The organism is Actinomyces succiniciruminis (assembly GCF_900002405.1).
GTDB classification, from domain to species: Bacteria; Actinomycetota; Actinomycetes; order Actinomycetales; family Actinomycetaceae; genus Actinomyces; species Actinomyces succiniciruminis.
This window is the reverse complement of record NZ_LK995474.1, coordinates 1-57323: the sequence shown is the minus strand read 5'-3', so window position 1 is coordinate 57323 and position 57323 is coordinate 1. Positions and strand designations below refer to the sequence as shown.

At 69.3% G+C, this 57323-nt stretch carries 49 protein-coding genes and 1 tRNA gene (1 of these 50 running past the window's edge); 29 read left to right on the top strand and 21 right to left on the bottom strand.

What is annotated here, in order from left to right:
* The 4 genes from BN1056_RS03355 to BN1056_RS03340 form a co-directional block, all read right to left on the bottom strand.
* Positions 1-96, bottom strand: the 5' portion of a protein-coding gene (locus BN1056_RS03355; RefSeq protein WP_073333928.1) for an Rv0909 family putative TA system antitoxin. It extends 87 nt beyond the left edge of the window; only the first 96 of its 183 coding nucleotides appear in the window; the start codon lies at positions 94-96; its stop codon lies off the left edge, out of view.
* Positions 97-165: 69 nt separating this feature from the next.
* Positions 166-873: a hypothetical protein gene (locus tag BN1056_RS03350; protein WP_210579053.1), complete on the bottom strand. Its 708-nt coding sequence runs from the start codon at positions 871-873 to the stop codon at positions 166-168.
* A gap of 90 nt (positions 874-963) precedes the next feature.
* Complete coding sequence (locus tag BN1056_RS03345; RefSeq protein WP_210579051.1) at positions 964-1671, bottom strand: hypothetical protein; 708 nt, start codon at positions 1669-1671, stop codon at positions 964-966.
* Between the two features lie 124 nt (positions 1672-1795).
* The gene (locus tag BN1056_RS03340) at positions 1796-2530 is read right to left on the bottom strand and encodes a hypothetical protein (protein ID WP_210579048.1); all 735 of its coding nucleotides are present in this window, start codon (positions 2528-2530) and stop codon (positions 1796-1798) included.
* A 239-nt stretch (positions 2531-2769) separates the two neighbouring features.
* On the opposite strand from BN1056_RS03340, the gene clpB reads away from it, so the two are divergent.
* A complete protein-coding gene (gene clpB / locus BN1056_RS03335) occupies positions 2770-5472 on the top strand; it encodes an ATP-dependent chaperone ClpB (RefSeq protein ID WP_210579045.1) in 2703 nt (900 codons plus the stop codon).
* Between the two features lie 82 nt (positions 5473-5554).
* On the top strand, positions 5555-6262 hold the full coding sequence (locus BN1056_RS03330; RefSeq protein WP_210579043.1) for a TetR/AcrR family transcriptional regulator: 708 nt from the start codon (positions 5555-5557) through the stop codon (positions 6260-6262).
* A 722-nt stretch (positions 6263-6984) separates the two neighbouring features.
* Here the strand turns inward: BN1056_RS03330 and BN1056_RS03325 are convergent.
* On the bottom strand, positions 6985-9789 hold the full coding sequence (locus BN1056_RS03325) for a GH32 C-terminal domain-containing protein (RefSeq protein WP_210579042.1): 2805 nt from the start codon (positions 9787-9789) through the stop codon (positions 6985-6987).
* 140 nt (positions 9790-9929) lie between these two features.
* On the opposite strand from BN1056_RS03325, the gene BN1056_RS03320 reads away from it, so the two are divergent.
* The 8 genes from BN1056_RS03320 (at position 9930) to BN1056_RS03285 (ending at position 17124) form a co-directional block, all read left to right on the top strand.
* A complete protein-coding gene (locus BN1056_RS03320; protein WP_210579040.1) occupies positions 9930-12053 on the top strand; it encodes an NAD(+) synthase in 2124 nt (707 codons plus the stop codon).
* Positions 12054-12208: 155 nt separating this feature from the next.
* Positions 12209-12661 carry a PTS sugar transporter subunit IIA gene (locus tag BN1056_RS03315; RefSeq protein WP_210579038.1) on the top strand — a complete coding sequence of 151 codons (453 nt, stop codon included), beginning with the start codon at positions 12209-12211 and terminating at the stop codon, positions 12659-12661.
* Positions 12661-13155: a PTS sugar transporter subunit IIB gene (locus tag BN1056_RS03310; RefSeq protein WP_210579036.1), complete on the top strand. Its 495-nt coding sequence runs from the start codon at positions 12661-12663 to the stop codon at positions 13153-13155. The genes BN1056_RS03315 and BN1056_RS03310 overlap by 1 nt, the downstream gene beginning before the upstream one ends.
* Positions 13156-13192: 37 nt before the next feature.
* The gene (locus BN1056_RS03305) at positions 13193-14044 is read left to right on the top strand and encodes a PTS mannose/fructose/sorbose transporter subunit IIC (RefSeq protein ID WP_210579034.1); all 852 of its coding nucleotides are present in this window, start codon (positions 13193-13195) and stop codon (positions 14042-14044) included.
* A 32-nt stretch (positions 14045-14076) separates the two neighbouring features.
* A complete protein-coding gene (locus BN1056_RS03300) occupies positions 14077-14934 on the top strand; it encodes a PTS system mannose/fructose/sorbose family transporter subunit IID (RefSeq protein ID WP_210579033.1) in 858 nt (285 codons plus the stop codon).
* A gap of 194 nt (positions 14935-15128) precedes the next feature.
* Positions 15129-15926: an HAD hydrolase family protein gene (locus BN1056_RS03295; RefSeq protein ID WP_210579031.1), complete on the top strand. Its 798-nt coding sequence runs from the start codon at positions 15129-15131 to the stop codon at positions 15924-15926.
* Entirely contained in the window at positions 15923-16456 is a 534-nt protein-coding gene (locus tag BN1056_RS03290) for a hypothetical protein (protein WP_210579030.1), read from the top strand. Before BN1056_RS03295 ends, BN1056_RS03290 begins: the two co-directional genes overlap by 4 nt.
* Complete coding sequence (locus BN1056_RS03285; RefSeq protein ID WP_210579029.1) at positions 16453-17124, top strand: HAD family hydrolase; 672 nt, start codon at positions 16453-16455, stop codon at positions 17122-17124. Before BN1056_RS03290 ends, BN1056_RS03285 begins: the two co-directional genes overlap by 4 nt.
* A 34-nt stretch (positions 17125-17158) precedes the next feature.
* Here BN1056_RS03285 and BN1056_RS03280 read toward each other — a convergent pair whose 3' ends face one another.
* The 3 genes from BN1056_RS03280 to BN1056_RS03270 all read right to left on the bottom strand — a co-directional run bounded on the left by BN1056_RS03280 (position 17159) and on the right by BN1056_RS03270 (position 20396).
* A complete protein-coding gene (locus BN1056_RS03280; protein ID WP_395994451.1) occupies positions 17159-17560 on the bottom strand; it encodes a GNAT family N-acetyltransferase in 402 nt (133 codons plus the stop codon).
* Between the two features lie 140 nt (positions 17561-17700).
* A complete protein-coding gene (locus BN1056_RS03275) occupies positions 17701-19134 on the bottom strand; it encodes a serpin family protein (RefSeq protein WP_210579028.1) in 1434 nt (477 codons plus the stop codon).
* A gap of 86 nt (positions 19135-19220) precedes the next feature.
* Positions 19221-20396 carry a methyltransferase domain-containing protein gene (locus tag BN1056_RS03270; RefSeq protein ID WP_244671482.1) on the bottom strand — a complete coding sequence of 392 codons (1176 nt, stop codon included), beginning with the start codon at positions 20394-20396 and terminating at the stop codon, positions 19221-19223.
* 222 nt (positions 20397-20618) lie between these two features.
* Between BN1056_RS03270 and ispF the strand changes: the two genes are divergently transcribed.
* From ispF to BN1056_RS03250, 4 genes are all read left to right on the top strand, one after another.
* On the top strand, positions 20619-21221 hold the full coding sequence (gene ispF, locus BN1056_RS03265) for a 2-C-methyl-D-erythritol 2,4-cyclodiphosphate synthase (RefSeq protein ID WP_210579025.1): 603 nt from the start codon (positions 20619-20621) through the stop codon (positions 21219-21221).
* 31 nt (positions 21222-21252) lie between these two features.
* A complete protein-coding gene (cysS, locus tag BN1056_RS03260; protein WP_210579023.1) occupies positions 21253-22776 on the top strand; it encodes a cysteine--tRNA ligase in 1524 nt (507 codons plus the stop codon).
* Positions 22777-22853: 77 nt separating this feature from the next.
* Positions 22854-23849, top strand: a complete 996-nt coding sequence (gene rlmB, locus BN1056_RS03255) for a 23S rRNA (guanosine(2251)-2'-O)-methyltransferase RlmB (protein WP_210579020.1) — start codon at positions 22854-22856, stop codon at positions 23847-23849.
* A gap of 190 nt (positions 23850-24039) precedes the next feature.
* Complete coding sequence (locus tag BN1056_RS03250) at positions 24040-25281, top strand: hypothetical protein (protein WP_210579018.1); 1242 nt, start codon at positions 24040-24042, stop codon at positions 25279-25281.
* 24 nt (positions 25282-25305) lie between these two features.
* On the opposite strand, the gene BN1056_RS14580 is transcribed toward BN1056_RS03250, so the two are convergent.
* Together BN1056_RS14580 and BN1056_RS14575 are read right to left on the bottom strand one after the other, a co-directional pair.
* Positions 25306-25968 (bottom strand): HNH endonuclease signature motif containing protein, encoded by a 663-nt coding sequence (locus tag BN1056_RS14580; RefSeq protein ID WP_244671481.1) that lies wholly within the window; start codon positions 25966-25968, stop codon positions 25306-25308.
* A gap of 425 nt (positions 25969-26393) precedes the next feature.
* Positions 26394-27857 (bottom strand): DUF222 domain-containing protein, encoded by a 1464-nt coding sequence (locus tag BN1056_RS14575; protein WP_244671480.1) that lies wholly within the window; start codon positions 27855-27857, stop codon positions 26394-26396.
* A 161-nt stretch (positions 27858-28018) separates the two neighbouring features.
* On the opposite strand from BN1056_RS14575, the gene BN1056_RS03240 reads away from it, so the two are divergent.
* Positions 28019-28759, top strand: a complete 741-nt coding sequence (locus BN1056_RS03240) for a hypothetical protein (RefSeq protein ID WP_210579015.1) — start codon at positions 28019-28021, stop codon at positions 28757-28759.
* 198 nt (positions 28760-28957) lie between these two features.
* On the opposite strand, the gene BN1056_RS03235 is transcribed toward BN1056_RS03240, so the two are convergent.
* Both BN1056_RS03235 and BN1056_RS03230 read right to left on the bottom strand, forming a co-directional pair.
* Positions 28958-30193 carry an AGE family epimerase/isomerase gene (locus BN1056_RS03235; RefSeq protein ID WP_210579013.1) on the bottom strand — a complete coding sequence of 412 codons (1236 nt, stop codon included), beginning with the start codon at positions 30191-30193 and terminating at the stop codon, positions 28958-28960.
* A 46-nt stretch (positions 30194-30239) separates the two neighbouring features.
* Positions 30240-31046, bottom strand: a complete 807-nt coding sequence (locus tag BN1056_RS03230; RefSeq protein ID WP_210579011.1) for a DeoR/GlpR family DNA-binding transcription regulator — start codon at positions 31044-31046, stop codon at positions 30240-30242.
* 168 nt (positions 31047-31214) lie between these two features.
* Here BN1056_RS03230 and BN1056_RS03225 point away from each other — a divergent pair, with 168 nt between their 5' ends.
* From BN1056_RS03225 to BN1056_RS03205, 5 genes are read left to right on the top strand one after another with little or no spacing between them, the layout of a single operon-like run.
* A complete protein-coding gene (locus BN1056_RS03225; protein ID WP_210579010.1) occupies positions 31215-32507 on the top strand; it encodes an ABC transporter substrate-binding protein in 1293 nt (430 codons plus the stop codon).
* 9 nt (positions 32508-32516) lie between these two features.
* Complete coding sequence (locus BN1056_RS03220; protein WP_210579008.1) at positions 32517-33455, top strand: carbohydrate ABC transporter permease; 939 nt, start codon at positions 32517-32519, stop codon at positions 33453-33455.
* A gap of 4 nt (positions 33456-33459) precedes the next feature.
* Complete coding sequence (locus BN1056_RS03215; protein ID WP_244671479.1) at positions 33460-34311, top strand: carbohydrate ABC transporter permease; 852 nt, start codon at positions 33460-33462, stop codon at positions 34309-34311.
* A 32-nt stretch (positions 34312-34343) separates the two neighbouring features.
* On the top strand, positions 34344-35204 hold the full coding sequence (locus BN1056_RS03210) for a ketose-bisphosphate aldolase (protein WP_210579006.1): 861 nt from the start codon (positions 34344-34346) through the stop codon (positions 35202-35204).
* A 49-nt stretch (positions 35205-35253) separates the two neighbouring features.
* Entirely contained in the window at positions 35254-36462 is a 1209-nt protein-coding gene (locus BN1056_RS03205) for an ADP-dependent glucokinase/phosphofructokinase (RefSeq protein WP_210579004.1), read from the top strand.
* A gap of 18 nt (positions 36463-36480) precedes the next feature.
* Here BN1056_RS03205 and BN1056_RS03200 read toward each other — a convergent pair whose 3' ends face one another.
* The 3 genes from BN1056_RS03200 to BN1056_RS03190 all read right to left on the bottom strand — a co-directional run bounded on the left by BN1056_RS03200 (position 36481) and on the right by BN1056_RS03190 (position 39878).
* Positions 36481-37062 carry a hypothetical protein gene (locus tag BN1056_RS03200; protein WP_210579002.1) on the bottom strand — a complete coding sequence of 194 codons (582 nt, stop codon included), beginning with the start codon at positions 37060-37062 and terminating at the stop codon, positions 36481-36483.
* Between the two features lie 64 nt (positions 37063-37126).
* Complete coding sequence (locus BN1056_RS03195; protein ID WP_210579000.1) at positions 37127-38503, bottom strand: DUF4032 domain-containing protein; 1377 nt, start codon at positions 38501-38503, stop codon at positions 37127-37129.
* A gap of 247 nt (positions 38504-38750) precedes the next feature.
* A complete protein-coding gene (locus tag BN1056_RS03190; RefSeq protein WP_210578997.1) occupies positions 38751-39878 on the bottom strand; it encodes an ABC transporter ATP-binding protein in 1128 nt (375 codons plus the stop codon).
* A gap of 223 nt (positions 39879-40101) precedes the next feature.
* Between BN1056_RS03190 and BN1056_RS03185 the strand changes: the two genes are divergently transcribed.
* The 3 genes from BN1056_RS03185 (at position 40102) to BN1056_RS03175 (ending at position 43167) form a co-directional block, all read left to right on the top strand.
* Positions 40102-42054 (top strand): serine/threonine-protein kinase, encoded by a 1953-nt coding sequence (locus BN1056_RS03185; protein ID WP_210578994.1) that lies wholly within the window; start codon positions 40102-40104, stop codon positions 42052-42054.
* A 155-nt stretch (positions 42055-42209) separates the two neighbouring features.
* Entirely contained in the window at positions 42210-43058 is an 849-nt protein-coding gene (locus BN1056_RS03180) for a DsbA family protein (protein WP_244671478.1), read from the top strand.
* Positions 43059-43091: 33 nt separating this feature from the next.
* A tRNA-Thr gene (locus BN1056_RS03175) sits at positions 43092-43167 on the top strand.
* Between the two features lie 209 nt (positions 43168-43376).
* Here BN1056_RS03175 and BN1056_RS03170 read toward each other — a convergent pair.
* Positions 43377-44054 (bottom strand): uracil-DNA glycosylase, encoded by a 678-nt coding sequence (locus BN1056_RS03170; protein WP_210578989.1) that lies wholly within the window; start codon positions 44052-44054, stop codon positions 43377-43379.
* Positions 44055-44137: 83 nt separating this feature from the next.
* On the opposite strand from BN1056_RS03170, the gene BN1056_RS03165 reads away from it, so the two are divergent.
* The 4 genes from BN1056_RS03165 (at position 44138) to BN1056_RS03150 (ending at position 49212) form a co-directional block, all read left to right on the top strand.
* On the top strand, positions 44138-44743 hold the full coding sequence (locus tag BN1056_RS03165) for a LytR C-terminal domain-containing protein (protein ID WP_210578988.1): 606 nt from the start codon (positions 44138-44140) through the stop codon (positions 44741-44743).
* Complete coding sequence (locus BN1056_RS03160; RefSeq protein WP_210578986.1) at positions 44740-46047, top strand: glycoside hydrolase family 15 protein; 1308 nt, start codon at positions 44740-44742, stop codon at positions 46045-46047. The genes BN1056_RS03165 and BN1056_RS03160 overlap by 4 nt, the downstream gene beginning before the upstream one ends.
* Positions 46048-46389: 342 nt before the next feature.
* Positions 46390-48015, top strand: coding sequence for a chaperonin GroEL (gene groL / locus BN1056_RS03155; protein ID WP_210578984.1), 1626 nt, complete (start codon positions 46390-46392; stop codon positions 48013-48015).
* Between the two features lie 807 nt (positions 48016-48822).
* A complete protein-coding gene (locus BN1056_RS03150) occupies positions 48823-49212 on the top strand; it encodes a hypothetical protein (protein WP_210578982.1) in 390 nt (129 codons plus the stop codon).
* A 141-nt stretch (positions 49213-49353) separates the two neighbouring features.
* On the opposite strand, the gene BN1056_RS03145 is transcribed toward BN1056_RS03150, so the two are convergent.
* The 5 genes from BN1056_RS03145 to BN1056_RS03125 all read right to left on the bottom strand — a co-directional run bounded on the left by BN1056_RS03145 (position 49354) and on the right by BN1056_RS03125 (position 54613).
* Positions 49354-49659, bottom strand: coding sequence for a WXG100 family type VII secretion target (locus BN1056_RS03145; RefSeq protein WP_073328011.1), 306 nt, complete (start codon positions 49657-49659; stop codon positions 49354-49356).
* A gap of 317 nt (positions 49660-49976) precedes the next feature.
* Positions 49977-51182, bottom strand: coding sequence for an HD domain-containing protein (locus BN1056_RS03140; RefSeq protein ID WP_210579074.1), 1206 nt, complete (start codon positions 51180-51182; stop codon positions 49977-49979).
* A 194-nt stretch (positions 51183-51376) separates the two neighbouring features.
* The gene (locus BN1056_RS03135; protein ID WP_210579072.1) at positions 51377-53041 is read right to left on the bottom strand and encodes a sensor histidine kinase; all 1665 of its coding nucleotides are present in this window, start codon (positions 53039-53041) and stop codon (positions 51377-51379) included.
* 17 nt (positions 53042-53058) lie between these two features.
* Positions 53059-53805, bottom strand: a complete 747-nt coding sequence (locus tag BN1056_RS03130) for a response regulator transcription factor (RefSeq protein ID WP_073328014.1) — start codon at positions 53803-53805, stop codon at positions 53059-53061.
* A 205-nt stretch (positions 53806-54010) separates the two neighbouring features.
* Positions 54011-54613 carry an NYN domain-containing protein gene (locus BN1056_RS03125; RefSeq protein WP_073328015.1) on the bottom strand — a complete coding sequence of 201 codons (603 nt, stop codon included), beginning with the start codon at positions 54611-54613 and terminating at the stop codon, positions 54011-54013.
* A 142-nt stretch (positions 54614-54755) separates the two neighbouring features.
* Here BN1056_RS03125 and BN1056_RS03120 point away from each other — a divergent pair, with 142 nt between their 5' ends.
* The gene (locus BN1056_RS03120; RefSeq protein WP_244671477.1) at positions 54756-56642 is read left to right on the top strand and encodes an ABC transporter ATP-binding protein/permease; all 1887 of its coding nucleotides are present in this window, start codon (positions 54756-54758) and stop codon (positions 56640-56642) included.
* The coding region (locus BN1056_RS03115; protein ID WP_210578980.1) for an ABC transporter transmembrane domain-containing protein at positions 56639-57323 on the top strand (685 nt) is incomplete at its 3' end. The genes BN1056_RS03120 and BN1056_RS03115, both read left to right, overlap by 4 nt.

Genomic DNA, 57323 nt, shown 5'->3' with positions numbered 1-57323 from the left:
CTCCGCGGCCTTGTCCAGGACCTTGTCGGAGACCTCCTCGACCTTGTCAGAACTGACGACGCCCTCGGCCTTCTTCTTCAGATCATCGAGTCCCATAAGTGCTTCCTTTCGTCGACCAACGGGAAGCCGGGCGGCGTCCCATCCGTGCAGTATGACACGTGCCGGTCAGAGGGAGGCGAGCATGGCGTCGGAGATCTCCTTGAGCTGCTCCTCGGAATCGACGACGATCACCGACGCGAGGTAGGCGTCATCGCCCTCCGACACGGCGAGGGCGGACACGTAGTACTGCGTGCCGTCCTCGGAGGCGCTTAGGGTGATGGTGGCGGCGTCGGCGCCGCTGCCGGAGGTCGTCTGCTCGTAGCCGGTGACATCGGCGTCGTTGTTCTCCGCCAGTGACCGCATCTGGTCCTCGGTCGGCAGGGCGCCCTCCCCATCGATCCGGCCGAGGACGAGGTACGGCGCGACGGCGGTGTCGGAGGCGGTGTCAGAGGCGGTGTCGACGCTGGTAAGCGGCGTGTCCTCCAGATCGGCGATGACCTCCTCCTCGGAGTCATCCAGTGCCTGCGCGATGCGTCCAACCAGCTCCGTGTCGGAGGTGTTGGCGGTGGTGAGGGTGTCCCAGTCGGAGGGGACGGCCACGGAGATGTCGTAGTCCGGCACTTCAACCAGGGTGAAGCCGTCCGGGACGGCGGCGTTGTCATCGGCGCCGGTGTCCGCGGTGGCGGTGACCGCCTGGTCGGAGGCGGCGCTCGCGGAGTCGGCGGCGTCGTCGGAGCCGGAGGAGCAGGCGGACATGGACAGCGTCAGGGCGACAGCGGCCAGTCCGGTGGTGGCCAGGGTGGTAAGGCGGGGCAGGCGGGTGGAGTGGACCATTGGGCAGGTCTCCTTCTTGGTTGTGTTATCGGGCTCGGTACTGATTTGGATGGTGGTCGGCAGGCGAGTGTCTGCGGACGGTATTCGGCCTCATACCGAGCTAAGAACGCCGTCGATGATTTCCTGATTAAGCTCAGCAGAATTGGTGCCCACGTGGACGGCTACGGTTCGCGCATCTGGTGCGGTGAACTCCACGACGGTGGCATAGGCGACCTCGCCGGTGCTCTCTACGTTGACGCTATACGTCTGCATCACCGCATCGGCTCCAGCCTCGGTCGTCGTAGTGGTGTAGTCGCCGATCTCCGTAGAGATGCCGTCATTGTCGGGATACATGGAGTTGATGATCTCGGCAAAGTCGTTCTCGGTTGACAGGCCGGTGCCGACGGGACGAACCGTGACGGTCATGGTTCCGGTCAGCTCGGTGGTGTCGAGGATGTAGAGAGACGTGTTCTGTAGCGTGCTGATGATGGTGTCTGTCGATTGTCCCGTGGCGGTGGCGGCGGAATTCATCAGTTCTTCGTTGGCGGCGTCGGACTCGCTCAGTACCAGCCAATCGGCTGGAAGAGGAATGACGAGCTCGGTGTCCGGTACCTCGGTAGGCGTGTAGGACATCGCGGTCGCGTCTTCGGTGGGCGTCGCACTTGCCGACGACGCAACCGCGGCGGTGGCGGATACGGATGTCGTGGCTGTGGTGTCGTCAGAGTCGGAGCCGGATGAGCAGGCGGACATGGAGACGGTCAGAGCGACCGCGGTCAGACCTGTGGTGGCCAGGGTGGCGCTTCGGGACAGGCGAGTCATGGGAATCCTTCGCGATTGATTGCGGCGGGTGTTGCCTTGAGTGGTGGCTGTAAGCCGTTGGGGTGGGGACGCCGACTGCGTTCCCACCCCAACGGTAACGAATTGGTCGTCAATGTGTTACGTATCAGATGGAGCCGAGGACCACGTCGGCCAGTTCCTGGGTCCGCTCGGCGGAGTCGGTGCTGATGGCGATAAGCGCCAAGTCGTCGCCGCCATTGGCGTAGACCACGACGTAGGTGCCCTCGGTCGTCGGCCCGCCATCGACCGGCAGGGTGTAGGTCTCCACGACGGCGTCCTGGCCACTGGCGGTGGTTGTCTCGGTGTAGGTGCCGGGCTCGAAGACCATTCCCGCGGCCTCATTGTTCTGATTCTCCAGCAGGGCGACCATGTCGTTCTCTGAAGGCATGGCGGTGAAACCCTTGGCGATCTCGACATTCAGATTCTCGGCGTAGTCGCGGGTGCCGCTGATGTCGATGCTGTACAGGGCGAGGGAGTCAAGCATGGCCGTGGTTTCGGCCTCGGTCCGGCCGAGGGCCGTGGCCAGGGCCGAGACGAACTCGGTGTCCGAGGCGGTGGACTCGGTCAGGGTGCTCCAGTCGGAGGGGACGGCGATGGACAGCTCGGCGCCGGGCACCTCGGTGAGGGTGTAGCCGTCGGGCACGGTCGGCTCGGCGGCTGCTTCGGTTTCGTCGGCGTCGTCGGAGCCGGTGTCCGTGTCGGCCGTGGTGGTGACCTGCTGGTCGGAGCCCTGGTCGGCGGCGTCGTCGGAGTTGGAGGAGCAGGCGGCCATGGACGCGGTCAGGGCGACGGCGGTCAGGCCGGTGGCTGCGAGGGTGGTCAGGCGGGACAGGCGGGACATGGGAGATTCCAATCTTTGCGTCGGACTGTGTGTGCTGAACACGCTACGGAGAGGCCGCAGATAACGAAATGGGTAGGGCTCCCCCGGGAGAACTACCCACCTGCGCAAGTAGTGATTCGGGACGCATGCGACGAGCGCCTCTCCGCAAAGTTGAGTGGAATAGACTCAAGGCTGCATCGGTTGAGGCGTGCAGAACTCCGGACCGCCTGTGTCCGGGCACCCACGTCAAGGAGGTCCATATGGACACTAACTTCACCACCCGCTCGCAGGAGGCGATCTCCGGAGCCATGCAGGCGGCCGCCGCCGCGGGCAACCCGCAGGTCGACACCGCCCACCTGCTCTCCGAACTGCTGACCCAGACCGACGGCGTAGCCGCGGGCCTGCTCGCCGCCGTCGTCCCCGACGCCGCGGCCCGCCAGGCCGTAGGCGCGGCCACCCGCCGCGTCCTGACGTCGCTGCCGGCAAGCTCCGGTTCCTCCGTCGCCCAGCCGCAACCCTCGCGCGCCTTCCTGGCCGCGCTGGAGGCCGCCGGGAACGAGGCCAAGCAGCTCGCAGACGAGTACGTCTCCACCGAGCACCTGCTCATCGGCCTGGCCGCCGGCAACCCGTCGGCCGACCCCGTCGCCAAACTGCTGGCCGACGCCGGCGCCACCGCCTCGAAGCTGCGCGAGGCCCTGCCGCAGGTGCGCGGTTCCGCCCACGTCACCTCCCCGAACCCCGAGGGCACCTACAAGTCCCTGGAGAAGTACGGCACCGACCTGACGGAGGCGGCGCGCGAGGGCAAGCTCGACCCGGTGATCGGCCGCGACGCCGAGATCCGCAGGGTGGTGCAGGTACTGTCCCGCCGTACGAAGAACAACCCCGTGCTGATCGGCGAGCCCGGCGTCGGCAAGACCGCCGTCGTCGAGGGGCTCGCCCAGCGCATCGTTGCCGGCGACGTCCCCGACTCCCTGCGCGGCAAGCGGCTCGTGGCCCTGGACCTTTCCGGCATGGTCGCGGGTGCCAAGTACCGCGGCGAATTCGAGGAGCGGCTGAAGGCCGTGCTGAAGGAGATCAAGGACTCCGACGGCGAGATCATCACCTTCATCGACGAGCTGCACACCGTCGTCGGTGCGGGCGCCGGCTCGGAGGGAGCCATGGACGCCGGCAACATGCTCAAGCCCATGCTGGCCCGCGGCGAGCTGCGCCTGGTCGGCGCCACCACGCTGGACGAGTACCGCGAGCACGTGGAGAAGGACCCCGCCCTGGAGCGCCGCTTCCAGCAGGTGTACGTGGGGGAGCCCTCCGTGGATGACACGGTCGCGATCCTGCGCGGCATCGCCCCCAAGTACGAGGCCCACCACCAGGTCACCATTTCCGACGGCGCGCTCGTGGCCGCCGCCACCCTGTCCGACCGCTACATCTCCGGCCGGCAGCTGCCCGACAAGGCCATCGACCTGATCGACGAGGCCGCCTCCCGTCTGCGCATGGAGCTGGACTCCTCGCCGGTGGAGATCGACGAGCTGCGCCGCCGCGTGGACCGCATGCGCATGGAGGAGTCCTACCTGGCCGACTCGCTGGAGGAGGGGAGCGACCGCGCCGACCCCGCCGCCGTGGACCGGCTGGAGCGGCTGCGCGCCGAACTGGCCGACGCCTCGGAGAAACTGACTGCGCTCAATGCCCGCTGGGAGGCCGAGAAGGCAGGCCACAACAAGGTTGGTGAGCTGCGCGCGCAGCTGGACGAACTGCGCACCAAGGCGGACCTGGCCGAGCGCGAGGGCCGCTTCGAGGAGGCCGGCCGCCTGCGCTACGGCGAGATGCCCGCCCTGGAGAAGCAGATCCGTGACGCCGAGGCCACCGACACCACCGTCGTCGGCCCGGACGGGGTCGAGCGCGAGGGGGCCGCCCCGGAGCCGATGATTGCGGAGAAGGTCGGCCCCACCGAGATCGCCGAGGTCATCTCCGCCTGGACCGGCATCCCGGTCGGCAAGCTCATGCAGGGCGAGCAGGCCAAACTGCTGCACATGGAGGACGCCATCGGCAAGCGGCTGATCGGCCAGAAGGCCGCGGTGACCGCCGTGTCCGACGCCGTACGCCGTTCCCGTGCGGGCGTGTCCGACCCCGACCGGCCCACCGGCTCCTTCCTGTTCCTCGGCCCCACCGGTGTGGGTAAGACCGAGCTGGCCAAGGCCCTGGCGGACTTCCTGTTCGACGACGAGCGCGCCATCGTGCGCATCGACATGTCCGAGTACTCCGAGAAGCACTCGGTGGCCCGACTGGTCGGCGCCCCTCCGGGGTACGTCGGCTACGAGGAGGGCGGCCAGCTCACCGAGGCCGTGCGGCGCCGCCCCTACTCGGTGGTGCTGCTGGACGAGGTGGAGAAGGCCCACCCCGAGGTCTTCGACATCCTGCTGCAGGTGCTCGACGACGGCCGCCTCACCGACGGCCAGGGCCGCACCGTAGACTTCCGCAACACCATCCTCGTGCTCACCTCCAACCTGGGCAGCCAGTTCCTCATCGACCCGCTGCTGTCCCCGGATGAGAAGCGCGAGTCGGTGATGACCGCGGTGCGCGGCGCCTTCAAGCCGGAGTTCCTCAACCGGCTGGACGACACGCTGATCTTCGACGCGCTCACCAAGGAGGAGCTCGGCCGGATCGTCGACATCCAGCTGGCCCGCATGGCCGAGCGGCTGCAGGGTCGACGACTCACGCTGACGGTGACCGACGCCGCTCGCGAGTGGCTCGCCGACGAGGGTTACGACCCCTCCTTCGGCGCTCGGCCGCTGCGCCGGCTGGTGCAGCGCGAGATCGGCGACCGGCTGGCCAAGATGCTGCTGGCCGGGGAGGTGCTCGACGGCCAGGAAGTCGTCGTCGACGTCAGCCCCGAGGGCGTGCTGGCCGGCCTGGCGCTGACCGCCCGCGGGGAGGCCTGGGCGCCGTCGGCGGCGACGCCGGTGGCCTGATCCGACCGGATCCAGGAGCGTCGGCCCCGGGTGCTGCGACACGGCACCCGGGGCCGACGCGCACCAGTGCGAGAATGAGGGCATGTCTTCTACCCCGGCCCACCCGCATACCGCCTCGCTCGCGACCACTTCTACCGCTTCGGGTGGGCGTTGGCGCGGCCCTGGCCGCCCGCCGGCCGGTAGCGAGGACAAGCGCGAACGCATCCTCAATGAGGCCGTCGCCCTGTTCGGCGCCCATGGCTACGCGGGCACCTCGCTTGCGGACATCGCTGCCGCCGCCGAGATCTCCAAGGCCGGGCTACTGCACCACTTCTCCTCCAAGGAGGCGCTATTCGCTCAGGTGCTTGAGCGCCGCGATCGCGAGGACCGTGCGAGCCTGCTGGGTGACGAGCAGTTCAACGACGACCCCTGGCGCCTGCTCGATGCTTTCGCGGCCCTGGTGGAGCACAACACCCGCCACCGCGAACTGGTGGCGATCTACACGGCGACAACGCCGGCGGTTCTGGCTGCCGACCATCCGGCGCATACCTGGCTCGCCAGCCACCTGGCAGAGTCCATCGCCCAGATCGAGGACACCCTGGAGCGAGGCAAGGCCGCCGGCACGGTGCGACCCGAGGCGCCTTCGCGGCTGATTGCGCGTTCGGTGGTGGCCCTCAGTGATGGGTTGCAGATCCAGTGGCTGTGCGCGACCACGCCCGGCACGGCGGCGGAGGTGAACGTCGGCACCGGGATGGTCGACGAGATGCGCCTGTACGTGGACGACCTCAAGCGGCGCTGGCGGATCGGCTGAGTTATTCCGAGTTCTGCCGCGGCGGGGGTGGGTCTGCGCTCGAGGCGGGTCTGCTATGGCGCGGGTTGGGCCTCGGGTGCAGGTCCCGTTGGGCGGGTCTGGCCTAGGGTGCTGGGCGGCTGGGCCGTGTCTCGTACACGAGTTTCCCGCAAAGACACGTGTTTTAGAGGTTTGCGGGTGCGGGGCGCGTGCAAAGCTCTAAAACTCGTGTTCCTGACGCGAACGCGTGTATTCGGCGTCGGCGCACCTAGCGAACTGCCACCACATCTGACGAGTCGTCGACGCGCAGGCCGCCACGTGCGTGGGTCCCGCGGGATACACCTCCGCCCGGTGGGGCTCCACCCCCACGTCCTTGGAAGGCCCCCGGGCCCGCAAGGGCTGCGCCGGACGAACCAACTAAGACCCCACGACGCGCCCGAACCACACGCATTCGCGCCGATAACCCACGTTCGCGCCGATAACCCCGTCAGGGCAAAAAGAGGCCCCGCGCCATTGGCGCGGGGCCCCGGTCGGACTTTGGGGGCGCGGTCCCTGAAACGCGTCAACCCCAAACGCACCGGCACGTCATCAGAGTCCCTGAACCTCCTCGATGCCGCGAGCGTTCCGACATGCGTAATCATAGGCCGTCCCGCGTGGTTAATCCATCCAGGAAAGCCCAGAATTCTGCGGGAGTCTGGTAACGGATGGGTTGCGGTTGCGCGGGATACCCCCAGATCCGCGAATCAGCGGCGAAGCCGTGAACCCCTCAGGGTGACGCCTGCGAGGACCATTGCCGCCGCCACGACTAGGAGAAGCGGCGCGGCGGCACCGGTGTGTGCCAGCGGTCCGTTAGATCCGCTGGGCGTAGTCGCTGCGGCGGTCGGCGTCGCGCCCGGCGTCGACGGGCCGGTCGACGGGGCCGTCGAGGGCGCAGACGAGGGCGCGGTTGTGGGCTCCGCCGAGGGGCTCGCCGACGGCGAGGGCTCCGGCGTGATGGAGGTGTTGCGGTAGTCCGACAACTGGTTGATGCGCAGCTGCACCGCCGTGGCCGCACCCCCGTCGGCGAACAGGGACACTCCCGTCGCCGTCTCCTCCGGGTAGACCGCATCGGTGATGGTTGTTGCGCCGTCGGCGGCGAACACCTCAACCGACGAGGCGTCCACCAGTACCCGCAGCCGCACCAGGCCATCCGCGTCGGGAGTCACCTCCGCGCGCTCCACGCTCGGGAAGGCCGCCGAGAAATCGGTGGCACCGGAGTTGGTGCGGTCCAGGTAGACCTCGCCCGCCTCGGCGTCATAGCCGACGACGGTGCCCTGCCCGTCGGCGGCATGCACGACGATCCCGCTGTCGGCGGCCGTACCCGGGTCCAGGGCGAGGGAGACATCCAGGGCCGTGCCCGCGGCCGGATCATCAAGGGTGGTGGTGCCCTCGGGGATCTCGGTTCCGTCCAGCACCACCGCGTCACCGGTGTACAGCGACTCGATCCCGGCCACGGGTGCGGCGGTCAGCCGCGGCTCGCCGTTCAGCGTGCGCAGCTCCAGCTGACGGGGCGTGGTCATGGCGGTGCGCCAGGAGGTGGTGGGTACCGCGTTCACGTAGTCCCAGTTGGACATCCAGGCCACCGTGTAGCGCTCGCCGTCGGGTACACCGTTCCAGGTGACGGCCGCGTAGTAGTCGCGCCCGTAGTCCAGGTACGGCATCACTTCCGTCTGGCTGAATCCGGGCGTATCCGACTGGACGATGGTGTCGACCATGAAGTGGCCCCACTCGGAGGTCTGGTTGTTGTCTTCGAGCACCAGCTGGGCCTCCCGTCCCCGCCACTGGCGCAGATCGAGGCTCGCCCAGTCCAGGCCGCCCGACTGCCGGCCGGTCGCGGAGGCGACCACTTCGCCGTCGACCACCACGTTGGCAGAGGTGTTGTTGGGGATGGTGGTGGCCGCGCGGTCCGACAACCGCACCTCGTCGAGGAGGATGTGTCCCCAGCCGGAGGTGTTCTCGTCGACGACGCGCAGCGTGGCGGTGGTCCCGCGCAGGTCGCTAACGTCCCAGCTCTGCCAGTTGAGCTCCTCCAGGTTGCGGCCGGTGGCGGTGCGCACCACCTCGCCGTCGGCCAGCAGCTGGACGACGGTGGCGCCGCCGCCATCCGCCTCCGGGTGGTTGCCGCCGCCGATGAGCAGGTTCAGGTAGTCGGCGTCGATGGTGAACTCCGGCGAGGTGGCCGTGCCGGTGGACGCGTCGGTGCCCTGACCGGTGTCGGCGTCGTAGAAGGAGTTCAGCACGCCGGCACTGCTCATGTTGATCAGGTCCTGCTGCCCGGGTGCGGTACCCGTCAGCGGAGCCTCCCCGAAGGCGTTCCCGGTGACGGTCCAGCCCTCCCAGGTGCCGTCGTCGAAGCCGGCCAGCAGGGTGCCGTCGCCGTCGTCGCCGGTGGCGGCGGCGTCATAGGGGTGGTTGCCGCCGCCGATGAGCAGGTTCAGGTAGTCCTGCTCAATGGTGAAGGGCGCGGAGGTGAGCGAGCCGGTGTCGGCGTCCCCCGTGCCCCAGGAGTCCGCGTAGTAGGAGCCCGCGTGCCCGGTGACGTCCCCGGATGCCGGGGCGTCGCCGAAGGCGGTCCCGGAGGTGGTCCACTCGCCGTAAGTGCCGGACTCCCAGTCCTCCACCACGGTGCCCTCGGCGCCGGCGTAGACGGGGATGTCGTCGGCGGTGAAGGTGGTGCCGTCCCAGTCGCCGGTGAAGTAGCGGCCCCTGCCGGCGACGCTCAGCGACAGCACCCACTTGACGTTGTTCGGGTCGCCGTCCAGCGCCATGGGGAACAGGTCGGGGCACTCCCACACGGCGCTCGTGTCACCCATGGGGCCGAAGGTGGACTGCCGCGTCCAGTCGATCAGGTTGTCGGAGGAGTAGAAGGCCACCTGGTGCTCGGCGGAAAGGGCCACCACCATGGTCCAGTGGCCGGCGGCCTCATCCCGGAAGACCTTGGGGTCGCGGAATTCGGTGGAGCCGATGTCCAGCACCGGGTCGCCGCCCTTGTAGGTGGTCCAGGTGCGGCCCTTATCCGTGGAGTAGGCCAGGGACTGGGACTGGTTGCCGTTGTGGTTGTCGGCGCGCGTCCACACCGCCACCAGGGGCGGGGCGTCGGCGGTGCCCAGGCCGGAGGTGTTGTTGACGTCGTAGACGGCCGAGCCGGAGAACACTCCGTAGTCCTCGGTGTAGGGGATGGCGACGCCGAGCTCCTCCCAGTGCACCAGGTCGGTGGAGACCGCGTGCCCCCAGGACATGTTGCCCCACTCGCTGCCCTCCGGGTTGTACTGGTAGAACATGTGGTACTCGCCGTCCACATACACCAGGCCGTTGGGGTCGTTCATCCAGTTGTTCTGGGGCGAGTAGTGGGCCAGCGGCCGCCAGGGGTCGGTGGCCGTGGCCTCCGCGGGGTCGGCGGCGGCCGGGGCTGCGGATAGGGGCGCGGCCGCGCCGACGGCGGCCAGGGCGAGTGCCGCCGTGACGGCCAGGGGTCGGAGCGGGCGTGGTAATCGCGAAGCGACGTGCATGTGCATCTCCTTCGATGCGATTCAGGGGGTAGGGATCAAGGCGTCCGGGGCTGCGTGTTCCCGGAACGCATGAAGACACTACGGTGAAGAAAACGATTTGACAAGAGTCGTTGTCGGGTCTGCTGTGCCAGGATCGGCCCATGAGTAACCCGGAGCGCACCGACATCGCCTTCCACTCCGCCTACGACCAGGGCTTCGCGCGCGTCGCCGCGGTCACCCTGCCGGTGTCCATGGGCGACCCCGCCGCCAATGCCGCCGCCGTTGTGGAGCAGGCCCGCGCCCTGGCCGCCGACGGCGTGGTACTGGCCGCCTTCCCCGAGCTGACTCTGACCGGCTACTCCGTCGACGACCTGCTCCTGGACGACCTGCTGACCGCCAACGTGCTGGCCGCACTCGAAACCATCCGCGCCGCCAGTGCCGACCTGCTGCCGGCACTCGTCGTCGGCGCCCCCCTGCGCGTGGGCGACCGGCTGCTCAACTGCGCCGTCGTCATCCAGGGCGGGGCGGTGCGCGGCGTCGCCCCCAAGTCGTACCTGCCCACCTACCGCGAGTTCTACGAGTCCCGGCACTTCGCCGCCGGAGTCGGCGACCTGCCCGCCACCGTCCGCCTTCCCGGCGTCGGCCCCGACGCCGACGGCGTGAGCGTGCCGCTCGGGCCGGACCTGCTCTTCGCCGTCGAGGACGTGCCCGGGCTGGTCTTCCACGTGGAGATCTGCGAGGACATGTGGGTGCCGGTCCCGCCGTCCTCCATCGCGGCCCTGGCCGGTGCCACCGTGCTGGTCAACCTCTCCGGCTCCCCGGTCACCGTCGGCCGAGCCGAGCAGCGCCGACTGATGGCCCGCGCCTCCAGCGCCCGCGATCTGGCCGCCTACGTATATGCGGCCGCCGGGCAGGGCGAGTCCTCCACCGACCTGGCCTGGGACGGGCAGACCTTCGTCTACGAGAACGGCACCCTGCTGGGCAAGACCGAGCGCTTCCCCGACTCCCCGCGCGCCACCGTCGTCGACGTCGACCTCGAGGGCCTGCGCGCCGAGCGCCTGCGCCAGGGCACCTTCGACGACAACCGCCGCACCTTCGCCCGCGGCAGCGCCGCCCCCACCAATCCCGACGCCTTCCGCACCGTACGCATCCCGCGGGACGCCCTGTCTGCACCCCGCACCGACATCGGACTGCGCCGGGAGGTGTCCCGCTTCCCCTTCGTCCCCAATGACCCCGACCGCCTCGCCCAGGACTGCTACGAGGCCTACAACATTCAGGTGTCCGCCCTGGAGCAGCGGCTGCGCGCCATCGGCAACCCCAAGCTCATCATCGGCGTCTCCGGTGGCCTGGACTCCACCCACGCGTTGATCGTCGCCGCCCGTGCCATGGACCGCCTCGGTCGCCCGCGCACGGACATCCACGCCATCACCATGCCCGGCTTCGCCACCTCCGCCGCCACCAAGCACAACGCCCTCGCCCTGGCCACCGCGCTCGGCTGCCATGTGGAGGAGCTGGACATCCGGCCCGTCGCCGAGCAGATGCTCACCGCCATGGACCACCCCTACGGGCGCGGTGAGCGCGGCCGCGAGGTCTACGACGTCACCTTCGAAAACGTGCAGGCCGGGCTGCGCACCGACTTCCTGTTCCGCATCGCCGGCGCCCGCGGCGGCATCGTGCTGGGCACCGGCGACCTATCCGAACTGGCCCTGGGCTGGTGCACCTTCGGGGTGGGCGACCAGATGGCCCACTACGGCGTCAACGCGGGCGTACCCAAGACCCTGATTCAGCACCTGATCCGCTGGGTGGTGGCCGAGAAGCTCTTCTCCGAGCAGGCCTGCGAGGTGCTGTTGGCCGTGCTGAACACCGAGATCAGCCCCGAGCTGGTTCCGGCCGACGACGACGAGCCCATCCAGTCCACTCAGGCCCGCATCGGCCCCTACGCGCTGCAGGACTTCACACTGTGGCACGTGTTGCGGCGTGGTGAGCGCCCCTCCCGCATCGCCTTCCTGGCGGAGAAGGCCTGGGCCGACCCGAGCGTGGGTCAGTGGCCGGCCGGCCTGCCCGAGGAGGAGAAGGTCGCCTACACGCTCGCCGACATCCGCAAGTGGGAACTGGTCTTCTTTCGGCGCTTCTTCTCCAGTCAGTTCAAGCGCTCGACGCTGCCTAACGGCCCCAAGGTGGTCGGCGGCGGCACGCTGTCCCCGCGCGGCGACTGGCGCATGCCCTCCGACGCCGACGCCGGGCCGTGGCTCGCCGAAATTGAGCGCAACGTTCCCGAGATCTAAGACCACTCGCGTGCTACTGTGGGCCGCGTCATAGAACGGCGCCGGTTCAAACGATTTGGCATATGCTTCGGCCAATCGGGGCACGGCGTCGCGGCTATGTCCCCACTCACCGATAGTCACCGCCTCCGCGGTGCGTAACTGGCAGGAGCCCGCCGTTGCAGTCATCAGTTGCAGTGATCGTCGCGGCCCACGGTCATTTGGCGGAGGGGTTGCTCAACTCCGCCGCCATGATCGCCGGCCCGCAGGACGACGTCGTCCCCATCAGCTTCGACCCCGGCGAAGGACCGGACGACCTACTGGCCAAATACGCCGACGCCGTCGACTCCTCCGCCTCGGGGCAGTACCTCATCCTCGTCGACCTGCTCGGCGGCAGCCCCTACAACGCCGCCGCCCGCTTCGCCGCCGCCCGCGACGACGCCGACGTCGTCACCGGGGTGAACCTGCCCATGCTCATCGAGGTCCTCGGCCGCCGCATGGCCGGCGGCGACCTGACCGAGCTGGTCGAGGTCGCCAAGACCTCCGGCGCCGGCGGCGTCAAGGTCCTCTCCGAGATCTTCACCCCACCCACCACCACCGATTCCGACGACGACGAAGGAGACGAGCTCTGATGGACATCAAGCTCCTGCGCATCGATTCCCGCCTGGTCCACGGCCAGGTTGCCAACAACTGGGCCGGCGCCCTGGGTGCCGAGGCCATCCTGGCCGTCTCCGACGGCGCCGCCAACGACGAGCTGCGCAAGACGCTCATGCTCCAGACCGGCGGCGGCAAGGTCAAGGTCCACGTGCTGACCGTCGCCAAGGCCGCCCGCGTGTACAAGAACCCCAAGTACGAGAACCTCAAGGCCGTCATCGTCGTCGAGACCCCGGCAGACATCGTGCGGCTGCTCGACCTGGGCATCCAGGCCGATGAGGTCAACGTCGGCGGCATGACCTTCAAGCAGGGCACCAAGGCCCTGTCGCAGGCCGTCTACATCTCCGACGAGGACGTCAAGGCCTTCCAGGAGATCAACTCCCGCGGCATCAGCCAGTACATCCAGCAGGTCCCCTCCTCCGGGCGCGCGGACCTGATGGACTCCCTGAAGTCCAAGGGCTTCATCGACTGACCCCCTCCCCTATCCGTCCCCACCAGGAAGCACTCTCATGCATGACATCGGTGCTGTCCAGATCATCCTCGTGACCCTCGTGGCCTTCCTCGCCGGTTGCGACTCCGTTCTGGACGAACGCATGTTCTATCGACCCATCGTCGCCTGCACCCTGACCGGGCTCGCCCTGGGCGACCCGACCACCGGCATCATGGTCGGTGGCAGCCTCGAGCTTCTCAGCCTCGGCTGGATGAACGTCGGCGCCGCCATGGCCCCCGACGCGGCGCTGGCCTCCACCATCTCCACCGTCATCGCCATCGCCGGCGGACAGGCCCACGAGGAGGCGATCACCGTCGCCGTCCCCCTGGCCGTCGCCGGCCAGGCCCTGACCATCTTCGTACGTACCGTCAACGTGTTCTTCGCCCACCAGGCCGACCGCTTCGCGGAGGACGGCAATATGCGGGGCATTCAGATCATGCACTTCATCGCGCTGTCCCTGCAGGGCCTGCGCGTGGCCATCCCCACCGCCGCCGTCGCGGTGGTCGCCTCGGGTGACGCCGTGGCGCGTGCCCTGGGGATGATCCCCGACGTCGTCACCCAGGGCCTGCAGATCGCCGGCGGATTCATCGTCGTCGTCGGTTACGCCATGGTCATCAACATGATGCGGGCCCGCAAGCTCATGCCCTTCTTCTTCATCGGCTTCATCGTCGCCCAGTCCATGACCACCCTCGACACGGGCATCACCCTGGTCGCCCTGGGCATCATGGGTCTGTGCCTGGCCTTCATCTACGTCCAGCTCAACCCCGACTTCCACGAGTCGGTCCAACTGCCGCGCCCCGCCCCGGTCGCCGCCGGCGGGGGCGGCCTGGATGACGACCTGGACGACGAACTCGATGACGAGCTCGACTGACCGCGGCAAGGAACAGGGAAGGAAACACGACCATGTCCACTGAAATCGACGCCGCTCCCGACACCGAGCGTATGCTCAGCAATCGCGATCTGCGGAGCATGTACTGGCGCTCCACGTTCCTGCTGGGCTCCTTCAACTTCGAGCGCATGCAGGCCATGGGCTTCTGCATCACCCTCATGCCGGCGATTCGGAAGTTCTACCCGTCCAACAAGACCGAGCAGGCGGCCGCTCTCAAGCGCCACCTGGAGTTCTACAACACCCACCCCTGGATCTCCTCGGTGGTCTTCGGCGTCACCGCCGCCATGGAGGAGCAGCGCGCCAAGGGTGAGGATATCGGCGACGACACCATCACCAACGTCAAGGTCGGCCTCATGGGTCCGCTGGCCGGCGTCGGCGACCCCATCTTCTGGGGGACCGTGCGCCCGGTGCTCGGCGCGCTGGGTGCCTCCCTGGCGCTGACCGGCTCCTGGCTCGGGCCGATCGTCTACTTCCTCGGCATCAACATCATTCGCATCCTGGTGCGCTGGTACGGCCTGAAGTGGGGTTACGAGCGCGGTACCGCTATGGTCAGCGAGGTCGGCGGCGGCCAGCTCAAGCGCATTACCCAGATCGCCGCCATCACCGGTCTGTTCGTCATGGGCGCCCTGGTGGCCAAATGGACGACGATCAACTTCCCCGGGGTGATCTCCTCGGTGGAGGCGGACGACGGCACCGTCACCGTGACCACCCTGCAGAACATCCTCGATCAGCTGCTACCCGGCGTGGCCGCGCTGGGGCTGACCTTCGTGTGCATGTGGCTGCTGAATAAGAAGATCAATGCCCTGTGGATCATTCTGGGCATGTTCGTCATCGGCATCCTCGGCGCCTGGACCGGCTGGCTCGGCCTATAGCCCCACCCACCGAGGTCGGTCGATATAACCACCGAGTTCGGTAGTTGTTACCGTCGAGGTCGGTCGAAGTTGCGAGGCTTCGACCGACCTCGACGCCCGTTCCGACCGAATTCCGCCCGCATCACGGGTGTGCTCCCGGCGCCCAGTCAGTAATCTGTAACTCAGCACATAACTCGGCCTGGCAGGAGAAGTACGTGCGTCAACTCATCGCCACCGACCTGGACGGCACGGTCCTGTTCGACCGGCGCGTCTCGGACGCGGACCTAGCCGCCATGCAGCGGTGGCGGGACGCCGGAAACCTGCTCGTCGTCGACACCGGCAAGTCCGTCTTCGCCACGCGCAACACCCTTACGGCCGCCGGCATGAGTTTCGACTACGCCGTGACCTTCACCGGCGCCGTCCTGATCGACGGCGACTACCGGGTCCTCTCCGCCCGCTACCTGCCCGACGGCGTCGCGCACGAGATCGCCAGCTTCCTGCAGGGCATCGACGGGCTCACCGTCTTCGCCACCACCATGGAGGCGGACCACATCCTGTCCGACACCTACCACGAGACCTCCCCAATCCTGGAGATCTTCCTGCCCATGACCCTGGAGGAGATGCCCTGCCACCGCTTCATCGGGGTGCCCATGCGGGTGCGCGACGACGACGTGCGCGAGCGCATCGCCACCGACCTCACCGCCCGCTGGCCGGACCAGATCGAGGTGGTGCGCAACCAGGAGTTCCTCGACGTCATTCCCGCCGGGGCCACCAAGGGCGCCGGATTGAGTGACCTGGTGGACGTGCTCACCGGCACCGACGGTCCCCTGCCGGGGGAGCGGATCGAGACCTGGAGCGTGGGCGACTCCTGGAACGACATCCCCATGCACGTCGTCGCCGACCACGCCATCTGCCTGCCCTGGTCCCCGCCCGACGTCGTCGCCGCCTGCGAGCGGTCGGTGGGATCCATGGCCGAACTGATCGACGGGCTACTTGAGGAGGCAGAACGATGAGCAGCATCGGCGGGCGGGTGCGCGACTGGTTCAATGGCGGCGACCCGGACGGGCGCGCCAAGCTCCGCGCCTGGGCCCGCGGCCACGACGGACGCTCCGAGGGGTACACCTACGGCATGATGGGGCCCGCCGTCGGGCTGTCCGTCCTGGCGGCCCTGCTGTATGCGCCCACGAAGGGCTACGGCAGCATCGTGGCCCTGGTGCTGGCGATCTTCCTGCTGCTGGGGCGGCAGATGATTGAGCGGCAGGTCGCACGGGATGCCGCGGACCTGCACGAGGCCGAGCGGCAGTATGTGCGCACCCGCAATTCCGAGTACCTGGACTTCACCGAGCTGCGCGCCGGCGGCCTGCTGGAGGACAACAAGATGCTCACCCGCGAAACCCGCGACTGGCTGACCGGGCGCGTCGAGTGGGCGCAGGGCGAGAAGGAGAAGCTTGCTCGGCGTGCGGAGCGGGCCGAACGTCGGCGCGCCAAGGGCGGCCGCGGCCGGTCGGGCAACGGCGGGCGCAACTCCGGGAGCAAGCGATGAGTGACTCCGGCCGCTATGTACGCGGCGTCCTGTGGGACATGGACGGCACGCTCATCAACTCCCAACCCTTTTGGGATGAGTCCTTCCGCCGTCGCTGCGAGGCCGCCGGCGGCACCGTCACCGCAGCACAGGTCACCGCCCTGGAAGGCGCCTCCATCCGCCGCACCCACGAACTCATCGCCGCCACCGGGGCGGCCCCCGGCCCCGACGCCCCGGCGGCCGAGGCGATCTTCACCGGCATGGCCGCCGACGTCGAGGCCGCCGTCAAGGCCAACCCGCCGCTGGTGCCGGGGGCGCGGGAGATCACCCAGACCCTGCTGGAGGTAGGGCTGGCGCAGGTGATCGTCACCCAGTCCCCGCGCCCGATCGTCGAGGCGGTTGCGCACGCGCTCGGCGACGTCTTCGCCGGCCTGATAACCGGCGACGACGGCCTGCCGGGCAAGCCCGATCGGGCCCCCTACGCCGCCGGAATGCGCCTGCTGGGACTGAGCGAGGACCAGTGCGTCGTCGTCGAGGACTCCGCCACCGGTGCGGCCTCCGCCCGCTCCAACGACCTGCGGGTGATCCAGATCGGCGGGCGCAAGCACTTCCCGGCGGACCCGGGGCTCGTCGTCGTCCCGGACTTGAAGGCCGTCACGCCGCACCTGCTGCTGTGGGCCGAGCCCTGAGCGTGGGCCGCCGCGCCTCGGACCGGCCGCGGGGTCACTCGCCGGAGAAGCGGTAAACGTTCGTCTCGCGCAGCTTGAAACCGGCCCGGCGGTACAGGCGGTTGGCCGCCTCCCGGGAGGGTCGCGAGGTGAGGTCGACGGTGCGGGCGCCGAGCGACTGGGCGTACTCGACGGCGGCCTCGACCAGGGCCTGGCCGGCACCGTGGCCGCGGGCGTCGCCGTCGACGACGACGTCCTCCACCCAGGCGCGCAGGCCGGTGGGGATGGTGAAGGTCGCCAGCGTCAGCATGCCCAGGATGGGGGTGGTGCCGTCGGCGAGCGGCGCGTCGGGGCGGAAGGCGAACAGGTACACGCCGGGCTGGGCGACCAGGGCCTCGCACTGCGCGGCGGTCAGAGCCGGGGCGCTGCGGGAGAGCTGGGGGATGAGGCGCTCCATCGCCTCGACGAGCTCGGGGGTGGACTGGGTGATGACGTCGACGCTCACGGGTACTCCTTACGGTCATGGGAGGGACTGCCGAGCAAGAGCGTAACCGTTCGGCCGGCCTTCGGGAGGCGGGGCCGCGGCGTGGGCCGGAATTACTCGGCGGCAGCGGTCGGGTCCATGATGACGCCCTCGATCAGCACGAGGCCGGTCATCTGGTCGAAGATGCGGACCACGAACGGGTGGTCGACGGTGAAGCTGACTGCCTCGTCCGGGGTGGTGTTTACAGCACTGTCGGCAATTTCCATTTCCGTAAGTGCCCCGGCCATGGTGCCCTCCTCCTTGACCATGAGGCGGACCTGCTGGACCGCCTGGTCAACCTCCAGGTTCTCGCCGATGTGCTCCAGGGAGTCCAACTCGATGCCCTGTGCCTTCAGGAAGGCGAGCAGGTCCACGGGGCCGGGCGCTAGGTCGAAGGTGGGCAGGGCCAGCCGGACCTCATGCAGCTGTTCATACGGGTGTTCATACGCGTAGGCGTCCAGCGCCGCCGAGGCAGAGGCCCAGGTGCACGTGGGCAGGTCCGCTGGGGCAGTGCCGGCGTCGGGCAGGATCACGTCCATGACGTTGCGGCCGCTGCCCTCGGCGTACTGCAGACGCACGGCCCGCCAGCCCTCGCCCTGCACGTAGGGGAGGAAGAACCTGTCATGCATGAGCCGGGCGGTGACGACCGCGCCGTCGGAAAGGGTGAACGCCTCGTCGGCGGTGTCATTCGCATTGAAGGGCCATGCCCACTGGGCGGCGAACAACAGGGCGTTTTGCAGCACCAGCCGCGTGTCCTCGGTGATCTCAATGCCGGAGGACTTGATCAGCCCGCCAGTGTGGAGCTTCGCCCACGCGTCAAGGGCCGCCTTGGCATTGCTCCGGGCGGTGTGCTCGGTGGTGGCGGCATACCACTCGCGGGCGGCATCCAGGTAGGACTGCTCCACTGCCGGGTCATCGCCGACCAGCAGCACCCGGTTGGCGATGTGCAGCAACGGAGTCTCCGGGATTGCTTTGGGGTTGAAGTTCTTCAGCTGTGCCTCAGTGGGCTCGTAGATCAGCAGGCTGTTCTGCAGCGCCGACCAGGTCAGGTCGCGGGTAGTGCCCGAATCGGCGTCGGCGGCCTCGACGGCCGATACGCCGAGCAGCTCCTCCACGCCGTCGGCGGGAGCGTCTGAGCCCGCGTACAGCAGGGCTATGGTCAGGGCCGTCCCGACCGGGCAGGTCAAGGCGTTAGCCCCGGGCTCCTCGCCCAGGCGGAAGCGCAGCAGGGATTCGCTCAGGGCGGCACAGGCCGTCGCGGCATCCGGCGCGCCGGGAGCCTCCTCCAACGGGATCTCGCGGTGGACGGCGTCGGTGTCGTAGGCCTGTGCCCGCGCGGAGCCTCCGAATACTCCGCACCCGCCGAGGGCCACCAGTGCGGCGATGGCGGGCGGGAGCGCCAGCGCCCGGCGGCGGGACAGGCCGCGAGTCCCGCGGCCGGGCGCAGGGGCTGAGGGGGTGGTCGATGCGGAGGGAAAGGGGTCGGGTGCAGCGTCGTTGCTCGCCATGTCACGAGGCTACGTGACGTGGTGGCACCGATCCATGCGCAGTCGCGCCCAGACCTGCCATATCAACCGACCTCGGCACGTAACGTCTACCGACCTCGGCGGAGGTCTACGAGGACCTCGGCGTGGTCGGTGTGGGGGAACATGTCGAACAGGCGGGCCCGCCGCGGCCGCAGCGAGGGCATCCGCGCCAGGTCCTTCGCCAGGCTCGTGGGGTTGCAGGAGGAGTACAGCACCCGCTCCACCCCCGCGGCCTCGATGCGCTCGGCCAGTTCCGCGCCGATGCCGCGCCGCGGCGGGTTGACCACCAGCAGGTCCGGCACCGCCCCGGCGCCCGGGTCGAGCACGGAGGCGTCGCCCGCCTCGAACCTGACCCGATCGTCGGGCAGCTTCATGAGCCGGGCGGCGGCCCGGGCGCCGTCGATCGCCGCCGCCGACACCTCCACTCCCAGCACGCGCCGATCCGGTCCGGCCAGGGCCAGGGCGAAGCCACCGACGCCGCAGAACAGGTCCCACACCTGCCGCGGGGCGGTGGGCGCCGCAGCGGGAACCGTGAGCGCATCATCCGCCCACCGCCGCGCCGTGGCGTAAAGCGCCTGCGCGATGCCGGTGTTGGTTTGGAAGAAGGAACGCGTGGGTAGGTACAACGGCAGCTCCGTCGGGCCCGCACCCGCCGCGTCCTCCTCCGCCACGCCCCACGCCGGCAGGTGCAGCCGCATGAGCAGACGGTCGTCATCGGTGAGCACGATCTCCTCGGGCCCCTCGATGATCGCCTGGTGTACCGGTTGAATGTTGGCGCTGAGCACCGCCAGCGTCGGCAGCGCCCGCCGCAGGCCGGGCAGGGCGGCGCGCAGGTCGTCGACGTGTCGGCGGCTGCGCAACACGAAGCGCACCATCAGGTCCCCGTCCGGGGAGGCCGTTACCAGCAGGTGCTTGAGCTCGCCACGCCGCGCGGACACGTCGTAGGGCGTCAGCCCGAGCGCCGTGACCGTGCGTGCGAGTACCGGTAGCGCCGCCTCGATCTCGGGCACGTGTAGGGGGCAGGTGCGCAGATCGACACCGTGCCCGCCAGGCCCGAGAATGCCCAGCAGCGGCTTGGCCGCCGTCCCCGAGACCACCATCTTGGCCTTGTTGCGAAAGCGCTTCGGCGCGCTCGCCGCCGGCCGCTCCCACACCGCGGCCGGGACGGGGTTCGCGCCGTCGGCCAGCAGTGCGACGATCCGGGCCTGCTTGCGGGCCAGCTGCACGGGCAGCGGCGTCGACATGTGCGGGCAGGAGCGACAGGTGCCGTCCTCGTGCAGCGCGCACAGCGGCGTCGACCCGGCCCGGGCGGCCGAGGTAGTGCTGCTGGACGTGCGTGCGGGAGCCACGGAGCGCATTGTCCAGCCGGATCCCGCCGCCGCGTCAAGGCGGCCGGTGCTCCGGCGACGCGCGGGGCAACAAACGGATACGCGGGTCACGAGTAGATATACGGCAGACTGTGGGGCATGACCGATCAACCCGACAGTGATACCCCTGCGCGACGCACGCCCCGCCACTCGGCCGGCACCGTCGCATTCACCGAGGCCGACGCCGCCGCCTACCGCGCGCAGATCGCCCAGTGGACGCCCCGCACCGGCATCGGCACCGACGTGCACGCCTTCGCCGCCACCGACTCCGACGCCCCGCTGCGGTTGGCCTGCCTGGACTGGCCCGATGAGGTCGGGCTGGAGGGGCACTCCGACGGCGACGTCGTCGCCCACGCCTGCTGCGACGCCCTACTGTCCGCCGCCGGCCTGGGGGACCTGGGCAGTAACTTCGGCACGGATGCGCCGGAGTGGGAGAACGCCGCCGGTGCCGCGCTACTGGCCGAGGCCGCGGGGCGGGTGCGCGCGGCCGGCTTCGAAATCGGTAACGTCGCCGTGCAACTGGTCGGCGCACGCCCGCGGGTGGCCGGGCGCATGCAGGAGGCCACAACCGCCTTGAGTGACGCCGTCGGCGCCCCGGTCGCTTTCTCGGCCACGACCACCGACCACCTTGGCTTCCTCGGGCGTGAGGAGGGTTTGGCGGCCATCGCCTCCGCCCTGGTCTGGCCGGTGCCGCAGGTGTAGCCGGACTTGCCGCACCCGCTAGGCTGCGGCCGTGAGCACCTCATCCAATGAAGCGCGTCCCGCGCTGAACCTGCGCCTGTATGACACGGCCGCTCAGGGCGTCGTGCCCCTGGCGCCCACCGTCACGCCCGGTACGGTGGCGATCTACCTGTGTGGTGCCACGGTTCAGGGCTCCCCGCACATCGGCCACATGCGCAGCGCCATCGCCTTCGACGTGCTGCGCCGCTGGTTGACCCACTGCGGGCAGAACGTCGTGCTGATCCGCAACGTGACGGATATCGACGACAAGATCCTCACCAAGTCCGCGGCCGCCGACCCGCCCGTGCCCTGGTGGGCGTGGGCCCAGCGTCACGAGCGCGAGTTCGACGGCGCCTACCGGGCCCTCGGCGTGCAGCCCCCCACCTACGAGCCGCGCGCCACCGGCCACATCCCCGAGATGATCGACCTGGTGCAGCGGCTGCTCGACGCCGGACACGCCTACACCGGGCAGCCCGGCAACGTCTACTTCGACGTGCGCTCCCTGCCCGACTACGGGTCGCTGACCAACCAGAGCGTCGACGACCTGGCCACCACCGAGGACGATTCCCAGATCGACGCGGAGGTGGAGGCGGACAAGCGCGACCCGCGCGACTTCGCCCTGTGGAAGGCCGCCAAGCCCACCGAGCCGGCCGACGCCGCCTGGGACGCCCCCTGGGGCAGGGGTCGGCCCGGCTGGCACCTGGAGTGCTCGGCCATGTCCCGCCGCTACCTGGGGGAGACCTTCGACATCCACGGCGGCGGCATCGACCTGCGCTTCCCGCACCACGAGAATGAGCAGGCCCAGTCCCACGGGGCCGGCTGGGGCTTCGCCCGCCACTGGGTGCACAACGCCTGGGTCACCATCAAGGGCGAGAAGATGAGCAAGTCACTGGGCAACTCGCTGGTGGTCTCCGAACTGCTCAATCGCTACGACCCGGCGGTGTTGCGCCTGGCGCTGGGCACCGTCCACCACCGCTCCACGGTGGAGTTCTCCGAGGAGACTCTCGCCGACGCCGCCTCCCTGTGGGAGCGGCTGTCCGGGGCTATCATGCGCGCCCTGGAGATCACCGCGCCCGCCGACGGCGGCCCGAACCCGGTCGACGCCCCCGCCGCGGCCGTGCGCGCGCGGGACCTGCCCGTGCAGTACGCCGCCGCCATGGACGACGATCTCAACCTGGCCGGAGCCATGGCCGTCGTCCACGCCAGTCTCAAGGCTCTCAACACGGCCCTGGCCGCGCCCAACCCCGACCTCGACACCGTCGCCCAGGCGGCCCTGGACCTGCGCGCCCAGTTGGACGTGCTCGGTCTCGACCCGCTCGCCGAGCCCTGGCGCGACCGCGTGCTCGGCGCGGGCGGCAGCACGGACGACGCCGCCATGCGCGCCCTGAACCAGCTGGTTACCGGGCTGCTGGAGCAGCGGGCGCAGGCCCGCGCCGCCAAGGACTGGGCGCGGGCGGACGCGCTGCGCGACGAGCTGTCCGCGGCCGGCGTCGTCGTCGAGGACAGTGCCGCCGGGGCCCGCTGGCACCTGGCCTGACCCGCCGCGTCGACCCCCGACGCATCACCACCGTCACCGCGGCCACCGGCCGCCAACCGCAGAACAGGAGGCCCGCGATGCCGGGAAATGACCAGCGCCACGGCGCCATACGCAAGCAGGGCAAGAAGACGGGCCCGCTCAAGGGCTCCGGCGGCGTGCGCCGCCGCGGCCTGGAGGGGCGCGGACCCACCCCCAAGGCCGAGGACCGCGTCGGCCACCCGAAGGCGCGCGCCAAGGCCCGGGCCGAGGCCCGCGCCGCCCAGCCCACCCGTTCCGGGCAACTGGAGGCCGCCCGGCAGCGCTTCAACGTGCCGCGGGACCACGAGATCGTCTGCGGCCGCAACGCGGTGGCGGAGGCGGCCCGCGCTCGCGTGCCCATCACCCGGGTGTTCATGGCGGCCTCCGCCCAATCCGATGACCGCCTGGGCGCCGTGGTGCGGCGGGCCGCCCTGGTCGGGGCACCGGTGGTGGAGGCCACCAAGTTCGACCTGGAGGCCCTCACCGAGGGCGCCGCCCACCAGGGGGTCGCCATTGAGGTGCCCGCCTACGAGTACGTGCTCGCCCGCGACCTGCTGGAGCGCGCCCGCGACGCCGGGCGCACCCCCCTGCTGGTGGCGCTCGACCAGGTCACCGACCCCCACAACCTGGGGGCGGTGCTGCGCTCGGCCGGGGCCTTCGGCGTCGACGGCGTGATCGTGCCCGAGCGCCGCTCCGCGGGCGTGAACGCCGCCGCCTGGAAGGTGTCCGCCGGCGCCGCCGCGCGGGTGCCGGTCGCCCGGGAGACGAACCTGGTGCGCGCCCTCGAGGCGCTCAAGCGGGAGGGCTGCTTCGTCGTCGGCCTGGACGGGCGGGCGGATACGCCGGTGGAGGAGTTGAATCTGGCCGACTCCCCGCTGGTGGTGGTAACCGGCGCGGAGGGCAGCGGACTGTCACGGCTCGTGCGCGAGACCTGCGACCTGCTGATCTCCATCCCGATCGCCGGGACGGTGGAGTCGCTCAACGCCGCGGTGGCCACCGGCATCGCCCTGTACGAGGTCGACCGGCTGCGCCGTCGGGCCGGGGCCGGCAAGTAACCGGCGGGGCTATCCGGCCGCCTGGTGACCCGGTCGGGTGGCCCGGCTTCCCCCGTCCAGGCAGCCCGGTGACCCCGGCCGGGGCTCCCCGGGCTGACCGGAAGGCTCTATGCTGACACAATGGTGGTGTCCCCGCCCGTCGCGTGGACGGGCCGGACGACGGTCGTCACCATCCGACTAGGAGGCCTTCATGGCTCAAGACCCCGCACAGCGCTGGAACCGCACCGAGGGCGTACTCGTCGTGCCCGGAACCCAGCCGGACGCGGTTGCCGCGCGCCTCGAGGCGGAGCGGGTGGTAGCCCGCCTCGAGTGGTACCCGGCGACCCCACACCTGCTCTCCCTCACACTGCTGGCCGACGCCGACGGGCGTGTGGCCGTCACCCCGCCGTCGCGCGGCGGCGTAACCGTCGGCATCCGCATCAGCGAGCTGGTTGAGTCCCTTGCGCGCGAGTTCTCCGGGGATGTCACCATCGGCCCGGCCTCATTCAACGCCCTGCCCGCCGACGTCGCCCTGCCGAGCGTGGCCTCGGAGGCGCCGGAGGGCTCCCGCACCGTGGTCGTCTCCCCACTGAGCGCCTACATGGTGCCGTTGCAGGCCACCCTGCTGGAGCGGCCGCTGGCCGTCACCTCCTTGCCCGCGCTCGACCGGCGCATCGTCATGTACTCCGGTGAGGGCAACCAACTGGGTGCCTTCGGCTGGGACAAGGAGTCCCTGCCGGCCCTGGTGTTGACCGTGGACGCCCGTGACATCGCGGTACGCGCCGTCACCACCGGCGAGAGCGAGGACGACGCCGTCTTCTCGTGGGGCATGACCTCGCAGTACGTGTGGGGCGGCGTGGCCGAGCCGGGCCCGGCCCTGCGCGCCCTGGTGGATGAAATGCTCACCGACTCCACCGACGTCTCGCTCGTGGCCGCGGCCGTGCCCGGGGCGGATGCGGAGGCGGTGGCGGAGGCCTTCTCCACCCCCGGTATCGACGGCCTGGTGGCCCTGATCGATGCGCTCGGCCTGCCCGACTGGGTGGCGTCGGTGCTGACCGGCCGGCTGGCGCCCGCGGAGGCGCCCGGCGCCGTGGTGCACGAGCCGCGCGGCCTGTCCAATGCCGTGGGGCGTTCGGTCGGGCTCATGCTGCAGGACCCGGAGGCGCCCGGTTCGGCCTTCTGGCAGACCTACATTCGTGTGGTCACCGAGCGGCCCTGGCTCATGCGGGCCGGCGTTGCCCTGGAGGCCGGGATCGGCGGGGCGCTGATCGGGACGGCGGTGCACCGCCGCGACCGCACCGGGGTGGCACACCGCGGCCTGCTGGCCACGGGTGTGGTGCTGCTGGTCGACGCGGTCGCCGAGGCCTCCCTCGCCTCTTGGACCCGACACCGGGAGTTGCGGCGTCGTGCGGACCAGGAGATGGCGCTGGTAGCCGAGGAGCTCGGGGCCTGACTAGGCGATCAAAAGGGCGGAATGTCAGAAGGGCGGAATCTCGTCTAGCAGTGGGGCCAGACCGAGGTCGTGCAGGGCATCCGAGTAGGCAGTGGTCTCGAAAGCGCCTACGGGCTGGCCGGGGCGGGGACCGCGGCTGGTGATCCGCGGGCGCTCGCCGGCACGAGTGGCGTCTCGTGCACTGAGGTCGAGGCCGTGTTGGAGACGACTCAGGACGGCGTCGTCGACGGCCTCGGTGAGGCGCGCGGGGATCTTTTGGGCGGGGACAAGCAGTTGGCGAGGCCCGATCCTGTGGGCCAGAAGGGTGATGCTCCCGTCCAGGCTGCGCCGGTAGCGAGCGCCGGTGGGAGTACACCAGGTCAGATCACCGGAGTCGGTGCGGCTGAGGCTCCACCCGGGCGTGTGCTTGAGCCGGTGGTGGGCCTGGCACAGGCTGGTGAGATTACTCAGGCTGGTCGCCCCGCCCTCGGCCCAGGGTTGAATGTGGTCCGTGTCGCAACGGGCGGCGGGGATGGTGCAGCCCGGGAACGTGCAGGAGCCGTCCCTTGCCTGCACGAGTTCGCGCAGGGCGACCGGGGGCCGGTAGTGGGTGCGACCCACGTCTAGTACCGTCCCCGAGACCGGGTCGGTGATCAGCCTGCGCCAGACCCCACCGGCTGCGAGGGCGCGGGCGGTGGCGGCGGGCACCGGCACCGTGCTGACCCCTATGGTCACCTCGGCCGCAGGACCCGCGCCCGCGGCCGTCCCGGCGTAGGGGAGACGGTGACCGCCCACAACCGCGGCGGGCGCACTGCTCCCGTCGTGCGTAGGTGGGTTTGGGGGGCCTGCGGTTGGCACACTGCTATCGCCGCACGCAGGTGAGTCTGAGCGACCCGCGGCGGGCACACTGCTTCCGTCGGCCGGGGACGTTTCGGGCACACTTCGCCCGTCGGATGCGAAGGATCGCCCGACGACGGCGCCCGTGGGCCGCCCTGGCGTATCGCCGGCGGTGGGAGGGCCGTACCCGGTTGGCGGGCCATCCTCCATGGCGCCGGCGCCGTCGGGGAGCAGGTGCTCCAAGGGGACGGTGACGTCAACATTGATGGTGATCCCCGGCGGTGGGAAGACCGCCTCTACCCCGGAGGGTGTCCACCAGGGGAGGGAGGGGCAACCAGGCTGCTCAACCCGGCCAACAAACCCTCCAGCGGGACCCCGTCGGGCAGCAGCTGTCCGCTGGCCGGTGCAGGCGGCGGGGCACCGGCGTCGACGCTGGTCGGTACAGTTGCTGGGGCGGCGTCGTCGACGTTTGCAGGTGCGGTGAAAGACGGCCGACAGGCGGCGTACTGGCTGGCTTGCAGGGTGCGCAGCGTCATGCCGGTGATGGCGTCGGCCCGTAGCTGCGCCGGGGAACGCTCATCCCCGGCAGCCCGGGCGGAGGCGGCGATGGCGTCCAGAGTCGCATCCAGTAGGAACGCGTCCAGGCTCGGCAGCAGGAGCCGCATTTCATGAACGCCCTCGCCCGCCTGGCGGGGCCGCGTAACGTGCCTGCGCGCCAGGTTGCGCTTACGGCGGCTGCCGGCGCCGTCGGGGTCTAAAGCGGCCAGGGCGCGGTCGATGTCCTTGGCCAGCTGCGACGTCGTCCTGCGGGGTGCGCGAGGCAGGACCTGCTCCTGTACGGCCCTGGCCACCCTCGCGTCGGCACCCTCCAGGCGCCGAACAATCAGGGCGGTTTTGCTCGCATCCAGCAGGCCGCCCCGGTGCAGGGTCTCGGTGGCCGCGAACTCGGGTTGTAGCAGAGCCTCGCCCCGATCCAATATCTGACAGGCGCTCTGGCGGGTGGTGCCGAGTCGGCAGGCGATCTCCCCGCCGGTGGTGAAACGTCGCTCCTCCTCCGTCACCAGGCATTCGAGTCGCCCGTCCGGACCCCAGGGAGCTGCGCCGCGGTTCATCTCCGGTGTGCGTGCAAGGCAGGCGGCCGCCGCGCTTTCGCACCACGACGCCCAGGAGACCAGCCGGTGGCACGCCGCCACCAGTTCGCTGAGCACTTGCCCGCCCAGCGCGGCCAGGCGGTCGATGCCGGTGCCCTCGCCCCAGTCCACGCCCTGCTGTGCGGAGGTCTGCGCCAGGGCGCGGTCGGCCGGGCTCGTGATGGTGTTGAACAGTGCGCCGGTGTCGGGAGTCCCCAGTATTTCTGCCAGCTCGGCGATGCTTACAGCATCCGCGGCGTTTGCGGCGTTTGCGGTGCTTGCAGCAGCCACCGCGCTTGCGTTTGCTGCGGTCTTCCCGGCGGCGGAGCCGGCCGCCTCACCGTTGGGGTTGGCGGGTACCAGTATGCCGGCCAACAGGCCCTCAACCAGGCTCGCCAGACCTGCGCCTGCGGGTACTTCCGCCAGGTGCTCGATCAGCGCCGTGGGCTCCCGCACGACTCCGGGCACGGCCGTGGAATCGTGCTCGGCCCCGGGCCCGGCCGCTGCTTCCCCGTATGAAGCGGCGCAGGCAACGGTCGCCGTCGATCCCCTCACGGAGCCGGGCAGCCCCGCCCGATCCGTCGGGGAGGCCCCGCCGGATCGCCGCTCAGCACCGTTGCCTTCGTACATGTGTCCACGGTATCGCGGGCCACCGACATTAATTCCGCGCCCTTAACCCGGGGCGCCTGCTGCCCCGAGTCGGCGTCGCCGGGCTACCGCCGATTCCGCCCCCTTAACCCGGGGCGCGGTGCGTTCCGGGCTGCGGCGAGCGGATCCCTAGACTGCGAACCATGAACGACATGGTTGGGCCCGGGCTTGAGATCGGCGTGCTCGGACACCGCGAGGGAGCCACTGCTGCCGCGGCCACGGCGCCAGATGATGCGGCCTACGGCGCGCTGATCGGCGAGGCGGCGATCCGGGGGCTGAACCTGGTGCCCCCGGCCGACTGTGCGGGCCTGACTATTGAGGAGGGCCGGTGGGACCTGCCGCCCGGCGCAGCCGACGACTTCGTCGATGACGGCGCTGTCGGCTGGTTCCAGGTCGGGGTGTCGCGGAAGCTGACCCCCGCCACCATCAGCCTGATATGCGAATGCGCCTGCGCCGCCTGCCGGGACGTCGGACCGTTCACGTTCCAGGGGCTGGCGCTGACGCTCCCCTCGGAGCGGGTCGTCCACGACCATTCCCTCGCCACCTACATAGCCGAGCGGCTGCCGATGCACGGCCCGGCCGCCATGCGTCCGGTGACGATCACCGTGGCGGCGGGGGAGAGGACGCCTGCCGCTGCAATCGACGCTGTTATCGCCGCCGCCGACGGCCTGCTGGCCCTGGTCTCCGATGCCGCGGGCTGGGAGTTGCGCCACGAGATGGTGGGATCGCCGGACGTATCGGTGGGAAGAGCGTGTATGAGCATGCGAGTGCCGTACTGGTCACACACCATGGCGGCCTTCCTGTGCGCACTGGCGCTGGCGGCCGACGACGTCGACGTGCTGGCGGGGGTGCGCGTGCAACTCAGAGGCCGTCCTACGCCGTGAGCAGCCCGGCGGCTGCACGGTGCCCTTCACCGCGCAACACTTCGGGCCCGGGATTGCGTTCCACGACCTTGGTGCTATGGCACGACCTCCGTGAACATTCCACGACCACCCCGGGGTCGTGAAACGCACCCCAAGGTCGTGGATCATGACCGGGGGTCGTGGAAAGACCTCGGCGGACCGTGGTTGTGTGTAGCCGGTTCAACGGCTTCGGGCGGGCGATGCCCCAGTGGCCAGCAGGCCTTCCGCGAATGATGGGGTGATCGGCAGGCGGCCGATCAGCATTGCCTGGAGTGCGTGGTAGATGTCGGGCTTGCCCGACCAGGTGATTGAGCTCGGGCGGTTATTGGCGTCGAGCTCTTCGCGCCACTGGCCGGGTGCCTCGATCAAATAGTCGCGGGCCCAGGCGGCGTAGGCGTCGACGTCGTGGTCGTAGGAGGGATCCCCGGTGGTCTCACGCAGCGTCTCCGCCGCGCCGATCGCCTCGCACAGCACCCAGTACATGCGTTCATGCACCACCGGGCGTCCAGCGAAGTCCACCGTGTAGACGAAACCGCGTTCGCCGTCTACGCCCCATCCCTCCTGCAGTGCCTGCCGGTACATGCGCCCTGGGATGGTGTCCAGCAACGGGTCAAAGCCGATGCCTTCGGCGGTGCAGGCGGTGCGCACCTGAATCATCAGCCGCGACCACTCCAGCCAGTGCCCGACTGTGGAGCCGTAGGGGCGGAAGGCGTCGGCGGGGCGGTCCCGGTTGTAGTCGAGGACGGCGTTCCAGCCGACGTCGAAGTGCTCGGGCAGGCGGAAGTCATGGGTAGCGAACTCGCGCGCGATCCGGTCGGTGATGCGCGCCGCTCGCCGCAGGTGAGTGGTGTCGTGAGTGGCGGAGTAGGCCGCCAACAGTGCCTCAACCGTGTGCATGTTCGCGTTCGCCCCACGGTAGGAGGCGACGGCGAGGCTGTGACGGTCCCGAGCATCCACCACCATCCCGACGGCCTCGTCCCACCACAGTCGGTCGAAGGTGAGCAGGGCGGCATCGAGCAGTGCCTGCGCGCGTGATACGCCGGCCATGAGTGCGGAGGCGGCAGCCAGGATGACGAAGCTGTGCTCGTAGGAGACCAGGTTTCCTGGGCGCGGGGTCCCGTCGATATCAACTGCGGAGAGCCAGGCTCCGGCGACGGTGTCGTGCAGCGGGCCGTCCAGTAGGCGGGCGACGCCGTGTTCTGCCAGAGCGGCGCAGTCCGGGTCGCCCATGAGCTGTCCGAGAGCGAAGCAGTGGGTCATGCGGCCGGTGATCCATAGCTGTACGCCGTGCGTGGCGTCGATGCTGCCGACGTCGTCGAGCCAGCCGAACCCATGCTCGGTGCGGGAGCGCTTGCCGAAGGCGAGCAGGCTCCAGGCTTCGGAATCGAAGAATTGGCGGGTCATGAGCGTGGTCATCGAGTCCTCCTTGACTCGGGTGCCTACTCGGTCGAGAGCCGAGGGTTCAGTAAGGCGTATCCGGGGTGAGCACCTGTACCGAGTGGGCGCTCAAGGCGGCGCTGAGCTCGGTGTTGGGCTGTTCGTTGGTGATCAGGTAGTCGGCAATCGCAAGGTCGCCAATCGCGGCGAACAGACGCCGACCAAGCTTGGTCGAATCGGCAAGAATGGCTACCCGACGGGCGCGGGCGGCCATTTGCGCAAGCATGGCGGCCTCGTCCAAGTTGGAAGTGGAGAAGCCGTCGGTGTCGACGGCGCCCACACCGATGAGGGCGAGGTCGACGTGGATGTCGTTCTCCACTCCGGAGATGGCGGAGGCGAAGGCGACCGGGCCGATGGTTACGCGGCCAGACAGACGCACATGCCCGCCGATGACGTATACGTCGCGGCACGCCTCCGGGTTGATCTCCACCGGCAGTGCGAGGTTGTTGGTCGCGATGATGAGTTCCCGCTTGTTCGACAGGTGGTGTACCAGGGACAGTGCGGTGGTTCCCCCGTTGATGAACAGGACGTTGCCGTCCTGCACGAGCTCCGCGGCGATCCGGCCGATACGATCCTTCTGGGACGCCTGCAAACGGGCGCGGTCGCTCAGGTTCGTATCGTGCCAGGGGACGGCGGAGTTGGACATCGCTCCGCCGTGCATACGGATGAGCAGGCCGTCGGCGTCAAGCTGGTCTAGATCTCTACGGATGGTGTCGGCCGAAACGCCGAAGTGGTCCGCCAGGGCCGTCACCGTCACCTGACCCAGTCGGTTCACATAGCCGGCGATTTCGGCCTTCCGCCCTCCAGGGAGGCGGGGTGCGGCGTCGTTCATGGCGCCAGTCTAGGCATTCTTCATGCGTCTTCAAGCCGAACGTTACTTGATTGTTGCCAATCGAGCGCAGACAACCGCAAAAAGTCGCACTATGCTCGTTCATGGACATCAGGAAGTGGATGAAACCAGCATGATGTCGCAACTCGTGTCAATGATGATGGAGTAACAATGCTGATGCGTATGCGTAGGCGCGAATTCGGGCAGATGACGGCCGTAGTGGCCGCTCTGGCGGCGATGGGTCTGGCCGGATGTGGCGGATCGGGAAGTAGTGGAGGCGGCGATGGGGAGGTGACCTTGGAGTTCACCCAGTGGTGGGAACCCGAACTGCCGGACGGGGCCCTGCGCGCCCTCATGGACCAGTTCGAGCAGGCCAACCCCGGGATCAAGGTCGAGCTGCTCTCCGGGCCCTATGCCTCGACCAAGGAGCAGCTGGTTGCCGGTGCCGCGGCGCAGACCATGCCGGATGTGGTCGGCTTGGACGGTGCATGGGTGAGCGACTTCGCGAAGCAGGGTGCCATAGCGGACCTGACGGCCCTGATGGCCGAGCAGGGCTACGACGACTCCGAGCTCGCCAGCCAGATTCAGATCGACGGCGCCACCTACATGATCCCGGTGGTCAACTTCGTCTACCCCATGTTCACCAATATGGATCTGCTTGAACAGGCCGGCGTCTCGGCAATCCCCTCCACGCGTGAGGAGTTCGAGTCCGCGGCCGCGGCCATTGCGGACACGGGTGAGGACGTCTCCGGCTGGGCGCTGCCGCTCTCGCTGGAGGCGCCGAACGGCATTCAGAATGACGTGATGTCCTGGGTCTGGGCCTCCGGTGGATCGATGCTCACCGAGGACGGCAAGCCGAACCTCCAGGGCAACGCGGACGTCAAGAGCGCCTGCGAGTTCATCAAGAGTCTGTGGGACGACGGCGTCATCTCGCCGGGCGCTTTCACCATGAAGGAGCAGGACAAGGTCGAGGACTTCACCAATGCGCGGGTCGGCATGATGATCGACTCCCTCGCGCACGTGAATACCATCCGCGAGGGCAACCCGGACCTGGAATTCGGCATTGCCGCACTGCCCGCCGTGAGTGGCTACTCCGGCCAGCGCGGCATGCCCTACGCCTCTTGGGGCATCGGTGTCTCCGGTACCACCGAGCATCCGGCGGAGGCGTGGAAGCTGGTGGAGTTCCTCATGTCGGCCGACACCAATGCGGTGCTCGCCGACGACGCTAAGGCCTTCCCCGGAAACAGTACGGCCACGCCCGACTATGTCGAGGATGATGAGCTGTTCAAGCAGGCCTTCGAGATCTGGAGCTCGGGCACGCCTGCCAATGAGTTCACCGGTCTGCCGGTTTCCGAGACGCTCATGCGCAAGTTCGATGAGCAGTTCCAGAGCTACCTCAGCGGCGATATCGACGTCGACACCATGCTCGCCAACGCCCAGCAGGCGTGGGACGAGGAGTTCTGAGGTTGGCCCATGAGTGTCGCCGATGCCGCAAATGCGTCTCGGAGGCGGCGGGTGAGGGCGCCGTCCCGTGGGCGGCGCCTGACCCAGGCACTTGTGCCCTACGCATACCTGTCACCGACCTTAATCCTGTTGATGGTGCTGATGGTGATTCCGATCGTCATGGTGGTCGGATACTCGCTGATGGATGCTGTCATCGCCGCTAGGGAGTCCCACTTCATCGGGCTGGGCAATTACGTCGAGATCCTCACCAGCAGCAAGTTCCGTACGGCGCTGGCCAACACGTTCTGGTTCGTGGCCATCAGCGTGGTGGCGCATATGCTGTTGGGTCTCGGATTTGCCATGCTGCTCAATTCCGAGTCGGTATCCGCTGTCACCAGGACCGTCTTCCGCACCCTGTTCGTACTCCCGTGGCTACTGACCGTTGCGATCATCGCCATCCTGTGGCGACTGCTGCTCAATCCCAACGGCGTAGTCAACGCGATCCTGCCTGGTCTGGGCGTCGTTAGCGGACAGCACGAGTGGCTCGCCGATCCGGATATCGCCCTGGCCGCGGTCACCTTCATCAACATTTGGTCCGGGTACCCGTTCTTCATGATCTCGATCCTTGCCGGTCTTCAGGGCATCCCGAAGGATCTGTACGAGGCGGCGGAGGTCGACGGCGCCGGCCCGATCCGGAGGTTCTGGTCAATCACCCTCCCACAGCTGCGGCCGATCATTATCTCCATGGCCCTGCTCGACGTCATCTGGACCTCGCAGCAGTTCGCGCTCATCTGGATGACCACCGGCGGAGGGCCGCTTGACCGGACGGAGGTGCTGTCCACTTTCACCTATAAGTTGGCGTTCTCCGAGTACGACTTCTCGGGGGCGTCCGCCAGTGCGGTGATCGTGCTGGTCCTGTCGATGATCCTTGCCTTCTTCTACGTGCGTAGCCAACAGGTGAGGGAGTAGTGGCATGGGTGCTATGACTGCTAAACGGCGTCGACGGCTGTTGGCCAAGGCGGGTGTATGGGTGGGGCTGCTCCTGGGCGCCGGCTTCGCGGCCCTGCCGATCTTCTGGATGCTGGTGTCCTCCTTCAAACCGAATGCGAAGATCTTCGCCACGCCTCCGCGGATCATTGAAGAGGGCTCCTCCTGGGCGGCCTACATCTCCATCTTCCATGATTCGGAGAAGATCCGCTTCTTCATCAACAGTTACTTCGTGGCGCTGTCGGTGACGGTGTTGACGCTCATCGTCGCGATCCTCGCCGCCTACGCCTTCAGCCGTTTCGAGTTCCCCGGGAAGAGGATCTTGAACGTACTGGTCATATCGGTGCAGGCGGTGCCGCCGATCACCCTGCTGATCCCGTTTTTCGGGCTCATGGTGACGCTGAGGCTGTACAACACCTACCAGGGTCTGATCCTGACCTACATGGTGTTCACGCTGCCCTACGCCATCATCATGCTCACCGGCTACTTCAACACCCTCCCGCGCGAGCTCGATGAGGCCGCGAAGGTGGATGGAACCAGCTCCCTCGGTGCACTGTGGCGGGTGCTGGTCCCAATTTCCATCCCGGGAATCGTCTCGGTGGGTATCTACACTTTCATGATCGCCTGGAATGAGTATCTGTTCGCGTTGACACTCACGCGCACGAATGACATGCGCACCGTGCCCATCGGTATTCAGCTCCTCATGGGGCAGCACTCCTACGAGTGGAACGAGATGATGGCGATGTCCGTACTCGGATCGATTCCCGTGGTGCTCCTCTTCATCTTCTTCCAGCGTTACTTCATCGGAGGGATGACCGCTGGATCCGTCAAGAACTGAACTTGACGACAACACAGAAAGGTACAATAGAAATGTTGGTTACAGGCAGCGACATCCTGGACGTCGCCAATAAACACGGTTTCGCAGTCCCGGCGTTCAATATCTCCAGCTACTCTATGCTGCGCGCGGTGGTGGACGTCTGTGAGGACAAGCGTTCCCCGCATATCATCGCCATTCACCCGGACGAGCTGAGCCACATCCGCCCGGCGATGCTGACCTCCATCATCCGGATTGCCCATGAGTCCCCGGTGCCGACGGCGATCCACCTTGACCATGGCGCGTCTTATGAGCAGGTGCTGCTGGCCATCCAGTCGGGCTTTACCTCGGTGATGATTGACAAGTCCTTCGCACCCTTCGAGGAGAACATTGCCGAGACCGTGCGCGTGGTTAACGCCGCCCACGCCGTCGGGCTGTCCGTGGAGGCCGAGTTGGGCACCATCGGCGTGTCCGACAAGTACGGGGAGACCGGCACGGAGGAGATCCTGTACACCGACCCTGACGATGCGGCGCGCTTCATCGACGCCACCGGTGCGGATTCTCTCGCCATCGCGATCGGCACCAGGCACGGGCTGTACCCCGCCGCGGCCAAGCCCGCGCTGCGCCTGGACTTGCTGGGTGAGATCAAGTCGCGTCTGGGCATTCCCCTAGTGCTGCATGGCGGGTCGAACAACTCCGACACCGAGATTGCCGGGGCCGTCCACGGCGGCATCAACAAGATCAACATCTCTTCCGACATCAAGGCCGCCTACTTCAACAAGATGCGCGAGGTGCTCCAGGACGTGCACCTGCGCGAGCCTAACGTGATCGAGCCTCCGTGCGAGGCGGCACTGCGGGAGTGTGCGGCGCAGAAGATCGATCTGTTCGTATCCGCGGGCAAGGCGGACTTGTTCTGATGAGGACTCGGCGCTCTGGGCGTCACCAGGATTGAGAAGGGGGAACGAGATGACGGAGCGGATCGTTCTCGGGCTCGGCGGGACCGTCGACTACGAGCTGGGCTGGGATGCGGATGCATTCCAGGAGCTTGTCGACAGGCACGACATTCGAATAGCCGAGCTCGAGGACCCTCCGTCGGCCAGCGCCTTCGGCGAGCGGGAGATACTGCTGACGGTGCTGCGTTCCATGTGGCAGGGGGTGGGCTGCGAGTGCTACGCGGCAGACAAACGAGCGCTAATCGCCTTCGCTGACCATTTCGCCTACGAGGTCACCCTGGGCGGCACGTGCGTTCGCGCGGCGCTGGCCATGGAACGGATCGGCGTAGCCTCGACGGTGCACCTGGTCTCCATTAACGACGACGTCCGTCGGCTCCTGCCGGATGCGGTGGCGCGGGTGTGCAGCGCCGAGGCGGACTCCTTGGATCCGCACGTGATTGTCCAGTACCCGGCCGGCGCGGCGGTGCGCCTGGTCGATGGGGAGCTGACCGCGCACCGCCCCAATCGGGTGATCCTGGTCAACGATGCGCCCAACGAGGATCTGCGGCTGAGCAAGGAGTTGCCTCGGTTGCTCGCCGAGGCCCGGGTAGTCCTGATCTCGGGCTTCAACACCATGAAGTCGGCATCCGAGTTGCGCGCTCGACTGGGCGAACTCGAGGACGCGTTGGCCGAGACGCCACCAGACGCCGTCGTCGTCTACGAGGACGCGGGTTTTCACAACGACGCCATGCGTGAGGTGGTCCTGGAGGCAATTCCGCACCTGGTGGATCTTCACTCGCTCAACGAGGATGAGGCGCGTCACTATCTCGGACGTGCCATAGATCTGGAGGACGGGGCACAGGTAGCGGCGATGATGACCGACCTGTACCGGCGACTCGGGGCGCCGACTGTCATGGTGCATACCAGCCGCTACGCCGCTGTGGTGGGGGAGCGGGCGGCCCTGTTCCGCGAGGCCGCTGAGGCGGGTTGCCTACTGGCATCCACTCGCTTCCTACACGGGGACCGCTACGGCGTTGAGGAGTACACGGAGGTGGCGCGGGCACCTCGGGATGAGGTCGGGGCGGGCTTGGCCGACGCCCCGGAGGTGGCCGCCGCGAGCGTAATGATCGCTCCTGGCTTCGCGGTGCGCACCGCCTCTCCGACGACAATCGGGCTGGGCGACACCTTTATTGGTGGCGTGGTGGCGCATCTGGCCGAGAAGGGCGGCCCACAAGCGTCGTGACCTGCTGGACGACGGCGCTCAGGACGGTCGCGTCCCGCCTTGGCGCCGGCGACCGCGGCGCTTGGCCTCTTTGCTGATGGCGCGCCACTGCTTGGGGTGCAGCGGGTGATCGGCCGGCAGGGTCTTCCAGGTCTTCCAACTGCTCGGCTTGGCCGGCCCGGCGTGCAGTAGGCCCGCTGCGCGTAGGGGCTTCGTCAGTCCCTCCATAACATCAATGGCGAAGTGCTCGGGGCGGCTCCAGAAGGTTCCAGAATTGAGGGAGAAGTGCCAGCAGATGAGCTCGCTGGCTGCCGTGCGGCCGCCAATCGGACGAGCCAGCACCGCCAGGCGCAAGCGTCCGTGCTGGCGGCGTATCCAAGGGAGAACAAGCACGAACGGAAATACCTCCGTGAGGTAATCAGCCAAGAAGGTGGTGGCCTCGCTGCCCTCGCGCAGGACCACGCCGGTCCACGGCCCCCGTTCGGCCAAGACCGAGTCAAGGTCCCAGGTCTCCAGGGCGAACCCCTGCGACGCGAGGTGGCCGATGGCGAAGCGCACCGCGTCCCGGGGCGGCGCCGCCACCTCGAAGCGGCGCATGGGCTGTGTTTCAAGCCATTCCATGGTCTGAGTCCTTGACCTCGACGATGCCGCAGGCGCTGCGCGCTAGTCGATGGTCTCCGGGGTGCTACTCGCCCTTGAACTTCATGCCTGCGGTGAAGCCCATGGGGTTGAGCTCGAAGGCGCTGGCCGTGGCCTCGTCGCGGGCGGCGAAGTCCGCGTCGTCCTCGGGCACCGGCTCCTCGCCGTCGTCGAAGATGGCCTCCATCTCCTGGGTATCACCCAGCGACAGGTAGGACTGCTCGTCCCAGTGCTGCGGCAGGACCGTGCGCACGTAGTCATCCACCGCCTCCTGGGTGGTCACGTCGCGTTGGCGCTGCTCGGACATGTACCAGCGGTGCTCCAGCACCTCGTGGAAGATCTCGGCCGGCTCCAGCTTGCGGCGCAGCTCCATGGGGACGGCGGAGATGGTGGGTTCGAACACGTCGGCCAGCCAGGTGTGCGCCACCTGTTCCACCGGCTCGTCCTTCCGACCGGTGACGGTGCGGAAGGTCTGCAGGTCGTTGAGCATGCGCTGCCCCTGGCGCTCCTGCACATCCAGGCCGGTCAGCCGCATGATCTGGCGGTGGTAGTGCCCGGCGTCGACCACCTTCGGCTGGATGATCATGCGCGTGCGCGAGCCGTCCGCCTCGGTCTTCATGGTCAGCTCGCCGACGTCGAAGCCCAGTTCGTTCAACCGTTCGATGCGGTTGCGCACGCGCCAGCGCTCGCCCAGGTCGAAGGTCTCCTCGGCGGTGAGCACATTCCACAACTCGGTGTAGCGGCTGACGATCCGGTCGCCCACCTCGATGGTGTCCACACTCGGCTCCAGCAGCGCCCCGGCCTGCAGATCCATCAGCTCGCCGATGATGTTCGTGCGGGCGACGTCGATGTCGTACAGCCGCTTGCCGTCGGTCAGGCCCTCGGTGTGCAGCTCGCCGGTCTCGGCGTCCACCAGGTAGGCGGCGAAGGCGCCCGCATCCCGGCGGAACAGCGTGTTGGACAGGGACACATCCCCCCAGTAGAAGCCCAGCAGGTGCAGCCGTACCAGCAGCACGGCGAGGGCGTCGATCAACCGGGTGGCGGTCTCCGGGCGCATGTACTGGCTGAACAGCGCCCGGTAGGGCAGGGAGTAGGACAGGTGCTCGGTGACCAGCACCGAGTTGAGTGCCGAGCCATCCAGGGCGGTGCGGCCGGTGATGACCGCGGTCGGCGTCACGCAAGGGGCGCCGAGGCGTACCAGGTCGCGCAGCAACTCGTACTCGTGGTGGGCGACGGACTCACCGATCTCCTTCACGGCGATGACGCGTTCGGAGAGGTTCACGAAGCGCACGATGTGGCGCGAAAGCCCCCGCGGGAGGGCGGCGAGCACCTCGGCCGGCCACTCCTCCAACGGAATCTCCCACGGGAGATCGAGCAGCGCCGGGTCAATCGTGGCCGCGGTGATCTGCATGGACTGGGGCATGGACGTATTCTCTCAGGTCCGTCGCGATTCACTCGTCGACGGCGCCGGGTCGGTTCAGGCGAAGCCGATCGCCTAGGGGCTCAATAGTTCACGGCGAACCATACATGTGGTCTCGGGGCGCGCCGTCGGCTTGTGGCTGAGCCCCGCTCCTCGTAGGGGAGAAGCGGGGCTCAGCTCACAGTCGTGGTACGGGCGACGCGGCGACGGAGGTCGTCAGGCGGCCGGTCGCTGCATCGCCGTGGGCGACTCAGGCGGGCAGGCGCTCGCCGGTGGAGGCGGAGAAGATGTGCTCCTCGCCGGGCTTGATGCGCACGTACACCGTCTCACCCGGCTCCGGCGCAGTGCGCGGAGGAACGCGGACGATGATCTGGCTGGAGTCCTCACCGGAGCCGAGCTTGTCCTCGGAGCCCTCGGCGCCGACCAGCTCGCCGTAGATGTAGGCGTCGCTACCCAGCTCCTCGACGAAGGACAGGCGCACCGGGATGGAGTGCTCGTCCTCGGCGGAAACCACCTCGAGGGACTCGGGGCGGAAGCCAATGACGATCTTGTTGTTGTCCGCCGGAACCATGGCGTCAAGCGTGGCCCGGGACAGCTGCACACGAGCGGCGCCGATGGAGGCGACGTCGCCGTCGACCGTGAACCGGCCGAGGTTCATGGCGGGAGAGCCGATGAAGCCGGCCACGAAGTCGTTGGCGGGCTTGTCGTACATCTCGCGCGGAGTACCGACCTGCTGGAGCACGCCGTCCTTGAGGACCGCGATGCGGTCACCCATGGTCAGGGCCTCCGTCTGGTCGTGGGTCACGTAGACGGTGGTGACGCCCAGCGAGCGCTGCAGGGACGCGATCTGCGTACGCGTCTGCACACGCAGCTTGGCGTCCAGGTTGGACAGCGGCTCGTCCATGAGGAACACCTTCGGCTTACGCACGATGGCGCGACCCATGGCCACACGCTGACGCTGACCACCGGACAGGGCCTTCGGCTTGCGGTCCAGGTACTCGGTCAGGCCGAGGATCTTGGCGGCCTCCTTGACGCGCCGGTCGATCTCATCCTTGGGAGTACCGGCGATCTTGAGGGCGAAACCCATGTTGTCGTGTACCGACATGTGCGGGTACAGGGCGTAGTTCTGGAAGACCATGGCGATGTCACGGTCCTTGGGCTGGACGTCGGTCACGTCGCGGTCGCCGATGAGGATGCGGCCGGAGTTAACGTCCTCGAGGCCTGCGAGCATGCGCAGGGAGGTTGACTTACCGCAGCCCGAGGGGCCGACCAGGACCAGGAACTCGCCGTCGGCGATCTCAAGGTTCAAGCTGTCCACCGACGGGGTGTCGTTCCCCGGGTAGATACGGGTGGCGTGGTCAAAGGTGACGGTTGCCATAAGGGGTATCCCTTCACCGACAGGTACGTGCCGGACGATCCGAGTGAAAGGTGCCGATGCGTGTCCGCATTGACACGTGCCGGGGCGGTTTGCCCCGGGTAGGACCAACTTTGTCATACGACAACGCCGTCCGGGTAGTCCGAAGAGGCTCGGAATGCCCTCAAAGGTCTGTGAATCCACTCACGTCAACCGTGTCCGGGGTGCCTCCCGGTACTGTGTCGCCATGCCGCAGAGTCCCGACAGCGCCACCCCCGCCGCCCTGGCCGGGCTGCGCGCAGGTGCCGACGTCGGCGGCTACCGGCTGGTGCGCCGCCTGGGTGCCGGCGGCATGGGTGTGGTCTGGGAAGCCATCGACGGCGACGGCAATCGCGTCGCGATGAAGATCCTTCACCCGCAGATCGCGGCCGACCCGACGGCCCGCCGGCGCCTGGACCGTGAGGCCTCCGTCCTCGCCCGCGTCAAGGATTCGCGCGTGGCCCGCATCCTGGATATCGAGACCGGCGACGGCGCGGACGGTGTCGGCGTCACCTTCGTCATCACCGAGCTGATAGACGGCCCGACTCTCCAGTACGAGATCGACCATGCCGGCGTCTACCGGCTGGACACGGATATCCGCGACCTCTCCGACCTCGCCCACGGCCTGGTCGACGCGTTGGCCGTCGTGCACGCCGCCGGCGTCATCCACCGCGACCTCAAGCCCTCCAACGTCATGCTCGGCGCGGCCGGCCCGGTTCTGATCGACTTCGGCATCGCCCAGGTGGCCGACGACGTCCGCCTCACCCAGACCGGCCAGGTCACCGGTACTCCCGGCTTCATTCCGCCGGAGATGCTCGACGGCGGAGAGCCCAACCCCGGCGTCGACTGGTACGCCTGCGCGGGCGTCCTACTGTTCACCATCACCGGCCTCCCGCCCTTCGGCTCCGGCCCCTGGCAGGCCGTCTTCCGCCGCGTGTACGCCGGCACCCCGGAACTGGGCGACCTGGAGGCGAGTCAGCCGGCCCTCGCGCGCGCCTTCACCGCGGCACTCGCCCCCGACCCCGCCGATCGCCTGCCCGTCCCCGATCTGTTGCGCGTCCTGGATGAGATCGCCGACGGCGGCGACGGCCAGACCGCTCTGGCGCAGGTGCTGCCGGACGCCGAGTCCGACGCCGGTGGTGCGGGCGTCCCCGGGGTCGCCGAGGCGGACACGAGCACTGGCACCTACGGGGCCATTTACTCCCCCTACTCGCCGGCCGGCAGCGCCGGAAGCCCGGGATCCGGCCCGGTGTCCAGTTCCGGCTATGGGATGGTGAACCCGCCGTCTTCGGCGTCTTCGGCCCCCGGGGGCTACGGGGTCGTGGCTAGCTCCGCCTCGCAGGCCGACGCCGCCTGGTCGACCTCTCCCGCAGGCGCGCCGGCGGCGCCGATGCCGCCGTCGTTCGCGCCCGGCGGCGGGGTGGAACCGGCTCAGCCGGGACCCGCGGTGCCGGCGCAGCCGAGTTTCGGTGCACCCGTCCAGCCGGCCCCTGCCGGCTACAGGGACGCCCGCTCCGCGGCCATGGCCCCACCCGCCCCCGGGGCGGTGCCCGAATGGGCGCTGGAGCCCCGGCGTCACCGCACCGTTGCCTTCTGCTTCTTCCTGTTGTTGGTGGCGCTGGGACTGCTGATTCCCGGCTGGCTGGCCATCGGCTTCTCGCTGCTGGTCGTGATTGCCGGGACCGTTGGCCGGGCCGACGACGCGCGCCGTTGGCGTCGCCTGCGGGCCGGTTATGCCTCCGCCGCCGACAACTCGCGCATGTGGGCGTCGGCCCCCTGGTATCTGCTGCGCTCCCTGATCGCCAGCGCCGCCGCCTGCGCGGTTGCGGCGGTCGTTGCCGTGGTGGTGTTCTACTTCTCCGGCCGAGCGCTGGGCTTCGCTCCGAACACTGCTCCCACCCTGCTGACCTCGTGGGCTGACTATCACCGAGTGGGGCTGTGCGTGGTATCGGTGGCGATCGCCTACATGCTGGTGGCGTGGTTCGTGCCCTGGGGTGCGCCCACCCGCCGTGGTGGCGCCCGCCTGATCGACCTGGTCCTGCGCGGGCGCACGAACCGACGCATCGGCTGCATCGTGTTCGTCGTCATCGCGGTGGCCATCGTGTTTCTGTTCACCATGGGCGCGATTCCCGTGGCCCGACTAGACCCCTTCAGCTTGTAGACCCGGCCCGCTAAACATAGGCATGGCCCGCCCACCGAGGTGAGGCAGGCCGCACCCGGCGGTCGTGCTTTCCTGGCGATTCACAGGCAGAATGCCTAATGTGCAATGCGCCGCGTTACGGGCGGCAGCGTCGAACCCGAGTTGAGGAGTTGCTTGTGGCCTCAAACCAGCCACGTCCCACCAAGGCCGAGCGTCGGGAGGCGGCGCGCGCCAAGGCCCGGGCCATGCGCGAGGAGCAGGAGCGCCGTGAACGGCGCGCCCGGATCACCCGCCGCAGCCTGTTGGGCGTGGGCGGCATCGCCGTCGTCGGGGCCGCAGCCGCGCTGGTCGTCAACTCACGTAAGGACACCGGCCCGGGCGGCGAGATCGTATCGGAACTGGCTCAGGGTGACGGCGTGCCGGCTACCGTCCGCGCCGACGGGTCGATCGTCTTCGGGGCGGATCTGACGCCGGGCACCAGCACCGACGGCGCCCGGAACCTGCACATCTACTTCGACTACTCCTGCCACCACTGCGCCAACTTCGAGGCGTTTCATGCCGCGGAGATCGACTCCCTGCTGAGCGACGGCACCATCAACCTCGTGCTGCACCCCGCGAAGACCCTCAAGACCGACTGGAGCGACCTGGTCGGCAACGCCATGGGGGTCGTGCTGGACCAGGAGCCCGCCTCGGCGCTCGCCTTCCATCAGGCGGCGTTGGCCCGCTTCGCCGAGATCTACGCCGCCCAGGACTCCTCGGCACTGACCGCCGCCTCGGTGACGCAGGCCGCGACCGAGGCGGGCGTGAGCGACGCGGTGGTGGCCCAGATGGAGACCGCCATCGCCGACAACACCTACTCCGCCTGGTTCGCCCTCGAGGCCGAGACCTTCACCGAGCTGGGTATTGCCTCCACGCCGACGGTCTGCCTGGATGACGAGCAGCTCTCCCTGACCGATATCGCCACCGAGACCGGCATCACCGACTACATCCAGGGCGGCGCGGCCGGGGACACGTCTGCGCAGTAGCGGGGCGTCCGGTCGGGTAAGCTCGGCCCGCACGCCGCGTTAGCTCAGCTGGTAGAGCAGCTGTCTTGTAAACAGCAGGTCGTCGGTTCGAGTCCGACACGCGGCTCCACACTTTCCCGCATGACCACGTGTACGTCCCTCCTCCGGGACGGCGGCAGGTCGTCTGCTTCGAGCTTTTGCACCCCGGTGTGCGCCTAATTGCCGCACACCAGGGTGCAAAACGTCGTAGTAGAGGACAAAGACGCGGGATCGGTCCGTGCGGCTCGGGCGGATGGTAGCCATTGTGCAAGCCATCGTGCCCGCGACCCGCAAACACGCTCAGGGCAGCCGCCAGTCGACCGGCGTCGCCCCCATGCGCTCCAACTCCGCGTTCGCCCGCGAGAACGGGCGCGACCCGAAGAAGCCCCGCGAGGCGCTCAGCGGTGAGGGGTGTGGCGAGGCGATGATCGGCGTCGAGCCCAGCATGGGGGACAGCGACTGCGCCGGCCGCCCCCACAGAATCGCCACCAGCGGCTGGTTCCGCGCCACCAGTGCCTCGATGGCGCACTGGGTGACCTCCTCCCAGCCCCAGCCCCGGTGCGAGGCCGGCTTGCCCGGCTGCACGGTCAGCACGCGGTTGAGCAGCATGACCCCCTGCAGCGACCATGGTGTCAGGTCCCCGGAGGTCGGGCGCGCCACGCCCAGGTCGCTGACCAGCTCGGTGTAGATGTTCTCCAGGCTCCGCGGCGGGCGCACCCCCGGCTGCACCGAGAAGCTCAATCCCATCGGGTGACCCGGCGTGGGGTAGGGGTCCTGCCCCACGATCAGCACCTTGACGTCGTCGAGCGGATAGGTGAAGGCGCGCAGCACGTCGGTGCCCGCGGGCAGGTAGCCGCGGCCGGCCGCGATTTCTTTGCGCAGCTTCGCGCCGAGTTCGTGGATGGTCGGCTCTACCGGCGCGAGCGCCTGGGCCCAGGAGGGGTGGATGATCTCGGACAGCGGCTTCGGTTCGGTCACGCCTAGAGCCTAGCTCCGGGTCGGCCTCGGGGTGTCGGCGCGCATTAGCCGCCGCCGCGTCGGCCTCCCGGTATTCTCACGGTGTGAGCCGCTACGACTACCCCGACGACGAGTTCGACGCCGACGACGACGGTCCGGTGCCCGTCGGGGTTCACCGCGCCCAGATCCCCGCCTGGCGCAGCTGGATTCCCCTACTGGCCATCCTGATCATCGTGCCGCTGCTGGCATGGGGTGCGGTGGGGCTGCTCGGGCGCCACGCGGATGGGTCGAGCGGAGCCTCCACGGCCACCGCCGCCGTCCCCGCGGATGACAGCGCCGACGACGCCGCGCAGGGCGGTGGCGAGGAGCAGGCCACCGCGGAGCCGACCGCGCAACCCACCGAGGAGCCGACCGGCAACGCCGACTTCACCACCGGCATCACCGTGCACAACGGCACCAACACCACCGGCCTGGCCACCCGCACCGGCGACAAGCTGAGCAACGCCGGCTTCACCTCCGTGACCGTCTCCCAGGGTGTATACAGCGCCACCGAGCCGGCCAATACCACCGTCTACTACGCCTCCGCCGACCAGGCCGCCACCGCGCAGGCCGTCGTCGACGCGCTCGGGTCGGGCGAGCTGGTTGAGTCCGCCGCGGAGGCCCAGTCCAACCCGATTGTTGTGGTTCTGCGCAGCGACTATCAGGAATGATGCGCGCGGAAGGCGGCGCCGGCCGGCTCCCCCGGCGTGCGCTGCTGCTCGGCGTGCCGGTCGCGATCGCGGTGACGGGTGCGGCGAATCTGCCGCCGCTAAGACCTGCCCGCCCCGCCCTGCTGAGCGGTGGCGTGCTGGCCCGAACCGACGGCGTCGTCGCGGTGCTGCCGCCCGAGCAGACGGGCCGCCCGACACCGCTGGCCGCCGCTGTACGCCAGGGCCTGGACGCGGCCACGCTGCCGACCGGCCGATGGGAGGAATTCGCCCGCACGGCGCTGATCGACCTGCTGACCCTGACCGGGCCCGCGCTGGCCGAGCCCGGTGGTGCTGCCGCGGGTGCGGTGACCCGCTTCCCGCCCGGTGCCGTCGTAGCCGGCCCGGTGAGCATCTGGCGCTATGTCTGGCCCCGAGACGCCGCCTTCGCCGCTGCCGCCTATGCGGCGGTAGGGCTGGAGGCGCAGGCCCTCGACGTGCTCGCACAGTTGGCGACCCTGCAGCGCGGCGACGGCGGTTTCGAGGCGCGCTACACCGCCGTCGGCGGCGTCCCGGATGACCGCCCCGCCCAGTCCGACGGCGCCGGCTGGTTCTTGTGGGCGATCGGCCGACTGCTCGCCGCCGGCACGGGGGTGGAGGAGCTTTCCGCCCGGTTGGGGGAGGCGAGTGCAGGGGCCTGCGGCTTTCTGCTGGACTTGACCGACACGCCCGCGCACCTGCCGGCCGCGGCGCCGGACTACTGGGAGGTGGGGGAGCGCACCCTCACCCTGGGGACGGCGGCGCCCACTCTGCTGGGTCTGGAGGCCGCGGCCGCGCTCGCGCAGGCGGGGCTGGAACTGGGGGCCGGCGCGGGCCCGCTGACCGAGCGGGCGGTGACGGTGCGCGCGGCCATGGAGCGTGGCTTCGCGCCCGGTTGGGGCAGGCACGTGCGCGGGGACGACGTCGACGCGGCCATCGCGTTCGTCGCTCCGCCGTTCACCCGCGCGTTGGACGGCGTCGCGGCGGTAAGGGACGGAGCAGTGGCCCGCATGTCCCGGCCGGCCGGTGGGGTGGCGCCGGGGGAGTCGTGGCGCGACGACGGGATCTCCTGGACCCCGGAGACCGCGCTGCTGGCCTGGTCGGCGGCCGGCCTGGGGCGCGACGCCGAGGCGCGCACGCTGCTGGAGTGGCTGGAGGCGCACCGTACTCGCGCCGGTGCGCTGCCCGAGAAGGTGCGCGCCGACGGCCTGCCCGCGGGCCCTGCACCGCTCGCCTGGACCTGCGCGCTCGTACTGTTGGCCACGGCGGAACTTCGCCGAGATCGGTAGAAGTTACGTGCCGAGATCGGTCGAAGTTACGTGCCGAGATCGGTCGATATGGTTGCCGAGACCGGCACAAGTGACACGCCGAGGCCGACGGAAACGGTGTTGGGAGAGCTCTTTCACACCCCGTTTCGGGCCGACGGCGAACCTGAGCGTCTTGCACTCAAGGGGTGAGAGTGCCAGCATTGCGGTTAGCACTCGGACCCGGAGAGTGACAAAGCCGCTCCCCGGATCCGGTGAACGACCCAGGCCGGTAGGTGAGGGTCGGCGTCGGACGGGACATGAACGTCCGGTGCCGCTCCGTCCGTCGCGGGCACCCGCCGGCCACCACCCAATACAGGAGCAGCAATGCCCAAGATCATCGCCTTCGATGAGGAGGCCCGCCGCGGAATGGAGCGGGGCCTGAACACCCTCGCCGACACCGTCAAGGTCACCCTCGGCCCCAAGGGCCGCAACGTCGTCCTCGACAAGAAGTGGGGCGCCCCGACCATCACCAACGACGGCGTGACCATCGCCAAGGAGATCGAGCTCGAGGACCCCTACGAGAAGATCGGCGCCGAGCTGGTCAAGGAGGTCGCCAAGAAGACCGACGACGTCGCCGGTGACGGCACCACCACCGCCACCGTCCTGGCCCAGGCGCTCGTGCGCGAGGGCCTGCGCAACGTGGCTGCCGGTGCCAACCCCATCGCCGTGCGCCGCGGCATCGACAAGGCCGTTGCCGCCATCGTCGAGCGTCTGCTGGCCGACGCCAAGGAGGTCGAGACTCAGGACGAGATCGCGGCCACCGCCTCCATCTCCGCCGCCGACGAGCAGATCGGCGCCATGATCGCCGAGGCCCTGGAGAAGGTCGGCCACGACGGCGTCATCACCGTGGAGGAGTCCAACACCTTCGGCCTCGAGCTCGAGGTCACCGAGGGTATGCGCTTCGACAAGGGCTACATCTCCCCCTACTTCGTCACCGACGCCGACCGCCAGGAGGCCGTCCTGGAGGACGCCTACATCCTGCTGGTCGAGTCCAAGATCTCCAATGTCAAGGACCTGCTGCCCCTGCTGGAGAAGGTCATGCAGTCCGGCAAGCCGCTGGCGATCGTCGCCGAGGACGTCGAGGCCGAGGCCCTGGCCACCCTGGTGGTCAACCGCATCCGCGGCACCTTCAAGTCCGTCGCCGTCAAGGCCCCCGGCTTCGGCGACCGCCGCAAGGCGATGCTGCAGGACATGGCCATCCTCACCGGCGGCACCGTCATCTCCGAGACCGTTGGTCTGAAGCTGGAGAACGCCACCCTGGAGGACCTGGGTCAGGCCCGCAAGGTGGTCGTCACCAAGGATGAGACCACGATCGTCGACGGCGCCGGCGACAAGGCCGCCATCGACGCCCGCGTCGCTCAGATCCGCAACGAGATCGAGAACTCCGACTCCGAGTACGACCGCGAGAAGCTGTCCGAGCGTCTGGCCAAGCTGGCCGGCGGCGTCGCTGTCCTCAAGTCCGGTGCCGCCACTGAGGTTGAGCTCAAGGAGCGCAAGCACCGCATCGAGGACGCCGTGCGCAACGCCAAGGCCGCCGTCGAGGAGGGCATCGTCGCCGGTGGTGGCGTTTCCCTGCTGCAGGCCGCGTCCGCGCTGGACGCCCTGGAGCTGTCCGACGACGAGGCCACCGGTGCCGCCATCGTGCGTGTCGCCCTGGAGGCCCCGCTCAAGCAGATCGCCGTCAACGCCGGCCTTGAGGGCGGCGTCGTGGCCGAGCGCGTGCGCAACGCCCCGACCGGCGAGGGCCTGAACGCCGCGACCGGCGAGTACACCAACCTGCTGGCCGCCGGCATCGCCGACCCGGTCAAGGTCACCCGCTCCGCGCTGCAGAACGCCGCTTCGATCGCGGGCCTGTTCCTGACCACCGAGGCCGTCGTCGCCGACAAGCCGGAGCCCCCGGCCCCGGCCGCCGCTGCGGGCGCCGGTGACGAGATGGGTGGCATGTACTGATCGGGCACCCGTTCGCTTCGGCCGACGCGGTTCGCCGGTAGGTGCGCGCCCCGCGCGGCCGCCCGGCCGGTCCCACCACCACACGAAGACGGCGGGCCGTCTCCTGCAAGCGCAGGAGGCGGTCCGCCGGCGGTTCGGCTGCTGTGGTTGTCTGCGAAGTGGGGAGGTCATTGCTCCGCGTGTGGTCCGGTGCCTTGCGTTGGCCGGCGGGGCGGGCCGGAGCTGTGGGTTTGCACGCAAAGGGTGTCCGGGCAAGCCCGTCTGAATCCCGGTTTCCCCTGGAAGTACGCGAAAATCGCTTCTCCACCCGAATCCGGTGGCATCGCTCCAGTGTGCAACGGGGCCCGCGTTGCACACTGGAGCACTGTCATGACACCAGGGTCGTAGGTCAAATCCGCACAATCACGCGGATTCCGTCTCAGGGCTCTCTACTCGAGTGTGCAGACCCGCCACAGGGGCCCGAACAACGGCACCGAACACCCACCCGTACCGCACCCTCAAACCGGAAGAGCCGGTGAGGCTGTTCGGGTTTGGAGTGTGGTGCCTAGCGTGGGCCTTCGGGAAGCCGTGGCCTGGAGGCGCTGGGACTGTGGGTCCGCGGGGAGCGTTGGGTACGCCCCTTCGGCGTCTACTACGCCGGTTAGGTGTTTGCTGAAGGGCTGAGGAGCCTTCAGCAAACACCTAACCGGCGTACTAAAGCCCGAACCGGCGTAGTAGACGGCGTGCCACTCGGGCGTTCGGCCCCGGGTCGGTGGCGGCTCCCAGCTCACCCTTGCCGAGGACATTGACGCGGTATTGGATGGGCGTATGAGTCGGACGGATGCCAACGCCCTTGCCGGGCGAGTACTCGCGGAGGTGCCGCCCTTCCTGCTGGTAGGGCTTGGAGGGCTACTGCGGGTCTCGGACGGTCCACTGTGGGCGGTGAGTCTGTTGGCCGGCGGCGGAGTGCTGTGGCAGGTGCTGGCGCTGGTGCAGACTCGCGGTGAGAGTGACGCCGACGGGGTCCGGGTCAACAACCTTGGGCGACTGGCGGTGATCGCACTGCTGCTTCTGCTCGGCAATTGGGGTGCCTTAACCGGCGGGTTGGCCCTGCTGGCCCTGCTTTTGGGGGTGTGCGTGGCCCTGCGGTGCTGGCGCTACCCCGACGGTCCGCGGCCGGTACGACGGCGCGAGTTCAATCCCCTGCGGGGCGTGTAGGTCCGCGTCGCCCGGACACGTCCGGCCGTGCCTGCCGACGCGCCTCCGCGACGCCGCTAGACAGGACCCCGGTCCCATCACGACGACTGCGGGCCGTCCCCCTGCGCAAGCGGGAGGGCGGCCCGCCGTCGTGCGCGCTGCTCAGGCGGGCGGGGCCTGGTAGCTGAAGCGACCGGAGTTGGCGGTCTCGGCGTCGTCGTAGGAGACGGCCGACTGGTCCAGGGCCTGGCTGATCGCATCCAGGCTCGCCTGCACCTGCAGTGCGGTGACGTGCCAGTCGGCGGCGCAGGCGGCCATGGAATCGGAGGCGCCACCCGTCCAGGAGGACTGGAGCAGCGAGATGTCGCCCTGCATTCCGTCCACCTCGGTCTGGATGGTGGAGATGCGAGTGCGGGCGCGCACGGCGGTGTCGGTGACGGCTTGGGTGTCGACGGCGAAGACGGGCATGGCGGGAGCCTTTCGGTGAAATGGTCCGGAGCCCCTGTGGCCCGGACTTGTGGGCGACGCCGCAGCCGCGGCGCTTGAAATCACCGTAGGGATTGAGTTGAGGCGCCTGCATCCACCGCCGTCGATCTCTGTGGATTCACCCTGCACGAACCGCACCTGTGGACTTTGGTGACCTCGCCGACGCGAATGTCCGGCAACGGCATAAACGTCCTGCGGGCGCGGGCCGGCCCGGCGCGAAACGTTGAAACGACGCCGCTCGTGATTCGTTGTCAGCGGGCGTGGAGGGCGTTCGTGCCGATTCTGGACAGTTTGCCGCTTCAGTCGGCGGAGGAGCCGAGGATCGGTTCGGTGATGGGCGCGAACTCGCCCGTGCGCGCCTCCCGCAGCGCCTTGGCCTCTTCACACTTGGCGCGCAGCTTCTCGGCCAGCTTGGCGCGCTCCGCCTCCGCCACGCTGGCACGGTCGGTCGGGCCCTCCTCGCCCGGACGCGGCTTGGACAACAGCTGGTCGAGCTCATCCGCGCACGACTCCAGGGACGTCGTGTGCAACTCATCCGGGTCCCGGGGAGCACGTCGATGCGCGCGGGCCGCCTCCGGCGGTGTGGCCGCGGAGGCGGTCGTGGCGCGCGCGGGCGCGACGGGCCGGACTTCCGAGGGAACGACGTCGGCGTCGGCGGCCGCTTCCAAACCACCCAACTGCACGGACCGGTCCCGCGTATCTGGGCTACTTGCCTCCGGCTGGAGTGGCGTTGCAGCAACCGCATCGGGCTGCTCATGCGCGTCGGCCCCGGAGTCTGCGGTCGACGCGGTGGGGTGGGGCTGCTGCGCGGACGGCGGTAGCTGCGCCAGCTTGTTCTCCAGGTGACGCTTCTCCGCCTCCAGGTTCTCCCGTGCGGGCAGCTCCCAACGGGCGCCCAGCGGGGAGGAGAACAGCGTCTCGCGGTCCAGCAGCCGGGTGATGATCGCCAGGCGTGCGCGCAGGAAGTCCTCCAGGGGGATGTGGGCGTACTCCTCGCGCACCGCTGCCCGGTAGCTCTTGTACTGCTGCGGCTCTACGGCCAACGCCCCCAGATCCGCGTCGGAGAGGGCCTGGGCGTCAATGTCGTTCTTGGCGAGGTTGTGGCGCTTGAGGTTCAGGATGAGCGCACACACGCGGTCCACGGTCTGGTCGGGCACGCCGAGTGCCTGCAGGCTCTTGGCGGCGTAGGCGGCGGAGGCCACCTCATCCTCGCCGCCATTGCGTCGATAGGTCGACTCCTGCGCGGTACAGAACACGCACCCGTGGTACCAGGCGGCCAGCCGCATGACGTCGGGGTTGTGGGACTCGTCGGCCAACTCGTCGACGCGCGCCAGCATGTTGATGACGTGCTTGAGGTTATGGAAGTGCCGGTCGGGGCTCGTCCACAGGGAGACGAGCTCTTCCCCGGTGGTGCGGATCTGCTCGACCGGCGCGGTAGCGCCGACCGCCTTCGCACTGCGTACGAACGCGGGGAGCAGCCACTGGGGCGCGTCGATCACGTCCATTTGGCTCATGAGAAAGCCTCCAAGATGAGATGAAACGGAGTCATGGTAGGACTACCGGCTGCGAACTTGAAGCCCACGGGGTGTTCTACCCGCCACCTTTTGCGCGCGCGTACCCCGTTCGTCGTCGCGCCGACCGATCTCGGCACGTAACTTCAACCGAACTCGGCACGTAAGTACTACCGATCTCGGCGGGGTTACTGCGGGGTGTTGGGGGTGCTCTCCTCGGGCGCGGTAACCAGGGCGGGCAGTTCGATATGCACGGTGGCACCGCCGCCGGGCGTCTGGTCCATGCGCACGGTGCCGCCGTGGCGGGCGATGATGGCCGACACGATCGACAGCCCCAGCCCGGAGCCGCCGGTCTCCCGGTTGCGGGAGGTGTCGGCCCGGTAGAAGCGCTGGAAGACCTTCTCCGCGTCCGCCTCCGCCACGCCCGGCCCGTGGTCGCGCACCTCGACGACGACGGTCGGCCCCTGCGGTGCGCGCGCACCGGCGGCGGGCTGCCGGCTCGCGGTGGGGCGGTCGGCGGGCCGACCCACCCCGGGCGCGAGCGGCCGGTCCACCGTGCCGACGGCGATCTCCACCGGGGAGCCCTCGGGGGTGTGGCGGGTTACGTTGCCCAGCAGATTGGTAAGCACCTGGGACAGGCGGTCCCGGTCGCCCAGGACCATCGTTGGGGGCGCCTCGCCGTCGGCGTCGTCAAGCGGGATGAGCGCGCAGTCGCGGTCGGGGGCCAGCACCATCATGTCCGTCAGCGCCCCGGCGGCGATCTGCGTCAAGTCCACCGGGGCCATGACCATCTCCCGGCCCTCGTCCATGCGGGCCAGCTGCAGCAGGTCGTCCACCAGCCGCCCCATGCGGGAGGCCTCCGACTCGATCCGCCCCATGACCTCGGCGGTGCGCTCGGTCGGTACGCCGCCCATGCGGTACAGCTCGCCGTAGCCGCGAATCGCCGCCAGGGGCGTGCGCAGTTCGTGGGAGGCGTCGGAGACGAAGCGGGTCATGCGCTCCTGGGCCACGACCTGCACGTCGAAGGCCTGCTCATTCTGCTGCAGCATCGTGTTCAGGGCGCGCTGCAGGGAGCCGACCTCCGTCGTCGGCGGCTCGGTAACGGGGACGCGGGCGGACAGGTCGCCGCTGGCGATCTGCCCGGCCACGCCCTCGATCTGGCGCAGGGGGCGGAAGGAGCGCCGCACCAGGTACGCGGCGGCCATGGCGCCGAGCAGAACTACAGACACGTCGGTGAGTGCAACCACCAGGCGTGTCTGCTCAACCGTCTCCATTACGTCACTGAGCGGTAGGGCGATGGCGACCACGCCGATGTGCTCACCGCTGGTGCGGTCGTTGATCGGCAGGACGATGACCCGCCACTGATGGTGCACTTGGTTGGAGTCGACCGTGAACAGCTTTGGGTCGGAGGCCTGTGCGACGGCCTGATCCACCGACAGGGTGCCGATGATGGGTACCCCGTACTTGTCGGCGGTGTCGGTGGAGATCATCTGGCCGTTCTCGCCGTCGAGATACTGGGCCTCCAGGTAATAAGTGGAGGGCATGGAGGAGTCGCTGCTGGAGCTACTGGAACGGCTGGTGCTGAGGGCGGTCAGACCCTGGGTGCCGATGGCCTGCGCGGTGGCTTTCAACTGGTCGTCCACCTGGCCGAGCAGCTGGTCGTAGAGCAACGAGGTGACGGAGACCGAGGAGGCGAGTAGTCCGACGGTCAGCAGGCCGGTGGTGATCAGGGCCAGGCGGCTGCGCAGCGGTTGAGCGCGCCACGCCCGCTTGAAGTCGGTCAGCAGGTGCCAGCGCCCGCGGCGGACCGGCCGGTACTGGCGACCTGTGGGTGGGCGGCGCACCGTGTCCATCACGGTGGCGCGCACGCTCAACCCGCCTTGGGTTCGCGCAGCATGTAGCCGACGCCGCGGCGCGTCTGGATCAGCGGGGCGACCGGCTTGCCGTCGGCGCCGGAGATCTGGTCCACCTTGCGGCGCAGGTAGGAGATGTAGGACTCCACGATGGCGGCGTCACCGTTCCAGTCGTACTCCCACACGTGGTCCAGGATCTGCGACTTGGACACTACGCGGCCGGCATTGAGCATGAGGTAGCGCAGCAGCTTGAACTCGGTGGGGGACAGGTCCACCTCGACGCCGGCGCGGTGCACCTCGTGGGCGTCCTCGTCCAGGGTCAGGTCGGCCACGCGCACCATGCCGTCGTCCTCACCCTCCAGGGCGCGGGTGCGGCGCAGGATCGCGCGAATACGGGCTACGACCTCCTCCAGGCCGAAGGGCTTGGTGACGTAGTCGTCGCCCCCGACGGTCAGGCCCTGCACCTTGTCCGCCATGTCATCGCGGGCGGTCAGGAACAGGATCGGGATGGTTACGTCGCGCTCGCGCAGGCGCCGCGCGACCGTGAACCCGTCCATGTCCGGCAGCATGACGTCCAGCACGATCAGGTCGGGGTCGGCCTCTTCGGCGCCGCGCAGGGCGCCGTTGCCGTCCGCCGCCGTAAGCACCTCGAAGCCGGCGAAGCGCAGCGAGGAGGCGAGCAGGTCGCGGATGTTCGGCTCGTCGTCCACCACGAGGAGGCGGGCCTCGTGAGACGTCTGCTGAGAATCGTGGGTGCGGTCCATGCCGCCACTGTGCACGGCGATTCTGGGAGTCTCCTGGACGCGTGGTGGGAGTGTGGAATGTGTTTCCGCGTCACTTCCCCGACCGGTCTCCTCCGCCGAGGTCGGTCGAAGTTACGTGTCGAGGTCGGTCGAAGTTACGTGTCGAGGTCGGTCGTTGTGGCGGCGGAACCGCTCCTCGCGAGGCGCGGCTCCGCCGCCCACAGCGTCAGATGAACTTGAGCGGGTCGAACTCGGTCAGCGGGATGATGCGGACGCGCGGCAGCGCAATGGTGAAGGCGTCGACGTCCGTCTCCAGGTCGTAGACGGTCAGGCCGCGCGACTCCAGCGACGCGAGTTGAGTGTTGAGGAACTCCCGGAAGCACAGCACGTCGACCTGGGCGCCCGCGTCGAGCAGACGCTCCACCTGGGGGACGTAGTCGCCGTCGTGCGAGCCCAGCAGCACATGGACGGACTCGCCGGACTCGACGCGCTCGGCCAGCGCCTCCAAGGTGCGCTGAATACCGATGTCGACGACCTTCTCCTCCTGGGAGCCGGAGCCCGCCAGCGGGATCGGCCGGTAGTCCATCGCCAGCAGCGCCTGAACGAAGCCCATGGGCATGTGTCCGGAGGTGGCGTTGAGGAAGAACAGGGCGCGGGTCTCGTCTTCGCCGACGTCGCCGTCGGAGTCGTCGGCAAGATCGTCGCAGAACGACAGGACGCGGTCCCAGCGCGGGCGCTCATCGGGCTCGGGGCGACGCCCCAGCACGCTCATGCCGAGAGTGGCGTCGATGTTCTCCCCATCGACGAGGAGATACGTGGGTGTGGTCATGGCGTCATGCTAACCGTCCGCGCCCGTGCACTCGCCGGACGGGTCGCGTGGCAGGTCGCAGACGGGCAGCGGCCATGCGCCGAGGGCCTGCAGACGGCGGACCGGGGTCATAGAGGGGCAGAGATTAGGTGATCATAAGTGCATGATGAAGACGCAGCCCGCCGACCGCCCCCGTGGCTCTGGCAGTTCTGCCGCCGACCCAGCGGCGGTCGCTGCCTCCAAGCCCAGGCTCGGCACCCGCGCTGGCGCCCTCGCGAATGCGGCGGCCGCCGTGCTGACCGCAGTCGGCTCCCTGGCCGAGGCGTGGGTGCTGATTGCCGTGGCCCGCGCCCTCGCTTCCGTGGCGAGTTCGGCCCCCGCACTGGCCACGCTCGCCGGCGCAGCCGCCGCGCCCGGTGCTGCGGCCCACCACCTCATCGTCGCCGCCATGGCCGCCCTCGGCTCCGCCGTGTGCGCGGCAGCCGTCCACTACCTTGCCCAGGCCAGCGCCGCCACCCAGGAGGGGGCGCTGCGCCGTCAGGTACTCGCCCACCTGTTCGACCTCGGCCCCGCGCACGCGTCGGCCCGCACCGGCGCCACCGTCACCCTGCTTACCGACGGGGCCGAGCGGGTGGCCGCCTACCGGCAGACCTTCCTCGTGCCCACGATCGCCGCTATTGCCTCCCCGCTGCTGGTGCTGGCGCTGCTCGGGGCAACGGTCGACCCGCTCAGCGCACTAGTGCTGGCGACCGCCTTCGTAGGGGTGCCCGCGTTCATCGTCTTCCTGCACCGGCGACTGCGCCGCTCCTCGGCCAACTCGCGCGCGCAGCGGATGCGGCTGAGCGCCGAATACCTCGACGCCATCCAGGGCCTGACCACACTGGTGCTGGCCCGCGCCGCCAACCGTCGCGCCGCCGACCTGGAGGCCTTCGGCGAGGCCAACCGCCGCGCGGTGATGCGGTTGCTGGCAGGCAACCAGCTGGTCATCCTGGTCACCGACGGCCTGTTCTCCCTGTTCCTGGTAACCGCCTCCACCGCCCTCGCCCTGACCCGCCTGGGTTCCGGGGCGATCGGGCTCGACGGCGCCCTCGCGCTGGTGCTGGTCTCCTGCATCCTGTTGCAGCCACTGGACCGGGTCGGCAGCTTCTTCTACGTGGGGATGGGCGGCATGGCCAACCAGCGGGCCCTGCGCCGCGTCCTGGCCCGCCGCCGCCCCGACGGCGCAGCGCCACAGCCGGACCCCGACGGGCCCGCAGGCCCGGGCGCGGCTGCGCACACCGGCGCGCCCATGGTCTCGCTGCGCGGCGTCACCGCCGTCTGGGAGCCACGCCCCGCCGACGCCGGCGGGCACCCCGGGGGCCACCCCGGCGCCTCAGCAACCCGTGGGCATCCGGGAGGACACCCCGGACCCGCCGCCCACCCGCGTCCCAAGCCGCCCGCCCCGGTCACCGTGCTGGCCGACGTAAACCTGGAGCTTGCCCCCGGCGAGCGTGTGGCCGTCGTCGGCGCCTCCGGCGCCGGCAAGTCCACCCTCATGGCCCTCATCCGCGGGGACCTGCTGCCCGCCGCCGGGACCGTGCGCGTGGACGGCATCGCCTCCACCGCCGCCACCCAGGACGCCATCCGGGCCGCCAGCGCCGTGGTCGACCAGACCACCTGGCTGTTCACCGGCACCATCGCCGACAATCTCCGCCTGGCCGACCCCGGCGCCACCGAGGCGCGCATGTGGCAGGCGCTGCAGGCCGCCAACCTGGCCGACGAGGTTCGCGCCCTGCCCGACGGCCTGAACACGGACGTCGGCGAGCGCGGCTCCCGGCTCTCCGGCGGCCAGGCCCAGCGCCTGTCCCTGGCGCGCGCCTTCCTCGCCGACCGGCCCCTGCTGCTGCTCGACGAGCCGACCAGCCAGGTCGACCTGGCCAGCGAGGCCGCGATTATCGACGCCATCGAGCGCCTGTCGGTCGGCCGCACCGTCATCACCGTCTCCCACCGCGCCGGGGCAACCACCGCCGCCGACCGGGTGGTCACCGTTGCGGAGGGCACCCTGCGATGAGCACGCCAACCCCGCCCCGCCCCAACGCCACGGCTCCTGCCCCCGGCGACGCCGCCCGCCCCTCCCGCCGCGCGCTGGTCGGCTGGCTGCTCACGGTCACTCGGCCGGTCCTGCCGCCACTGCTGGCCTCCACCGTCTGCCGGGTGGCCGGCCAACTGCTCGGCGTGGCCATGCTCGCCCTGGCCGCCCACGCCGTGGTCGAGGCCGCTCAGGACCTGGCCGCCGGCGGCCCCGCTCCCTCGGTTTGGCCGGTGCTGAGCGCCATGGTGGTCATGTCCCTGGCAAAGGCCGCATTGCGCTACGGCGAGCAGTTCCTCGGTCACACGGTCGCCTTCAGCTCCCTGGAGCTGCTGCGCGCCGAACTGTTCCGGGCCCTGGCCCGCCGCGCCCCGCGGGTGCTCACCACCGCCCACTCCGGCGACCTGCTGGCCCGCTCCACCAAGGACGTCGACCGCATCGAGGTGTTCTTCGCCCACACCTTCGCCCCCGCCGTCAACGCCCTGCTGGTGCCGCTGACCGTGGTGGTCGCCATCGGGATCGGCACCACCTGGCCGGTCGCCGGCGCGGCCGCCCTCACCCTGGTGGCGGCCATCGCGGTGGTGCCGGTCCTCGGGCAGCGCCTGGCTGTGGCCGGATCCCGACGCGCCGTCGCCGCCCGGGCGGCGCTCACCCAGCATGTCA

Coding starts and splice junctions, on each gene's coding strand:
- BN1056_RS03275 (WP_210579028.1), bottom strand. CDS start 19,134: ATGGCGAGCAACGACGCTGCACCCGACCCCTTTCCCTCCGCATCGACC.
- BN1056_RS03130 (WP_073328014.1), bottom strand. CDS start 53,805: ATGGACCGCACCCACGATTCTCAGCAGACGTCTCACGAGGCCCGCCTC.
- BN1056_RS14575 (WP_244671480.1), bottom strand. CDS start 27,857: ATGTACGAAGGCAACGGTGCTGAGCGGCGATCCGGCGGGGCCTCCCCG.
- BN1056_RS03250 (WP_210579018.1), top strand. CDS start 24,040: ATGGCTCAAGACCCCGCACAGCGCTGGAACCGCACCGAGGGCGTACTC.
- BN1056_RS03300 (WP_210579033.1), top strand. CDS start 14,077: ATGTCCACTGAAATCGACGCCGCTCCCGACACCGAGCGTATGCTCAGC.
- BN1056_RS03235 (WP_210579013.1), bottom strand. CDS start 30,193: ATGACCACGCTCATGACCCGCCAATTCTTCGATTCCGAAGCCTGGAGC.
- BN1056_RS03145 (WP_073328011.1), bottom strand. CDS start 49,659: ATGCCCGTCTTCGCCGTCGACACCCAAGCCGTCACCGACACCGCCGTG.
- BN1056_RS03340 (WP_210579048.1), bottom strand. CDS start 2,530: ATGTCCCGCCTGTCCCGCCTGACCACCCTCGCAGCCACCGGCCTGACC.
- BN1056_RS03305 (WP_210579034.1), top strand. CDS start 13,193: ATGCATGACATCGGTGCTGTCCAGATCATCCTCGTGACCCTCGTGGCC.
- BN1056_RS03200 (WP_210579002.1), bottom strand. CDS start 37,062: ATGGAATGGCTTGAAACACAGCCCATGCGCCGCTTCGAGGTGGCGGCG.
- BN1056_RS03270 (WP_244671482.1), bottom strand. CDS start 20,396: ATGTCGACGCCGCTGCCCGTGCAGCTGGCCCGCAAGCAGGCCCGGATC.
- BN1056_RS03285 (WP_210579029.1), top strand. CDS start 16,453: ATGAGTGACTCCGGCCGCTATGTACGCGGCGTCCTGTGGGACATGGAC.
- BN1056_RS03150 (WP_210578982.1), top strand. CDS start 48,823: ATGAGTCGGACGGATGCCAACGCCCTTGCCGGGCGAGTACTCGCGGAG.
- BN1056_RS03210 (WP_210579006.1), top strand. CDS start 34,344: ATGTTGGTTACAGGCAGCGACATCCTGGACGTCGCCAATAAACACGGT.
- BN1056_RS03160 (WP_210578986.1), top strand. CDS start 44,740: ATGATGCGCGCGGAAGGCGGCGCCGGCCGGCTCCCCCGGCGTGCGCTG.
- BN1056_RS03240 (WP_210579015.1), top strand. CDS start 28,019: ATGAACGACATGGTTGGGCCCGGGCTTGAGATCGGCGTGCTCGGACAC.
- BN1056_RS03320 (WP_210579040.1), top strand. CDS start 9,930: ATGAGTAACCCGGAGCGCACCGACATCGCCTTCCACTCCGCCTACGAC.
- BN1056_RS03215 (WP_244671479.1), top strand. CDS start 33,460: ATGGGTGCTATGACTGCTAAACGGCGTCGACGGCTGTTGGCCAAGGCG.
- BN1056_RS03290 (WP_210579030.1), top strand. CDS start 15,923: ATGAGCAGCATCGGCGGGCGGGTGCGCGACTGGTTCAATGGCGGCGAC.
- BN1056_RS03350 (WP_210579053.1), bottom strand. CDS start 873: ATGGTCCACTCCACCCGCCTGCCCCGCCTTACCACCCTGGCCACCACC.
- BN1056_RS03190 (WP_210578997.1), bottom strand. CDS start 39,878: ATGGCAACCGTCACCTTTGACCACGCCACCCGTATCTACCCGGGGAAC.
- ispF (WP_210579025.1), top strand. CDS start 20,619: ATGACCGATCAACCCGACAGTGATACCCCTGCGCGACGCACGCCCCGC.
- BN1056_RS03185 (WP_210578994.1), top strand. CDS start 40,102: ATGCCGCAGAGTCCCGACAGCGCCACCCCCGCCGCCCTGGCCGGGCTG.
- clpB (WP_210579045.1), top strand. CDS start 2,770: ATGGACACTAACTTCACCACCCGCTCGCAGGAGGCGATCTCCGGAGCC.
- groL (WP_210578984.1), top strand. CDS start 46,390: ATGCCCAAGATCATCGCCTTCGATGAGGAGGCCCGCCGCGGAATGGAG.
- BN1056_RS03225 (WP_210579010.1), top strand. CDS start 31,215: ATGCTGATGCGTATGCGTAGGCGCGAATTCGGGCAGATGACGGCCGTA.
- BN1056_RS03140 (WP_210579074.1), bottom strand. CDS start 51,182: ATGGACGTGATCGACGCGCCCCAGTGGCTGCTCCCCGCGTTCGTACGC.
- BN1056_RS03280 (WP_395994451.1), bottom strand. CDS start 17,560: ATGGAGCGCCTCATCCCCCAGCTCTCCCGCAGCGCCCCGGCTCTGACC.
- BN1056_RS03330 (WP_210579043.1), top strand. CDS start 5,555: ATGTCTTCTACCCCGGCCCACCCGCATACCGCCTCGCTCGCGACCACT.
- BN1056_RS03345 (WP_210579051.1), bottom strand. CDS start 1,671: ATGACTCGCCTGTCCCGAAGCGCCACCCTGGCCACCACAGGTCTGACC.
- BN1056_RS03230 (WP_210579011.1), bottom strand. CDS start 31,046: ATGAACGACGCCGCACCCCGCCTCCCTGGAGGGCGGAAGGCCGAAATC.
- BN1056_RS03205 (WP_210579004.1), top strand. CDS start 35,254: ATGACGGAGCGGATCGTTCTCGGGCTCGGCGGGACCGTCGACTACGAG.
- BN1056_RS03195 (WP_210579000.1), bottom strand. CDS start 38,503: ATGCCCCAGTCCATGCAGATCACCGCGGCCACGATTGACCCGGCGCTG.
- BN1056_RS03125 (WP_073328015.1), bottom strand. CDS start 54,613: ATGACCACACCCACGTATCTCCTCGTCGATGGGGAGAACATCGACGCC.
- BN1056_RS03325 (WP_210579042.1), bottom strand. CDS start 9,789: ATGCACGTCGCTTCGCGATTACCACGCCCGCTCCGACCCCTGGCCGTC.
- BN1056_RS03120 (WP_244671477.1), top strand. CDS start 54,756: ATGATGAAGACGCAGCCCGCCGACCGCCCCCGTGGCTCTGGCAGTTCT.
- BN1056_RS03310 (WP_210579036.1), top strand. CDS start 12,661: ATGGACATCAAGCTCCTGCGCATCGATTCCCGCCTGGTCCACGGCCAG.
- BN1056_RS03220 (WP_210579008.1), top strand. CDS start 32,517: ATGAGTGTCGCCGATGCCGCAAATGCGTCTCGGAGGCGGCGGGTGAGG.
- BN1056_RS03135 (WP_210579072.1), bottom strand. CDS start 53,041: ATGGACACGGTGCGCCGCCCACCCACAGGTCGCCAGTACCGGCCGGTC.
- rlmB (WP_210579020.1), top strand. CDS start 22,854: ATGCCGGGAAATGACCAGCGCCACGGCGCCATACGCAAGCAGGGCAAG.